The sequence below is a fragment of the Shewanella sp. 10N.286.51.B2 genome, assembly GCF_041469265.1.
In the GTDB taxonomy this organism is placed as follows: Bacteria; Pseudomonadota; Gammaproteobacteria; order Enterobacterales; family Shewanellaceae; genus Shewanella.
Genome location: NZ_JBFRKH010000029.1, coordinates 1 through 57671 on the forward strand (window position 1 = coordinate 1; position 57671 = coordinate 57671).

The 57671-nt window shown below is 41.4% G+C and carries 48 protein-coding genes and 3 tRNA genes (1 of these 51 running past the window's edge); 20 read left to right on the plus strand and 31 right to left on the minus strand.

Annotated elements, in window-relative coordinates:
• Nucleotides 1-83 precede the first annotated feature (83 nt).
• On the minus strand, nt 84-2567 hold the full coding sequence (locus tag AB4140_RS08040) for an ABC transporter permease (RefSeq protein ID WP_372000497.1): 2484 nt from the start codon (nt 2565-2567) through the stop codon (nt 84-86).
• A complete protein-coding gene (locus AB4140_RS08045) occupies nt 2567-3316 on the minus strand; it encodes an ABC transporter ATP-binding protein (RefSeq protein WP_102440543.1) in 750 nt (249 codons plus the stop codon). The genes AB4140_RS08040 and AB4140_RS08045 overlap by 1 nt, the downstream gene beginning before the upstream one ends.
• Before the next feature lie 85 nt (nt 3317-3401).
• Here AB4140_RS08045 and AB4140_RS08050 point away from each other — a divergent pair, with 85 nt between their 5' ends.
• From AB4140_RS08050 to AB4140_RS08065, 4 genes are all read left to right on the plus strand, one after another.
• A complete protein-coding gene (locus AB4140_RS08050) occupies nt 3402-3980 on the plus strand; it encodes an arylesterase (RefSeq protein WP_241904094.1) in 579 nt (192 codons plus the stop codon).
• 182 nt (nt 3981-4162) lie between these two features.
• Nucleotides 4163-5230, plus strand: coding sequence for a DUF3083 family protein (locus tag AB4140_RS08055; protein WP_102440541.1), 1068 nt, complete (start codon nt 4163-4165; stop codon nt 5228-5230).
• A gap of 238 nt (nt 5231-5468) precedes the next feature.
• Nucleotides 5469-8117, plus strand: a complete 2649-nt coding sequence (locus AB4140_RS08060; protein ID WP_372000499.1) for a parallel beta-helix domain-containing protein — start codon at nt 5469-5471, stop codon at nt 8115-8117.
• 118 nt (nt 8118-8235) lie between these two features.
• Entirely contained in the window at nt 8236-9444 is a 1209-nt protein-coding gene (locus AB4140_RS08065; RefSeq protein ID WP_372000501.1) for an SO2930 family diheme c-type cytochrome, read from the plus strand.
• Nucleotides 9445-9513: 69 nt separating this feature from the next.
• Here the strand turns inward: AB4140_RS08065 and AB4140_RS08070 are convergent, their stop codons facing one another.
• The 3 genes from AB4140_RS08070 to AB4140_RS08080 all read right to left on the minus strand — a co-directional run bounded on the left by AB4140_RS08070 (nt 9514) and on the right by AB4140_RS08080 (nt 14166).
• The gene (locus AB4140_RS08070; protein WP_102476343.1) at nt 9514-10536 is read right to left on the minus strand and encodes a helix-turn-helix transcriptional regulator; all 1023 of its coding nucleotides are present in this window, start codon (nt 10534-10536) and stop codon (nt 9514-9516) included.
• Between the two features lie 21 nt (nt 10537-10557).
• On the minus strand, nt 10558-11571 hold the full coding sequence (gene sohB, locus AB4140_RS08075; RefSeq protein ID WP_198590876.1) for a protease SohB: 1014 nt from the start codon (nt 11569-11571) through the stop codon (nt 10558-10560).
• 120 nt (nt 11572-11691) lie between these two features.
• Entirely contained in the window at nt 11692-14166 is a 2475-nt protein-coding gene (locus AB4140_RS08080; protein ID WP_372000503.1) for a VolA/Pla-1 family phospholipase, read from the minus strand.
• Nucleotides 14167-14425: 259 nt separating this feature from the next.
• Here AB4140_RS08080 and AB4140_RS08085 point away from each other — a divergent pair, with 259 nt between their 5' ends.
• The gene (locus AB4140_RS08085) at nt 14426-15163 is read left to right on the plus strand and encodes a YciK family oxidoreductase (RefSeq protein WP_303411026.1); all 738 of its coding nucleotides are present in this window, start codon (nt 14426-14428) and stop codon (nt 15161-15163) included.
• 74 nt (nt 15164-15237) lie between these two features.
• On the opposite strand, the gene AB4140_RS08090 is transcribed toward AB4140_RS08085, so the two are convergent.
• The 6 genes from AB4140_RS08090 to pspA form a co-directional block, all read right to left on the minus strand.
• Nucleotides 15238-15585 carry a helix-hairpin-helix domain-containing protein gene (locus AB4140_RS08090; RefSeq protein WP_076536941.1) on the minus strand — a complete coding sequence of 116 codons (348 nt, stop codon included), beginning with the start codon at nt 15583-15585 and terminating at the stop codon, nt 15238-15240.
• 171 nt (nt 15586-15756) lie between these two features.
• Nucleotides 15757-16857 (minus strand): TIGR01620 family protein, encoded by a 1101-nt coding sequence (locus AB4140_RS08095; RefSeq protein ID WP_303501674.1) that lies wholly within the window; start codon nt 16855-16857, stop codon nt 15757-15759.
• Between the two features lies 1 nt (nt 16858).
• Complete coding sequence (locus AB4140_RS08100; protein WP_102440533.1) at nt 16859-18313, minus strand: YcjX family protein; 1455 nt, start codon at nt 18311-18313, stop codon at nt 16859-16861.
• A 138-nt stretch (nt 18314-18451) separates the two neighbouring features.
• Complete coding sequence (gene pspC, locus AB4140_RS08105; RefSeq protein ID WP_076536947.1) at nt 18452-18847, minus strand: envelope stress response membrane protein PspC; 396 nt, start codon at nt 18845-18847, stop codon at nt 18452-18454.
• Nucleotides 18834-19073 (minus strand): envelope stress response membrane protein PspB, encoded by a 240-nt coding sequence (pspB, locus tag AB4140_RS08110; protein WP_102440532.1) that lies wholly within the window; start codon nt 19071-19073, stop codon nt 18834-18836. Before pspB ends, pspC begins: the two co-directional genes overlap by 14 nt.
• 19 nt (nt 19074-19092) lie before the next feature.
• Nucleotides 19093-19788, minus strand: coding sequence for a phage shock protein PspA (pspA, locus tag AB4140_RS08115; protein ID WP_372000506.1), 696 nt, complete (start codon nt 19786-19788; stop codon nt 19093-19095).
• Nucleotides 19789-19966: 178 nt separating this feature from the next.
• On the opposite strand from pspA, the gene pspF reads away from it, so the two are divergent.
• The 7 genes from pspF to fabV all read left to right on the plus strand — a co-directional run bounded on the left by pspF (nt 19967) and on the right by fabV (nt 27757).
• Nucleotides 19967-21064, plus strand: a complete 1098-nt coding sequence (pspF, locus tag AB4140_RS08120) for a phage shock protein operon transcriptional activator (protein ID WP_102440531.1) — start codon at nt 19967-19969, stop codon at nt 21062-21064.
• A 71-nt stretch (nt 21065-21135) separates the two neighbouring features.
• The gene (locus AB4140_RS08125; protein WP_372000508.1) at nt 21136-22764 is read left to right on the plus strand and encodes an ABC transporter substrate-binding protein; all 1629 of its coding nucleotides are present in this window, start codon (nt 21136-21138) and stop codon (nt 22762-22764) included.
• Nucleotides 22764-23795, plus strand: a complete 1032-nt coding sequence (locus AB4140_RS08130; protein ID WP_102476349.1) for an ABC transporter permease subunit — start codon at nt 22764-22766, stop codon at nt 23793-23795. The genes AB4140_RS08125 and AB4140_RS08130 overlap by 1 nt, the downstream gene beginning before the upstream one ends.
• A complete protein-coding gene (locus AB4140_RS08135; protein WP_102440528.1) occupies nt 23782-24672 on the plus strand; it encodes an ABC transporter permease subunit in 891 nt (296 codons plus the stop codon). Before AB4140_RS08130 ends, AB4140_RS08135 begins: the two co-directional genes overlap by 14 nt.
• A 3-nt stretch (nt 24673-24675) precedes the next feature.
• A complete protein-coding gene (locus AB4140_RS08140; RefSeq protein ID WP_102440527.1) occupies nt 24676-25683 on the plus strand; it encodes an oligopeptide/dipeptide ABC transporter ATP-binding protein in 1008 nt (335 codons plus the stop codon).
• Nucleotides 25664-26449 carry an ATP-binding cassette domain-containing protein gene (locus AB4140_RS08145; protein ID WP_102476351.1) on the plus strand — a complete coding sequence of 262 codons (786 nt, stop codon included), beginning with the start codon at nt 25664-25666 and terminating at the stop codon, nt 26447-26449. Before AB4140_RS08140 ends, AB4140_RS08145 begins: the two co-directional genes overlap by 20 nt.
• A 105-nt stretch (nt 26450-26554) precedes the next feature.
• Nucleotides 26555-27757 carry an enoyl-ACP reductase FabV gene (fabV, locus tag AB4140_RS08150; RefSeq protein ID WP_372000511.1) on the plus strand — a complete coding sequence of 401 codons (1203 nt, stop codon included), beginning with the start codon at nt 26555-26557 and terminating at the stop codon, nt 27755-27757.
• A gap of 162 nt (nt 27758-27919) precedes the next feature.
• On the opposite strand, the gene AB4140_RS08155 is transcribed toward fabV, so the two are convergent.
• Nucleotides 27920-29695, minus strand: coding sequence for a flavocytochrome c (locus AB4140_RS08155; protein WP_372000513.1), 1776 nt, complete (start codon nt 29693-29695; stop codon nt 27920-27922).
• A 329-nt stretch (nt 29696-30024) separates the two neighbouring features.
• On the opposite strand from AB4140_RS08155, the gene AB4140_RS08160 reads away from it, so the two are divergent.
• The 3 genes from AB4140_RS08160 to AB4140_RS08170 all read left to right on the plus strand — a co-directional run bounded on the left by AB4140_RS08160 (nt 30025) and on the right by AB4140_RS08170 (nt 33407).
• Nucleotides 30025-31065, plus strand: coding sequence for a porin (locus AB4140_RS08160; protein WP_372000515.1), 1041 nt, complete (start codon nt 30025-30027; stop codon nt 31063-31065).
• Nucleotides 31066-31262: 197 nt separating this feature from the next.
• Nucleotides 31263-32138 (plus strand): LysR family transcriptional regulator, encoded by an 876-nt coding sequence (locus AB4140_RS08165; protein WP_102440522.1) that lies wholly within the window; start codon nt 31263-31265, stop codon nt 32136-32138.
• A gap of 36 nt (nt 32139-32174) precedes the next feature.
• Nucleotides 32175-33407: a DUF819 domain-containing protein gene (locus AB4140_RS08170; RefSeq protein ID WP_372000517.1), complete on the plus strand. Its 1233-nt coding sequence runs from the start codon at nt 32175-32177 to the stop codon at nt 33405-33407.
• 43 nt (nt 33408-33450) lie between these two features.
• Here AB4140_RS08170 and AB4140_RS08175 read toward each other — a convergent pair whose 3' ends face one another.
• The 11 genes from AB4140_RS08175 to AB4140_RS08225 all read right to left on the minus strand — a co-directional run bounded on the left by AB4140_RS08175 (nt 33451) and on the right by AB4140_RS08225 (nt 44399).
• On the minus strand, nt 33451-34401 hold the full coding sequence (locus AB4140_RS08175; RefSeq protein ID WP_372000519.1) for a GyrI-like domain-containing protein: 951 nt from the start codon (nt 34399-34401) through the stop codon (nt 33451-33453).
• Nucleotides 34402-34567: 166 nt separating this feature from the next.
• A complete protein-coding gene (locus AB4140_RS08180) occupies nt 34568-35161 on the minus strand; it encodes an HAD-IB family hydrolase (protein ID WP_102440519.1) in 594 nt (197 codons plus the stop codon).
• Between the two features lie 78 nt (nt 35162-35239).
• A complete protein-coding gene (locus tag AB4140_RS08185) occupies nt 35240-37111 on the minus strand; it encodes a SurA N-terminal domain-containing protein (protein WP_372000521.1) in 1872 nt (623 codons plus the stop codon).
• Between the two features lie 220 nt (nt 37112-37331).
• Complete coding sequence (locus AB4140_RS08190; protein ID WP_076536981.1) at nt 37332-37604, minus strand: HU family DNA-binding protein; 273 nt, start codon at nt 37602-37604, stop codon at nt 37332-37334.
• 266 nt (nt 37605-37870) lie between these two features.
• Nucleotides 37871-40222, minus strand: coding sequence for an endopeptidase La (gene lon / locus AB4140_RS08195; RefSeq protein ID WP_102440518.1), 2352 nt, complete (start codon nt 40220-40222; stop codon nt 37871-37873).
• A 130-nt stretch (nt 40223-40352) separates the two neighbouring features.
• Nucleotides 40353-41633 (minus strand): ATP-dependent protease ATP-binding subunit ClpX, encoded by a 1281-nt coding sequence (gene clpX / locus AB4140_RS08200; RefSeq protein ID WP_076536985.1) that lies wholly within the window; start codon nt 41631-41633, stop codon nt 40353-40355.
• Between the two features lie 126 nt (nt 41634-41759).
• Nucleotides 41760-42371, minus strand: a complete 612-nt coding sequence (gene clpP / locus AB4140_RS08205) for an ATP-dependent Clp endopeptidase proteolytic subunit ClpP (protein ID WP_076536986.1) — start codon at nt 42369-42371, stop codon at nt 41760-41762.
• 90 nt (nt 42372-42461) lie between these two features.
• Nucleotides 42462-43766 (minus strand): trigger factor, encoded by a 1305-nt coding sequence (tig, locus tag AB4140_RS08210; protein WP_102440517.1) that lies wholly within the window; start codon nt 43764-43766, stop codon nt 42462-42464.
• Between the two features lie 285 nt (nt 43767-44051).
• Nucleotides 44052-44127 (minus strand) — tRNA-His (locus AB4140_RS08215).
• 7 nt (nt 44128-44134) lie between these two features.
• A tRNA-Arg gene (locus tag AB4140_RS08220) sits at nt 44135-44211 on the minus strand.
• A 111-nt stretch (nt 44212-44322) separates the two neighbouring features.
• Nucleotides 44323-44399 (minus strand) — tRNA-Pro (locus AB4140_RS08225).
• A gap of 251 nt (nt 44400-44650) precedes the next feature.
• On the opposite strand from AB4140_RS08225, the gene folD reads away from it, so the two are divergent.
• Complete coding sequence (gene folD, locus AB4140_RS08230; protein ID WP_102440516.1) at nt 44651-45505, plus strand: bifunctional methylenetetrahydrofolate dehydrogenase/methenyltetrahydrofolate cyclohydrolase FolD; 855 nt, start codon at nt 44651-44653, stop codon at nt 45503-45505.
• Between the two features lie 85 nt (nt 45506-45590).
• Here folD and cysS read toward each other — a convergent pair whose 3' ends face one another.
• A complete protein-coding gene (cysS, locus tag AB4140_RS08235; protein WP_102476355.1) occupies nt 45591-46973 on the minus strand; it encodes a cysteine--tRNA ligase in 1383 nt (460 codons plus the stop codon).
• Nucleotides 46974-47116: 143 nt separating this feature from the next.
• On the opposite strand from cysS, the gene AB4140_RS08240 reads away from it, so the two are divergent.
• Both AB4140_RS08240 and AB4140_RS08245 read left to right on the plus strand, forming a co-directional pair.
• A complete protein-coding gene (locus tag AB4140_RS08240) occupies nt 47117-47611 on the plus strand; it encodes a peptidylprolyl isomerase (protein ID WP_102440514.1) in 495 nt (164 codons plus the stop codon).
• Nucleotides 47612-47617: 6 nt separating this feature from the next.
• Nucleotides 47618-48334 carry a UDP-2,3-diacylglucosamine diphosphatase gene (locus AB4140_RS08245; protein ID WP_102476356.1) on the plus strand — a complete coding sequence of 239 codons (717 nt, stop codon included), beginning with the start codon at nt 47618-47620 and terminating at the stop codon, nt 48332-48334.
• A 28-nt stretch (nt 48335-48362) separates the two neighbouring features.
• Here the strand turns inward: AB4140_RS08245 and miaE are convergent, their stop codons facing one another.
• Nucleotides 48363-49121 (minus strand): tRNA isopentenyl-2-thiomethyl-A-37 hydroxylase MiaE, encoded by a 759-nt coding sequence (gene miaE, locus AB4140_RS08250; RefSeq protein WP_102476390.1) that lies wholly within the window; start codon nt 49119-49121, stop codon nt 48363-48365.
• 493 nt (nt 49122-49614) lie between these two features.
• Between miaE and AB4140_RS08255 the strand changes: the two genes are divergently transcribed.
• Together AB4140_RS08255 and AB4140_RS08260 are read left to right on the plus strand one after the other, a co-directional pair.
• On the plus strand, nt 49615-50211 hold the full coding sequence (locus AB4140_RS08255) for a Yip1 family protein (protein ID WP_372000525.1): 597 nt from the start codon (nt 49615-49617) through the stop codon (nt 50209-50211).
• Nucleotides 50212-50297: 86 nt separating this feature from the next.
• On the plus strand, nt 50298-51356 hold the full coding sequence (locus AB4140_RS08260) for a glucosaminidase domain-containing protein (RefSeq protein WP_303501655.1): 1059 nt from the start codon (nt 50298-50300) through the stop codon (nt 51354-51356).
• 88 nt (nt 51357-51444) lie between these two features.
• On the opposite strand, the gene glnS is transcribed toward AB4140_RS08260, so the two are convergent.
• From glnS to AB4140_RS08290, 6 genes are all read right to left on the minus strand, one after another.
• Nucleotides 51445-53115: a glutamine--tRNA ligase gene (gene glnS, locus AB4140_RS08265; RefSeq protein ID WP_372000528.1), complete on the minus strand. Its 1671-nt coding sequence runs from the start codon at nt 53113-53115 to the stop codon at nt 51445-51447.
• 154 nt (nt 53116-53269) lie between these two features.
• Complete coding sequence (feoB, locus tag AB4140_RS08270; protein WP_303459907.1) at nt 53270-55564, minus strand: Fe(2+) transporter permease subunit FeoB; 2295 nt, start codon at nt 55562-55564, stop codon at nt 53270-53272.
• Nucleotides 55557-55796, minus strand: a complete 240-nt coding sequence (locus tag AB4140_RS08275; RefSeq protein WP_076537007.1) for a FeoA family protein — start codon at nt 55794-55796, stop codon at nt 55557-55559. The genes feoB and AB4140_RS08275 overlap by 8 nt, the downstream gene beginning before the upstream one ends.
• A 223-nt stretch (nt 55797-56019) precedes the next feature.
• Complete coding sequence (locus AB4140_RS08280; RefSeq protein ID WP_372000531.1) at nt 56020-56553, minus strand: GNAT family N-acetyltransferase; 534 nt, start codon at nt 56551-56553, stop codon at nt 56020-56022.
• A gap of 58 nt (nt 56554-56611) precedes the next feature.
• Nucleotides 56612-56890: a peptidylprolyl isomerase gene (locus AB4140_RS08285; RefSeq protein WP_076537011.1), complete on the minus strand. Its 279-nt coding sequence runs from the start codon at nt 56888-56890 to the stop codon at nt 56612-56614.
• A gap of 117 nt (nt 56891-57007) precedes the next feature.
• Nucleotides 57008-57671, minus strand: the end of a protein-coding gene (locus AB4140_RS08290) for a DUF885 family protein (RefSeq protein ID WP_372000533.1). Its footprint extends 1163 nt past the window's final position; 664 of the gene's 1827 nt are visible here — the last part of the coding sequence; its start codon lies off the right edge, out of view — the gene reads right to left on this strand; it ends in the stop codon at nt 57008-57010.

Genomic DNA, 57671 nt, shown 5'->3' on the forward strand with positions numbered 1-57671 from the left:
TTTAAGGGAGGGTTACACTACTAAATTTAACCCAATAAAAAAGGAGAAGGCTAGCCTTCTCCTTTAAATAATAAAACCCGTTATTAACCTGCTTTAAGTAACTCACCGCAGGAGCGATTAAGTAACTGTCTGCAGCGCCACATACCTAAGAATGATACCACTGCAGCGCCCGCTATTGGGGCGATAGCCCACCACGGCCAGTGCATGTACACCACAAGTTCAAACACTTGGGTTTTGAGCATGTACAGCGCAAACTCAGCGACAATCACCGCTAAAAGGCCTGCTATAGCCCCCAAGATGGCAAATTCAAGCCCTGTTGCTGAGCGAAGTAACCAGCCTGAAGCGCCAAAGGTGCGCAGCACTGCAAGCTCACGCTGGCGAGTCGCCATTCCTGCTTCCGTTTGGGCTATCAGCACTAAAGCACTTGCCAGTAACACCAGTGCCAACACTAAGGTAAGCGACAATGACACTTGGTCAATAATCTGTCTAAGTTGTTGCACCATAGCGCCAACATCGATAACCGAAATTGTCGGAAACTGCTGAATTAACTGCAATACCACGGCATTTGCAGTTAGCGAACTGCCCGCTTGTTTCAAGTCTTCATCATTTAAATGAAAGCTCGCCATAGAAGTATACGAAAAACCTTCTAAGGCTTTAGGCCTAAATATCATAAAGAAATTAGGTTGCAAGGTTTCCCACTGTACTTGTCTAAAGCTGGTCACTTTAACGGTAACCGCCCGATTATCCATAGTAAAGGTCATGGTATCGTTAAGGGCTAAGCCTAAGCGCTCTGCTACACCTGACTCGACCGACACCTCATCATCTGCTTGATTAAATGTGCCTTCAGTGATGTCGTTGTTAGGCGGCAAGGCGTCACGATAAGTCAGATTTAACTCTCTTGAAATACCGACTCGCCCTTCTATGCCAGACTTTTCTTCATCTCGCGAAATCAACTCTTCATCATTAATATGAGTTAAGCGACCACGGATCACAGGGTAAATATCGGTCGCGATAATTTTGTTAGTGTCTAAGAAGTCATCTAATGGCTTAGCATCTTCTGGGGCGATATTGACCAGAAAATAGTTAGGCGCATTTTCAGGTAATTGTTTTTGCCATTCATTGAGTAAGTCTTGTCTTAACGCCAAAATGGTCAGTAAAAGCACTAATGCGCTGCTAAACCCAACCAACTGCACTGCATTTTGTCTAGCTCTGCGGCGCAGACCCGCTAATGCTAACTGAAATGGGTTGGTGGTTTTCATGCCAACGCTGTGACCAAGGCGGATCATCACAAAGCCCAGCACGCTAAGCAGCACTCCCAATAACAATACAGCCAACACCACAGTCATGGTCAGTTCAATACTGCGTGAATATAAGTAGCCCAGTAGCGCCATCGCCCCTAAACTCAGCAACAAATGCAGCCACATGCCTAGCTGTAAGCCTTCTAATTGACGCTGTAATACCCGTAATGGTGGAATGGCTAACAAGCGCATCAATGGATAGGCAGAAAACATAAATGCACTGATGAGCCCGGTACTGACACCCAGAAGAATTGGTCGGCTATAAGGCGGAGAATAAGCCGCTATTTCAGCAGGTAAAAACTGGGTAATACCAATATCCAGTAGCACACCACCGATTAAACCTAAGACAATACCTAATGCCGTTACCAACATGAGGTGCAACCCAAACAAGCTGCGGATTTGCTTAGCTGAAGCGCCAAAGGTTTTAAGCATCGCCACCACATCATAATGACGCTGACAATAGCGCTGAGCGGCAATACCAATGGCTGCACACGCAAGGGCAATACCTAACAAGCTTGCCAGCAATAAAAAGCGTTCGGCACGTTTTACCGCAGAGGCAATCGGTGAATCACCACTTTGAACGTCTACCCAGCGCTGACTATTATTTAATAGCGGTTTAACTTGGTTTTCAAACTTGGTTAATTGCGCTGCATCGCCAGCAAATTGATAAATATAACTGACTCGACTACCTGGTTGGATAATGCCTGTTGAGTCAACATCATCAAGACGCATTAAAAGTACTGGTGATGATGCAAAAGGATTAAAGCCTGCATCGGGTAAACGACTAATCTCAGCGCTTAAATTAAGCTCTACATTACCCAGTTCAAGGGTTTTGGGGTAATTCAGTAACCCCCCTAAGCGATTTTCATACCACGCCTCACCTTTAGCGGGCAGTGCTTGAGTCGCGCCTGATGATAGCTCTATTTCGCCCCGCAGGGGATAACCATCAGCAACAGCTTTTATGGTCACCAGTTGAAATTTGTCACCCGAGTAAACCATGGAGTTAAACTTCATATTGGTGACATAGTTAACCGATAATGACTCTGCTATCGCCAATACCTTGTCATCAATTTTAACAGGTGAATCAATAATGCGATCAGCGGCGATAAAATTAGCCGCCTCACCATTAATGGCAACTTGTAATCGCTCACTCACTCGAGCAAGACCACTGACCGATAACACAGCCAAGGTTATCGCCAATACAATTAGTACTAGCTGGCCTTGCATTAATTCTCTTTTAAACAGACGCCACGCTAATTGTAACTCCATTAGCTGGCCTCCTCGGTGACGTTTTCAAGCGTCGAGTTAGTGTTTGCAGCCGTTATCGCAGGTTCAGACAAATGACCATTTTCCATCACCAGTTGACGTTTGCAACGTTTAGCCAACTCAAGATCATGGGTCACTAACACCAGCGTGGTATCACTTTCTTGGTTTAAGGCAAACAACATATCAGCAATTTTATCGCCGTTTACACTGTCTAAATTTCCGGTAGGTTCATCAGCAAATAACACTTTAGGCTCGCAAATGAAGGCTCTAGCAATAGCCACACGTTGTTGTTCGCCGCCCGATAATTGCTTAGGAAGATGGGTCAAACGATGGGAAAGCCCCACTCTGCCCAGCATACTTTGGGCCTTTTCTTTAGCATTGCTGACACCAGCAAGCTCCGCTGGCAGCATGACATTTTCAAGTGCGGTAAGGGTATCGACCAACATAAAAGATTGGAAAATAAAACTGACCTTTTGTTTTCTCAAGGCGGCTTTTTGCTCTTCATTCAGGCCCGATAATGCTTGGCCATCAAGATAGATCTCACCGGATGTTGGCGTATCAAGCGCAGCCAGTAAACCCAGTAAGGTTGACTTGCCAGATCCAGAAGGCCCAAGAATAGCAATACTGTCTCCCTGCTTGACATCCATATTAATGCCGTTGAGGATAGTGAGCTCCCCCTCTTGGGTCACCACTGTTTTATTGAGGTTAGTTACATTAATGGCACTGGAATTATTTGCAAAATTAGTAGACATACGATCCTTCTTATTATTACCGGCGAAACGCCTGCTTAATGCGGCTTTCATCTTAGTTGTGGTATCTGCAGTGTCGTTTTCAACACTGGTCACATCCGCGTTGTTAACATCGACACCTAGCTATGCTGCCACGGTTTTAATCCTTGGCGATAGTCTAAGTGCAGGTTATGGCATGTCGGAAGAGCAAGGTTGGGTACAATTGTTACGTAATGACCTGCCCGAATACCAAATTATTAATGGCTCTGTCAGCGGTGAAACCACAGCTGGCGGATTACGTAGACTACCAGATCTACTGGCTTCGAGCCCTGTTGACCTTGTTGTTATTGAGCTTGGTGGTAATGATGGTCTACGTGGGTTCCCCCCAAAACAGCTGAAATCAAATCTTACAAAAATGATTGAGTTATCTCAACAAAGTGGCGCCGATGTGTTACTTACTGAAATCATGGTGCCGCCAAATTATGGTCCTCGATATACTAAAATGTTTAATGATGTTTATCATCAATTGGCCAGTGATTATGATATTGAACTGATCCCATTTTTTATGCTGGAAATCGCTCCTAACCCTGACTTAATGCAACGAGATGGCATTCACCCTAATGAGGATGCCCAGCCTAAAATTACGCAATGGATGAGTCCATGGATCATCGATGCAGTAAAAAAGTAACAGAGGTTAAAACATTTAGTCAAAAATGAGAACAAAAGCCTAAAATAGTAATTTTATTTTAAGGTTTAGGATTTAGAATGATACACAAATAACTTTGTTCAAACGTTCTAAAATACTAATCCTTAATGACAGTTTTTGAGCAATAAGGTTTGGTATTTTGTTTATGACTACAAGGAAATCTCATGGCTATCAGTCGGCAAAAGAAAGTTTACCTACCTACTACGACCAGAAAAAATCAATATATTACCGTTGGTTTCCCACTTACCGATGAGTTTATCGCTCATTATGAAACGTTAGAAAACTGCTACCAAGAGTTTTCTAAGCTGGTTTTTCAAACCGCGGATAAATTTGAACTTTATAATGTCCATGTTGTTGCGACAGATAAACTCCCTGTTGTGCGTTTTCATAATGAGGTTTACTGTTTTTCAACCCAAGAGCAGTTACGATTTTTCTATAACCCGGTGCATCATGAAGCAAACCGTTTACACATGATTCCTGATTATCGCGCTAAAAAACTTAAAGTGGTCTTCTTAGCAACGGGTGATGAAATTCGCAGCAAAGCAGCAAACTTTCATGCTCGTATTCGTGAGTTTACTGAGGCATTAATGCCACAGTTACCCACTCAGAAGCTGGCAACCAAAATACGCGATCACCAGCATATTTCTTATGATCTATTTGCCAAAAATAAAGGTCATAAAGAAACCTACGGTTATAAGCTAAGAGCGCTTAATAGCCGCTACCAGCATCGTGACTGCCCATTACCAGAAGATGTCAGTGCACTTTCTTACGTTCAGATCACTATGCCTGTTGGTCGCCGAATTAAAAATCAGCTACTTGCAGAAAACCGCAATGATTTTAGCGATAGTTACCAAAAGGTTTGCCAAAAATTTATTGACGCTGCTCGCTCAAAACAACTGAATAAATTAGCCGTGGTTGCTAATGGTAAAGTACCTTTAGTACGTAATAGTAAGTTTGAAGATTTACAAAGTACCGCTGAATTTCAAATGATCGGTTTTGACCCTAGTGCCACAGATGCTGAGCCTATCTGTCATTGGGATGGAAATGTCATTACTGAAGCAATACGCTTTGTCATTGTTGCGGGTGATAGTGATATTGCTGATGGTGGTTATGGCCGCTTTATGAACCAAGTTGAAGATGCGATGCGTAAATTTATCAGTGACATCGACTTTGATAAAGAGCACATCGATTTAACTGTAGGCTTCCATCAACACCTTAGCTATAAAGCATAATTAACTCTATTCTCCCCATAAACGGCAGCCTAGCTGCCGTTTTTTATTGCTCCTTTTTTATCATCCTTCCTTGTGCAAGATACATCAAAAAAACTTGTTAAATAAATGTGGCCAGATTTCACATTGATTAACAAGTGTCCTCCAAGGCATGTTGAACAACATACGAATAAATCGTATCCACTCCTTTGGGGCGTATAACGCTGGAGTAGGACATAAATAATAAAAAGCAGGAGATGCTATGTTCAACAAGACAAAGCCTTGGCTGGTACCTACACTTGTAGCAACAGCTGTCACAATCAGTTTAGCGGGCTGCGGCTCAGATGATAACGATTCACAGATCACCGAAACCCCACCCGTTGTTCAACCACCAGCAGAAACCGGTCCCACCTTCCCTGAAGGTGCCATCATGGTCGAAGCGGGTGATAACCTCACTATCAGTATTCAAGAAGCATTAATCAACGCCCAAAGTAATGACGTTATCGTATTACCCAAAGGTAACTTCAAAATAGAATCAACCTTACTGTTTGATGGTGATGTAGACGGCGACGGCAGTTTTGCCAAAAATATTACCATTATGGGTTACGGCCAAGATGAAACCGTGTTGGATTTTTCTGAGGCCAATTCGGGTGATGGTATTTTTGTTCAAAATGCCATGAACATTATTATTCAAGACTTATCCGTTAACGAAGCCAAAAATAACGGTATTAAACTCAAAAATACCAATGGCATTATTTTAAGAAGATTGGCAACCATTTGGGAAGGCGAACTTGATGAAGGCAACGGTGCTTATGGTTTGTATCCTGTAGAGTGTGAAAACATTCTTATTGAAGATACCTATGTTCGCGGTAGTGCTGATGCCGGTATTTACGTTGGCCAATCCCAATATATTGTAGTGCGCCGCAATATCGCTAAAGAAAACGTCGCCGGCATTGAAATTGAAAACTCTAAATATGCCGACGTTTACGATAACGAGGCCATGGGTAATACCGGCGGTATTTTAGTCTTCGATTTACCGATTAATAACCATAGATATGGTTCAAGCGTACGTATTTTTAATAACAAGGTTTACGATAATAATACCTTGAATTTTGCTAACGCATCATCAAACCCAGCAGGGGTACATATTGTGCCACCCGGAACTGGGGTGATTGTGTTATCCACTGACGATGTAGAAATTTTTAATAATGAAATTACAAACCACGACACGGTTGGCTTAACTATTTCGAGCTTCTTTATTGCTGAGCCCGATATCAGTACTTTTGTGGGTAATTATGGTCAACCAGGCCAAGCTATTGATGATGGCTGGCGTCCAACACCGCGTAATATCTCCATTCATGACAACGTGATCAGCGATTATGGCACTAAGCCAAAAGGCTATTTAATTAAAGATATCATCACCGCCTATGTATTAACCCACGGCGCACTTCCGGGGATTTTATATGACGGTTTAGGGGAAATGTTCTCTAACAATGGCACCGCTGCATACTTAGGCTTACAAGAGTTACCATTTGCCGCTGACGGTAGTGATAACGTTTGTGCCCAAAACAATGGTGATGTGAGTATTGGCCGTTTATATGCCAATAATAATACCGATGCCAGCATTGCAGATGTGCTTTATGAAAAAACGCAAATGGACTTAATGAACTGCGCTCAAGTGAGTCTGCCTGTTCATACCGTGACCTTTGGTGATGAAATATTTGGCTGTGGTGTTGATGATGATACCGCTGGTTGTGATGGTGGTACTTTAATCGGTGGCGGTGGCTCTATTGGTGAAGGTGAAGGCGGCCTTGAAGGCGATGGTGATTTAGCCTTATGTGAAGCCAGTGGTGATAATGTCAGCTGGGATGCTTTACTAAAAGCTAACTGCCCTAACCTGTCAGACTATAATCTGTTTGCAGACATGACTAATCCCACCGATGGACCAAATTCTGGCGGCTTAGCTTATGATCTTAATACGCCATTATTTACCGATCATGCCAGTAAATATCGCTTTGTGTATTTACCTGATGGCACTATCGCCGACTACAGCGAAAATGAATCATTCGACTTCCCTGTGGGAACCGTAATCAGTAAAACCTTCTCTTTACCAACAAACACTAATAATCGTGGATTTGCAAACGAGGATTTAATTGAAACACGGTTACTGATCCATCGTGACACAGGCTGGACAGCGCTGCCTTATGTTTGGAAAGCCGATAAATCTGATGCTGTTATTGCTAAAGCGGGTGCCATTCAAGGAAAAACTGTCACTCACAAAGGCACTGAACTGGCATTTGATTACGTTGTGCCGAGCATGAATCAATGTAAACAATGTCATCAATTTAAAGCCGATGAAGACAGCAACGCGGTATTTATGCCGATTGGGCCTAAAGCTCGTCACCTTAATAAAAGTTACCCATACGCTGATGGAGCAATGAATCAACTAGCGAAATGGCAAGCGGTAGGTATTTTACAAGGTGTGCCTGAATTAGACACTGTCCCTATGGTGCCAAAATTCCAAGATGGCGATGAAGCAAATATTGATTCTTTGTCGGATACTGAGCTTATGGCCGCAGCTAAGGGTTACTTAGATATTAACTGTGCCCATTGTCATCGACCTGAAGGTAATGCCTCTAACACAGGCTTAAAGCTTGAGTACTGGCGCAGTTATGATGAAGATGCAGGATTTTCTCATGGTACTTGTAAGTCACCTGTTGCTTATGGCGGCGGCAGCTTAGGTTTTGATGTGGTTCCGGGTAATCCTGAAGAGTCAATCTTACATTTCCGTATGGAAACCAATGAACCTGGCGATCGTATGCCTGAAATTGGCCGTAGCTTGTCCCATGATGAAGGTGTTGCACTCATCAACGAGTGGATTAAGCGATTACCTGCAGCATCATGCTCCTAAGTAAGCTTTAACCCATGTAATGTAAACACGGGTTATATCAAACCAAATAAGCCGGGGAAACTCGGCTTTTTCATCGTACATTTAACTTATACATTCTATTCATACAAGGATGTCATCAATGTTTGTTTTTAAAGCCCATCAAATACTTGTTATTAGTTTATGTTTGTCGCTAATAGCCTGCGGCGGCTCTGACTCAAAAGAGAATAATAACGATAACAATATCCTTGATACGCCAACGCCACCTGTATCAGTGCCAGAGGATCCCGAGACAGCGCCAGATGAGCTATGTTTACAAAACAATAGCGAAGTGAATTGGCCCGCATTAATGAGCGCAGATTGTGACAATCTAGCGGATTACAGCTTGTTTATCGACCCAAGCAAACCAACTGAATCACCACGAAGCCCAGGTATGCTTTACCAACTATCTACTGAGTTATTTTCCAATTACGCCAGTAAATATCGGTTTGTTTTTTTACCTGATAATCAAGCAATCAGCTTTCAAGCCCAAAGCCAATTCGAATTACCCGTTGGTAGTGTATTAGTTAAAAGCTTTGCGTTACCTTTTGATACCCAAAATAGTGGCGCAGATAATGAGAAATTAATCGAAACACGGCTATTAATCCATCGAGAAACGGGCTGGACAGCATTAGCCTACCAATGGCTTCAAGGCCAAGCTAAACTTGTTATCGCTGGCGCGAATGTGGCCCACACCATGAATAATCAGGGCGAATCGATTAGTTTTGATTATCACATTCCCAGCAAAGCTGAATGTAAAATTTGCCATCAAGTTAATGAGCAAGGAAGCAGCAACATAAAGCCTATTGGACTTAAAGCCCATTTATTAAACCGCCAAATAACAGACAGTAACAACACCCCCATTAATCAACTGACTCAGTGGGCACAGCAAGGCCAGTTAATAAACTTACCCGCGCTTAACAGCGTTGCACAATCTTTTGCCATTAATGATGAAACAGCAGAATTAACCAGCCGCGCTAAAGGCTACCTCGATGTGAATTGCGCCCATTGTCATAGCGCAGAGGGCTTTGCCAGCATTTCAGGCCTCAGACTTGAGTATCATATTGATCATACTTCATTTGAGTATGGCGTTTGTAAGCAGCCACCAGGTTGGGATGGCGGCCCTAATGGGCTTGCTTATGACATTGTTCCTGGCAATGGCGAGCGCTCTATTGTGCATTATCGACAAACACTGTTAAGCCCTAAAGATAGAATGCCGCCCATTGGCCGAGAAATGACCCACATTGAAGGCGCTGATTTAATTAAACGCTGGATTGATGACATGGCTATCACCATTGCAACGTGCAGTTAAATTAGCTGTAGCAGAGTGCACCGTTAAATAATGAATGATTAAGCAATGAAATAGGAAAACTAAAGACTGTTAACTGACAAGATTAAGCTTTAAGAAGTGACCGGGTGGATAGCCAAGCCAATGCTTAAAGCTTTGTCTGAAATGGCTAACATCGCCATAACCGAGCACTTCAGATATGTCTTCTGCACTCAACTCATTTGCTAAAATTAAATTTATCGCTGCTTGGCAGCGCACTTGATCCACCAGCTTTTGATAACTGGTTCCCGCAGCCGATAGTTTTCGGCGTAAACTTCGGGCGCTCATATGGTGTTTTTCTGCCAATTGTTCAAGCTTGGGTGGCTTAGGCATGCATAGGCGAATATCTGTCAGCAGCGGCTCAATAAATGACACGCCATCTGGCACCGAAGCGGCTAAGGCAAGGTGGTCAAATTGATAACTTAGCGGTGTATTGAGTATAGCAATATCAATACCCCACTCATAGAAATCACAATCAAACACAATTTTAGCGCCGGTTTCTGCACTTAAAAACTCAGTGTTACATTGAGGCTCTGCCATATGAATTTCATCAATAACCACAGTTGAAGCCACTAACTGCCTTGCTGCGCCTAATAACGCACAAACACTGTGCTGAAATTGAAAAGCAAACTTTTGGGCGTTAGCTTTTCCGGTATTGAGCCACCTTACCCATAATCTAGTCTCATCAAAACGAATAACAGTATCAGCAAAGCTACCCGCTAAATCAGGGTTTTTGATCACAAACAGTAGGCATTGATTTAAGGTGGTAAATTTATCAAAGAAAGGCAGTAACACATCAAGACTGGCAATTTGATAACTGGCGCCCAATCGAGCGCCAATTTCAGGATCTGGCGAGGTCGTTCTTAACACTTCCATGGCATACTCAACCTGCCATACATAAACAAACTGCATGGCGTTGAGTTCTTGCGGCCCTAAGCCAATTTTTAAATAGATATCAGTAGCGACAACGTCGCCAAGATGCAGTTCAATAAAGTTAAGCAAATTCCGTAGTTCAAAGGCAGGGTAACATTGATCCCCTACCATCATATTTGCCTTGTAGCCTAATTCTCTTTGCATCGATACCCTATTCTAAATGGCTTATTTAACAGCGTTATCACGCTCCATCAAACGGTTTAATACACTATCAACCGATAAAGAAGCGCCATGGGCAATTTTATCAGCCAGTTTCTTTTTCATTTGATATTTAATTTTAATGACTTGGTGTTTTTTGGCTAACTCAAGCACCACATCATCACTGGTAGAAATAGCATCAACTAAGCCTAATTCAATCGCTTGTTGACCGTACCAATGCTCGCCGGTTGCGACTTTTGCAATATCCATATCTGGACGGTACTTACTGACAAACTGTTTAAATAACACATGGGTTTCTTCCAACTCTTGTTGGAACTTTTCACGACCTTCATCAGTATTTTCACCAAACACGGTTAAAGTCCGCTTAAAGTCACCAGCGGTATGCTGCTCGTAATCAATATCGTGTTTTTTAAGTAAACGGCTAAAGTTTGGTAATTGGGCAACAACACCAATTGAACCCACAATCGCAAATGGCGCGGCAACAATTTTGTTCGCAACACAGGCCATCATATAACCGCCACTGGCTGCCACTTTATCAATACAGATAGTCAGTGGGATATTGGCTTGCTTCAAGCGGTCTAACTGGCTAGAGGCTAAACCATAGCCGTGCACCATTCCGCCGCCGCTTTCAACATTCACTAACACTTGATCGTTTTCATCAGCAACGGTTAATACCGCAGTAATTTCTTCTCTTAATGAGGCGACTTCACCTGCATCAATACTGCCTTTAAAATCGATAACAAATACTTTTGAAGTGGGAGCATCTTCTTTATCAGCCGCTTTTTCATCAGCTTTTAGTTTTTTCTCATAAGCTTTAAATTGCTTTTTAGACAGCAGCTCTTGCTTTAATTCTTTCTCAAGTTCCTTTAGCTCATCAGTAACATCAGTAAGCTTTAACTCACCCTTTTCAGTTTTATGTTTAATACTGCTTGCTAAAACCACAATAACAACGGCAAGAATTGCAACGACAATAGTGACGGCTTTCGCTAGAAACATGCCGTACTCGGATAAAAACTCCAAAATACACTCCAAATGGGAAAAGTTAATTGCCGTTATCTTAGCAGGAAGTTAAACCCGGTAGACAATAAAAACCCAGCAAATGCTGGGTTTTTAATCAATCAACGCATTTAATCGTAATGATTAATTACAAGCTTGGATCACATCGTTATCAGTCACGACAATTCCCGCTTCTCCCACCGCTGCGGTACGGGCAAACATAGAGACTTGCGATTGCATTTCAGCCGTCGCTTGAGCAGCCATACCATCAGTCGCATCTGTTTCATTAGGGCTCACAACAGAGCTGTGATGACCTTTAGAGAATCGAACGACACCAGATCCAGATTTTGTGCTATCAACACACTCTAGACCAAGGGTAGCGATTAACGGCTCGGTACCTGACAATGGGAAACCTTCAACGCTGTTTGGTAGTGTTTGGTCTGGTAAGTTACCTGCGCCATCACCCACAACCTCAATCAAATGCACAGGGGTACCTGTTGCAGCTAGTGTTGCTGCGTGGTTGATTGGATCGGCACTATCAAAGGCTGTTTGAACAGCAAAAGCAAAAGTTGGAATAAATCCAGCATAAACGGCTTGAACTAATGCATCATACTCAGGTGTACCGACTTCATAACCAGGGTTGGCCTCGTCAACCAATGCTTTAAACATGTCAGTTTGGGTAATGGTTGCAAATAGAACAGGACCAAAGGCTGCAGAACCAGCAAATGCGCCCGCTAATCCACCCGCGGGAGCCACTAAGGATGCTGCATTAGTGGCATAAGGATTGGGTAATGCATTACCTGTAGTCGGATCGACTAAACCAGTATTGGCAAACGTTGAAAAACTAGTCCCAACAATACCACCGAGACTTAATCCTTGAGCACTGATTTTGCTGATATCAAAAACTTGCTGCCCACCATCTTGGGCAATTTGTTGATACATGCCAGTTAACAGTAAACGCAAAGCAAGATGATCAAGAGTTGCCTGACGGAAGTTATCACGAACAGACAATGTGCTACCGATATTCACAAATGCTAACGGGTTACCATTTTGGAATGCATCAGGTTGGCCGATTAGCGAACCAAAAGCAGGATCGGTTGCTGATACTTCATAAATACCGTCTTTGTTGACATCAAAAGAGCGTGCCCCATGAAGCGGCATATCGATTGCGATAGTTGCCACACCCATTGCAGCGTAAGCGCCGGCATAAGATAACGCCATTTCTTTACCGCCACCTAAACCATGTAAAGCAATATTGGTTGGCCAGCCATTCGTTGGTGGGATGAAATTAAGACCTTGTGATGCTTGAAACGCTGCGACTTTCTGCGCGTTTGGCATTGCAATAAACACAGGCACCGTTTCATAGGACATAATTTTAGGAATAGGATTAAACTTAGTTAAATGCTTTGTTGGGTCAGCATCTGTACCATCGTCTAACTTCCATGGGTAGCCAGCTAGTAACGATGGGTTAGCTAAAGCCGCATTAGGATCGATATTGAACCCCATCGCTTGCTCAGCAAATTTAGCGGTGCTTAAGGTCCCAGCTTGCAATGCAAGCAATACCGATACAGGGCTATCACCTTGAGCAAACCAACGTCCATTAATTAATGGCTCAAACTCTGGGCTTAAACAATTTACTGATGAACATTCACCATAAACCGGTAATTTAATCGCTGCGCCATAAACATCTGCCATATCAGAAAGCAGATATGCAACACCATCTTCAGGCGTTAGACCAAGCGCTTGCGCTACAGTGTAACCTTGCGGTGAAGGCGTTTGCACAAATGATGGCATATATGGCTCGCGCCCTGCCATTAGCAGTTTAGCGGTTTCATACACATCATTGACTGATTGAGTCGTGAACAAGCCAGAATAACTGATGGTTGCAGCATCAACACCATGCTCTGCTGCTAAGCCCTTTTCATAACTATTAACTAAACCTTGAAGGAATAATTGGTCAGGTGTTTCAAGAGGCTTAGTGTCGATATCTAGTTTTAATAAATTATATGTGCTCGATGGTTCAACGGCGCGGCCTGCAGAGTCTTGAACTAATGTGGTGGTAGCGTAAATATAAGATTGATTAGCTTTAAGCGGTTTTAAAGGCACGATTGCAATTTTATTACCTGAAGCTAATGCCACAAAATCAACACCAAATTGCAGTTCATCACCCACTTTACATGCTGATACAGAGGGCGCATCGCTACATTCAGGATCAGATGATAAAGCGCCGCCAACAGTGGCTTCAAATAATCTTACTGCACCAGGTTGAGAAACAGAGGCTTCATCAAGGGTGAGCATTGCACCATCAGAGTCTGTTGCTAAATCAACACTAAGCGAAATTGGTGATGAAGTTGACCAGCCATCTAATGCCCCCAAAGCAAGCGATGGATCAACATAATCTATACCGTCTTCACCTGGTATAGCTAGCGTTCCATCAAGTGTTCCGTTAAATAAAAGGTCATTTGGTAATGGCACATCACCTGCAGCAGGGTCAAATACCACTTGAGAGAATGGAATTAGCGTTTCTACATTATCTTTTGCTTCGTTAGAACTATCTTCACTACAGCCGCTAAGCCCAAGAGCAGATGCAATAGCAACACCCAATATGAGTCTTTTCATCTTTTTTCCCCAAATCTTGTTGTAATAATTTTAATTTCCCCAAAAATTGGTCACAATAGTGTAAACGCATGACCATAAGGACATATTTTTGCCCTTAACTCATCTCAAGTTAACGTAAAATTATAGAGTTAGCCACAAATTTGTTACAAAGAAACATACTATTCACTAACAAATATAAGTCAATTGTTTAAAACGTTCGTTTACCTTTTGTTCGAAACGAGATTTGACATGCTTTTACAGTCCAAGGAAAAATTGAATCATGTTGGAATACCAAGCTAAAAAAGATTTACTAAAAAATAAAACAATCCTGGTTACCGGCGCTGGCGCAGGTATTGGTCGCACTGCGGCGATAAACTACGCAAAACACGGCGCGACCGTTATTTTGCTAGGTAAAACAGTTAAAAAACTTGAAACGGTTTATGATGAAATAGTACAAGCTGGTTATCCCAAACCTGCTATTGTGCCATTAGATTTAAAAGGTGCCACAGAGCAAAACTATCAAGATATGGCCGAAACTATCGCTGAGCAATTCGGTCATTTAGATGGATTACTGCATAATGCCAGTTTACTTGGCGCATTAGGGCCGTTTGAACATATCGACCTTGAATCACTTGAAGATGTAATGAAAGTGAACGTCACCGCCCAAGTAATCTTAACTAAAGCCTTATTACCGATAATGCGCAGCGCACCATCAGCATCTATTATCTTCACTTCTAGCGGTGTTGGTCGTCAAGGACGAGCTTATTGGGGACCTTATGCGTTCTCTAAATTTGCGACTGAGGGCATGATGCAAGTACTTGCCCATGAATGTGAAGGCACTAGCCTGCGTGTAAATAGTATTAACCCTGGTGCAACCCGCACTGAAATGCGCGCAAAAGCTTACCCAGGTGAAGATCCACAAACATTAAAAACCGCACAAGATATCATGCCAACCTACTTATATTTAATGGGTGAAGATTCTTTTGAAGTCAACGGTCAGCAACTTACCGCTCAGTAACCATCCATTGAATCTGTAAACTGAAAAAGGGAGCGAAAGCTCCCTTTTTTAATACCAAGTCGTCAATTGATAAATTACAAACTTATCGCTTTAGCATTTTTCTCAACCAGCTTTTCACCTATACCGGCAACTTGGGTTAATTGCTGGACATTTTTGAACTTACCATATTTATTTCGATATTCCACAATGGCTTTTGCCTTGGCTTCACCAACACCATTGAGGGCTTGTAACTGCTCTGCTGTCGCTTTATTAATATTCACCTTAGCCATCTTTGTATTGCTACTTTTCACGGCTGTGGTTTTAGACATTTCAGCTGAAGTGAGTGCTGCTGGTTTAGTGGTGTCTTTGGCGACAGCCAAACTGATACTTGCTGCTGATAACGCGCAGGTGAGCATGACGCCCATGAGTAATGGATGTTTCATTGTTAACTCCTTAAAGTCCTATTTAATAACCCGACCAACTTCCCTATCCATGGTCGGTATTTGTCAGCGTTACACCCTATTCAACAAGAAAATGATCTATTAAAAACAGGGCATTTATCGCTAACATAAAACTGTAGTAAACAATTTATTTTTTGCAAAAAATAAGTAAGATTATTTTTCTACTGTTTGTTTTTGCTTATTTTTATTTATTTTCATTACACTCGCAGAAAAGCTTTTTAGTTCGCCTAACAACTGCTGATGCACTTGGCTCAATTTAGGGCGATTTTGCGCTTTAAAACTTAGCGGCCGACATAAGCTCATGGCTTGATAACCAAGTCGCGCAGTTAATAAACCTCCGCCTAAACCTTGGGCTAAACGTGCTGATAACTTTCCGGTCATTTCAACCGATAATAACTGGGTGCCTAAATCTGTTACCACTTCAGTGGTGCCAGCATAAACAATATTTAGTACGATACTTTTTATCAGTTTAATCCGGCTCCAATAGCCTAATTCAATGCCATATACATCTGCAATAACATTAACCATGCGCTGATTACGCCATAAAATAATCGCCATATCTAATACTGCTAAAGGACTCGCCGCTAACAGTAGTGCCGACTCCGCCGCAAAGCGACTTACAATTTTTTTGGCTTTTTCATCGCGTTCAGACAAGACTAATTCATCAAATAGCATCACCATTTCAGCGTCATTATGTTCAACGCTATTAATGGCTAAGTATTGCTTTTTACCTTCGGTATCTGGGTATTTTTGCAATAAGGGGCTGATGAACTTACTGGCTTCACCGCGCTGCATACTTAACGCTAAACGCTCGCCTGTGGCTTGGGTATCGGCCACATGTTTAAGCTTTATCAGTTTTTTCCACTCTGACAGGGTTATTGCCCCAGCCCACGCCATGATGATCCCCGCCACTGTCACGTAAAAACCAAATAGCCACGGGCTTTGCAGGTAGGCAGTTTGCAGCCCTTGTATGGTTTGAACGATAACCACCAGTATCAAAGCTAACAATGATAACTTGGCAAGCATTGAGATTTTTTTAGGCTTAGCGCCGAGCTTATCGATGGACTCGAGTTCATCGATGGTTTCAGGGAGTTTTGCTAAATTAGTTTCACAAATAAACTCGACATCGGTAAATGATTGTGACCCTTTAACGTCTTGATCCTTACCCGAATCAAGCGTTTCAGTATCAAACACTTGCTGCTGCTTAAGTTGAGCGTCTTCAAACTCTGTTCTCTTGCTATTATTGTTACTCATATTATTGCAACTTATCCCCCAGCAAAAACTGTAAAAGATGATCTAAGCGAATATGCTCAAAACGAGGGTCGGACATCGATGATTGTGGTAATCGAGGCGGGTTAAAAGACACGAAATTAAAGCCTTGCTTGTCCCAAAAGCTATCTTGGGGTAACCGCTGAGGCACTTCGCCTGGAAATATGGTGAGCATTTGCTGATTTTTATCTATGCCTCTGACCACTTCTTGCTCGCCACTGGTTGTTGATACCATGCCATGCTGTGTGGCTTTGATGGCGCTAATGGCCATCGTTTCGACTTCGCAGCCTTCATAGTTAGCAAAGTGCTGACTGTGTTTTAGCATATCGGTCAATAAACTTAATACATGGCTCTGTTGATCACGAGTAACCCTGTCAACCTTACTGGCGGCAAACAGTAACTTATCAATTTTAGGTGAGAACAAACGCCTTAATAAACTCGATTGTCCAAAATGAAAGCTTTCGACAATACTATTGAGTGCATTACCCATATCCTCAAATTGTGCTTTACCGCTGTTTAGGCCATTAAAGCAATCCACCAGCACCAATTGACGATCAAAACTAGCAAAATAATCCCGATAAAACGGCTTAACCACCACTGAAACATACTCTTCATAGCGACGCTTTAGCACTTGGTAATAGCTAGAGTCAGCAGCGTTTTCTAAATTGGCTAATTCATCATTACTGAGATTTATGAGTGGGAAAAAGGCCAATAAAGGGGTATCGGCAAACTCTCCAGGTAATAGCATTCGACCAGGCTGTGCAAGATAAAAGCCTTGGTTGTTAACCAAGTCGACCAGTAATGTTTGGTACAAGTCTGCAATCTGCTTTAACTTATGCTCATCAGCAGTTTCTGATAAATTGATGTTAGCTAATACACTAACAAACTGCGGATAATAGCTTGAGGCAGCTAATCGGTGCTTAACGTCAATTTGTGACTCACACCACTGGATGAAGTTTTGCTTCATCATTGGTAAATCCAATAACCACTCACCTGGGTAATCAACAATATCCACATACAAGGTGGCAGTATCAGCAAGTTTTGCCAATATGCCCTTTTGAGGACGATATTTAATCGCTAGCCTTAACTCAGAGATATTACGGGTTGATGCAGGCCAAGTTGCAGGCGACTGGGTTAATGATGTCATCGCTCCTTTATAGTCAAAACTGGCAATGGCTAAATCAGGTTGCATGGCGCGTTTAATGCCTATCAAACGATTTTCACGGCACACTTGCCACAAAGGCAATGGGTTTTGAGTTTGGCTTTTTTCTGATTGCAGCCCAGCATGGAGCATTTGATTAACCAGCCCTGTTATAAAGGCGGTTTTACCCGCCCCTGATAAACCGGTCACGGCTAAACGAACATGCCGATCGGTTGAGCGATGAACTAATTGATGAGTTTTTTGGGAAATTTTATTAATTGAACGATCAATAAAGCTCATAGTTAATCTCAAATTAAGGAATAAGCAAAATAGGGATGAAAAATATTTTCAAGTACTGATAATCAAGTCTTTGCTAAAAAAACACAAGGGCGGTAAACCGCCCATTGGAATTATATGAAGATAGTCGTCTGAATCGAGTTAAAGATTATTAATTTCTCTTTTCAAATCAAAATTATCGGAAGTGACATGGCGCTCAAGTCGTTGCAGTCTAATTTCAAGTGCATAAAACTGACTATTTACATCATGTAAGGCACGTTTTGCCGGCTCTCCTGCCTGCCAAACCTTTTTCTTCACTTCAATATCTTTGTGGCCTTTGGCATGTGTTGTATCTTCAGGCTTAATATCTAATATCATCCATAAGGCGACATAGATAATAAACACAGGCCCAGAACCACCCAATAAAAATATTGAGACTACGACCACTCTGACTAACCAGGTTTCAAGATTAAAAAAGTCTGCAATCCCTGCACATACCCCAGAAATTTTGCCTGATGATGGGATGCGGTATAATGTGCGACCGTTAGCTGTGCTCATCTTTCCCCCTCCACTCTGGCGCTTCCGTATCTAAAATAGCTTCCAATGTTTCAATACGTCGGCCCATTTTTTCAGCTTGGGCAATTAATTCATTCAATTGTGTAAACTCTTCTTCAGTGAGCCCCTGACTCACTTGTCGCTTACTGCGATAATGAAGAATCAACCAAATAGGTGCCACAATAACTAAAAATATAATGATTGGGGCAATAAGAAGATCCATATCCATAACTCACCTCTGAAAAAGTTTACTTGTCTGATTTAGTTTTTGATTTAGGTTGCGATTTAGCTTTCACTTTCGCTTTTAATGCTTCAAGTTCGTCATTGACTGAATCTTCAGCTTCAAGTGCCGCAAACTCATCAGCAAGGCTACCCTTTTTACCAATATCATAAGCTTCAACTTGTGACTCTAAACCTTCAACGCGACGCTCATATTGCTCAAACTTCACCATCGCATCATCAATTTTACTTGAATCAAGCTGCTTTTTAACTTCTAAACGTGAAGTGGCAGTTTGCTTGCGGATAATAATGGTTTTTTGGCGTGCTCTGGCATCATTCAGTTTTTCTTGTAACTGTTCAACTTCGTTTTTAAGACGAGCAATGTGCTCTTCTACTACTTGAAGTTCCATCTCAAGGGTTTCTAATAATGAAACCGTTTTTTGTTTTTCAATTAGCGCAGCTTTTGCTAAGTCTTCTCTATCTTTCGATAAAGCTAATTCAGCTTTAGCTTGCCAATCAATCACTTGCTCTTGAACTCGGCTAATGCGTCTTAGTAATTCTTTCTTTTCTGCTAATACTTTTGCAGAAGTAGAGCGTACTTCAACTAACGTGTCTTCCATTTCCTGAATGATCAGGCGTACCATTTTTTCTGGATCTTCAGCTTTATCAAGTAAAGCACTGATGTTCGAATTAATGATATCTGCAAAGCGTGAGAAGATTCCCATAATGTGTCCCTCAAAAATATTGTTAATGTCGAAGTTTACTATTCACGAGTTGTGCCAACTTTTAAAAAACCAGACAATTCAACATCATAACCAAAATATTAACTTTTTCTTTCTTTTAATGCCGCAGCCCACTATTATGATTTTCACCACTTGTTAGCGTAATAGACTAAAAATTACAGTGACTAAACAATTTGAGCAAGACAATCTTATCGGACAATCTAATGCTTTGTTAGAGGTATTAGAACATGTTTCTAAAGTTGCCCCACTTTCTAAGCCGGTATTAATTATTGGTGAACGCGGCACAGGTAAAGAATTGATCGCCGAGCGGTTACACTATTTATCAGGCCGTTGGGATAAAGAGTTTATTAAATTAAACTGCTCTTCATTAAGTGAATCATTACTTGAAAGCGAACTGTTTGGCCACGAGTCTGGTGCGTTTACGGGCGCGAAAGGCAAACATGAAGGTCGCTTCGAACGCGCCGATGAAGGCACCTTATTTTTAGATGAGCTGGCCAATACCTCAGGATTAATTCAAGAGAAACTGTTACGTGTCATCGAATACGGTGAATTCGAACGAGTGGGTGGCAGTAAAACAGTTAATACCAATGTAAGGTTAATTTGTGCTGCCAATGAGGACTTACCTTCATTAGCTGAAAATGGTGAATTTAGGGCTGATTTACTGGATAGGTTAGCCTTTGATGTTATCACCCTACCGCCCCTTCGTAGCCGCACAGAAGACATTATGCCTTTAGCAGAGCATTTTGCCGTGAGCATGGCAAGGCAACTGAATTTAGATTATTTTGGCGGTTTTAGTCCAGTAGCTATAGAGCAACTCATGTCATATCGCTGGCCAGGTAATATCCGCGAACTTAAAAACGTGGTCGAACGCAGCGTCTATCGTCGAGGATCTGAAGGTGAAGAAATTGACCACATTATTGTCGATCCTTTTGCCTCTCCTTATCGACCAACATCAAGAATCAAAACTCGTGAAAGGCAGCAAACAGAGCATCAAGCTCCCGATACTTCAGTCGCGGTTCCAGTAACCGATGACTCCACTGAAAATGAAGCATCATCAGTTAGCACCAGTGCAACAGACAGAGATATTCGCTTCCCATTAGACTTTAAAGAGCATACTGAAAACTATGAGATTAACCTGCTAAAAAGTGCCTTAGCCCAAAGCCAATATAATCAAAAGAAAACCGCTGAAATATTAGGTTTAAGCTACCACCAACTGCGGGGCATTTTGAAAAAGTATAATTTACTTGAAAAGTCTTAATAGGATATTTGCTCCTAAGTTATTAACACTGCTAAAATACTTATTCAGTACCTAAATAATATGATGAAAAAATGCGTGAGACATTAAAACGCTTTAAACCTGCTGCATTACTCTGCTTGCTAAGTTTTTTAGTAACAGGTTGTGGTGAACTCAATGTCCCATCAGGTATTGTGTATTGCTCTGAGGGCAATCCTGAAACCTTTAATCCGCAATTGGTCACTTCTGGTACCACTATTGATGCCAGTTCTAATCAGTTATACAACCGCCTAATTGACTATAACAATGACTCATCTGATTTTATGGCTGCGCTGGCAACCCAGTGGCGCATATCCGATGATGGCTTACGTTATCACTTTGTGTTGCGTAAAGGCGTACAGTTCCAGCACAATAATTTGTTCAAACCTTCAAGAAATTTTAATGCCGATGATGTACTATTCTCATTTAATCGCATCATTAATCCCGCGCATCCTTTTCACTCAGTGAGCAGAACTGGCTATCCATTTTTCCAAAGTATTGATTTTTCCAACTTAGTGAGTCGAGTCGAAAAAGTAAACGATTATGAAGTGGTATTCCACTTAACCCAACCTGATGCATCATTTTTAGCTAATTTGGCCACTGATTTTGCCGTTATTCTTTCTGCCGAATATGGCGAGCAACAATGGCAGGCAGGTACCCCTGAAAATATCGATTACTTCGCCATCGGCACAGGGCCTTTTTACCTCGCAGATTATGTCAAAAATGATTTTATTCGCTATAAACGCAATACCGCATATTGGAGTAAAGCGGCTAAAATTGACCTGTTAGTTTTTGATATCACACCTAAAAGTGAGTCTAGACTGGCTAAAATCATCACTAAAGATTGCCATGTGTCTGCCCTGCCAAAGGCAAATGAACTTGCAGTAATTAAACAGCATAAACACTTAAAAGTTAACACTAAACCGGGGTTAAACGTCGGTTTTTGGGCATTTAACACTCAAAAGCCTCCTCTAGACGATGTGCGAGTTCGACTTGCCCTTGCCCATGCCATTGATAAGAAAAATATCCTTAATGTGGTTTACCATGACACCGCTGTAGAAGCGACCGGAATGCTGCCGCCAGGATCATGGGCTTATTCAGACTCATCCGACCCTAATGATTTTGATCCTGAGAAAGCTAAAAGGCTGTTAGAAGAATCAGGGGTTAATAACTTAACCTTTGATATTTGGGCGATGCCAGTGGTGCGAATTTATAATCCAAACGCCCTCAAGACCGCAGAGCTGATTCAGGCCGACTTAGCCAACATTGGGGTTAAAGTGAATATTGTCAGTTATGACTGGAGCGTGTTTACGCAAAAATTAATTAGCCAAGATTATGATTCAGTATTAATTGGTTGGAATGCTGACAATACCGATCCTGATAATTTCTTTACCCCACTACTCAGTTGCTCAGCCCTAGAATCAAATAATAACCGTTCTAAATGGTGTTCAGCTGAATTGGACGCAATACTTGCACAAGCTAAAGCTACGCCAATAAAAACCACAAGAAAGGCGCTATATCAGCAAGCTGAACAGCTCATTCATCAGCAAGTTCCCTTGGTTAATATTGCCCATGGACAAAAATTGATCCTAAAAAACATTTCAGTATCAACTAAAGATGTTAACCCCTATGGTGGAATGGCTTTCTCTAATATCGAACTAAAAACTGCGGAGAAAAAACCTTAATGTGGCGTTATTTTCTAAGACGAATTAATTTATTTTTTGCCACTTCATTGGTTATGATTGCGGTACTGTTTTTTGCCACCGGTATGTTTCCAGTTGAAAAAAGCTACGCCTTAACTGGGATACAGTTCCCTAGCAGTGAGCAACAAGCACAAACCGTTGCAGACTTTAAGCTTGATAGTAACCAGCTTAGTCAATTTATCGCTTATTTAACCGAGCGATTATCAGGCAATTTAGGGATTTCGGTTAACTCACAACAAAGTGTCGCCACAGAGCTCAGTAACGTGTTACCCGCCTCTTTTGAATTGTCATTATTTGCTGGGACGATAGCGATATTTTTTGGAGTGCCACTTGGCGTATTGTCCTCATTAAGTGAAAGCAAGTCAGTCCAGCGCAGTATTTTAGCCCTAACCTTAACCGGTTACTCTATACCTGTATTCTGGCTCGGATTAACCTTGTCATTATGGTTTGGGGTAAAGCTAGAGTGGTTGCCGATCTCTGGACAAATCAATTTATTATATGAAATTGAACCCGTCACAGGTTTTATGCTGATCGATACTTTGCTATCACATGAAGCCTATCGGATCTCAGCATTTAAAGATGCCTTATTACACATCATTTTACCTGCGGTAACCTTAGCGGTATTACCTTTTACTGTCGTTATACGTATCACACGTCAAGCAATGATGACGGTTATGACCCAAACCTATATTCGCGCTGCTGAAGCCCGTGGCCTTAATACCTATAGTATTTTAATGAAACACGCCTTACCTAACGCGCTTATCCCAGTTCTTAAAGCCTTTGGCTTAATGCTTGGCTCGTTTGCCAGTTACGGCATTATTGTCGAGGTAATTTTTGCATGGCCAGGGGTGGGATCATGGCTTATTGCAGGAATATATCAGCGAGATTACACCGTGATTCAAGCAGGGATCCTTTCAGTCTCTTTGCTGATTATCTTTTTAAGCATTATGATTGATTTAGTGCATACCACTATTAACCCTATTAATAGGAAAGAACTGTATGCCAGCAATTAAAATATATCAGGATGAACACATAGCTTCACCTATGATGCAATTGTGGAAAGCATTTGCTAGTAACCCATTTGCTGTCGCAGGCCTTTGGGCGGTAATATTTTTATTACTACTGGTTGTATTGGGGCCGCTACTCGCTCCTTACCCACCAGAAATGCAAAATCCTGATGCCATATTATTACCGCCATCATGGGACGCCCTTGGACATGTTTCGCATTTTTTAGGTACCGATGATTTAGGCCGAGACTTATTCAGCCGCTTATTGCATGGGGTTAGATTAACGTTCGGCATGTCATTAATTGTGGTGCTTTGCGCCTTAATCGTCGGCTTTATTATTGGCTCCCTTTCAGGAATGATGCGTGGGTTAAAATCAAGTATTTTAGGTCATTTGCTCGATGCCTTATTATCAATTCCGTCATTATTGCTCGCCATTTTGGTTGTCGCAGTGACCGGTCCGGGGTTAATAAATGTATTTTGGGCAGTAGGCTTAGCCTTAACGCCGCAATTTGTGCGGGCAATTCACCAAGCAGTACATGAAGAGCTACAAAAAGAATACGTTATTGCCGCTAAACTTGATGGCGCCAGTCAAATACAAATCTTTTGGTATGTCATCATGCCAAACGTCTGGGAAGTGGTTATTATTCAAACGACCATTGCCATATCGGTGGCGATATTAGACATTGCCGCCTTAGGCTTTCTCAATCTTGGAGCACAAGCCCCTAGCTCAGAGTGGGGAGCGATGATTTTTCAAGGGTTAAACAGCCAATTAATTGCGCCTTGGTCGATTACCATTCCAGGTTTGGCGATCCTATTTACTGTGTTATCCATTAATTTGGTGGGTGACGGATTACGCTCGGCGCTCGCGCCGATAAGAAACTAGCCCATGCCATTACTTGATGTCAGAAATCTCACTATCGAACTCGATACCCCACAAGGCACAGTGAAGGTACTTGAGAAAGTCAGTTTAACCATTAATCCGGGTGAAATTCATGGCTTAGTTGGTGAATCAGGTTCTGGGCGTAGCTTATTAGCCAAAGCGGTACTAGGCGTTTTAGGCCCAAACTGGCGCATCATTGCCGATCGCATGATGTGGGATGGCAAAAATTTATTGGAAATGACTAAAAAGCAACGTCGCAGCTTAATGGGCAGTGATATGACCATGATTTTCCAAGACCCTTCTGGCAGTTTAGACCCGGTAAAAACTATCGGCAGTCAGTTAATTGAATCGCTCACGCCAAACAAAGCCGTGCCTTTTTGGCGCAGAGCAAAAGACACTCATTTAACCGCGCAAAAATGGCTTCATAAAGTTGGAATTAAAAAGCCCAAAGCCATTATGAAGCGCTACCCTTGGGAACTTTCTGAAGGTGCCTGCCAAAAGGTAATGATTGCTATGGCAGTAGCTAACCACCCTAAGTTATTAATCGCCGACGAACCAACGAATGCGATGGAATTAAGTACTCAAGCGCAAATATTTCGTTTGTTAGCTCAATTAAACCAACTTCAAAATGTCTCTATACTGCTAGTCAGCCATGAACTAGAAACTTTAGCAAAATGGTGCGATCGCATCAGTATTTTATACAGCGGACAAATCATGGAGTCGGGGCCCGTTAACGAATTAATCAAACAACCCTATCACCCCTATACCAAAGCATTATTCAAAAATCTGCCAGACTTTGCAGGCCAAATACGCCACAAAGCCTATTTACCAACATTGCAAGGTTCCTCGCCGTCATTGCAGCATTTGCCTGCAGGGTGCAGGCTGGGTCCTCGCTGCCCTGACGCCCAAAGAGCATGTGTTATCCAACCCAGTTTGGCCCACGAAAAAGATCGCTATTTTGCCTGCCATTTCCCGTATAACAGTGAGATAGAAGATGACAACTCCATTACTTAAAGTAAACCAGCTAAGCAAACGCTATTTTACGGGTTATAAAAGGTTCAAAGCGCAATATAATCAAGCCCTGTCACCACTATCATTTGAACTTGAGCGTGGACAAACCTTGGCTATTGTCGGTGAAGTAAGCTCAGGTAAAAGTACCTTAGCGCGAATACTGGTTGGCGCAGAGCCTCGCAGCGGTGGAGAAATATTGTTTGAAGGGGAAGCATTGGAGGCGCGAAATATCAAACAGCGCAGCCGCTTAATTAGAATGATTTTTCAAGACCCTAACACCTCATTAAACCCGAGGTTAACCATTGGTAGCCTACTAGAAGAACCATTACGATTTAACACCACATTGAATTCAGCGGAACGAAAAGTGCGGGTGGCAGATAGACTCAGAAAAGTGGGCTTACTACCTGAACATGCCAATTTCTATCCTCATATGGTCTCTGAAGGTCAAAAACAACGTGTAGCCGTTGCTAGAGCTTTAATGTTAAACCCTAAAATCATTATCGCTGATGAAGCACTTGCCTCATTAGATTTATCAGTGCGTTCTCAAATACTTAATCTGCTGATAAAATTACAAAAAGAAATGGGGCTATCGTATATTTTTGTGACCCACAATTTGAACATTGTACGTCATTTTAGTGACAAGGTACTGGTGCTCAAAAATGGCAGCGTAGTTGAACTAGCGAGCACAGAAGAATTATTCAATCACCCACAACAAGAATACTCTCGCCGCTTAATATCGCAGCAAACACAACTCACAGCCAAACGCTAAACTGCTCCAACCACTGAGTAATTTAGCCAAAAAACATAAAAACTAGTGCCAATTCGTCGCCTAACTATTTATCCTAGTGCGATTGTTAAAGGAAGAAACCAAATTATGATTATTAAACCTAAAACACGTGGCTTTATTTGTACAACCACTCATCCTATCGGTTGTGAAGCTAACGTCAAAGAACAAATCGAATTAACCAAAGCAAAAGGCAAAATTGCCAATGGCCCTAAAAAAGTCTTAGTGGTTGGCTCTTCAAGTGGCTACGGCTTATCTTCTCGTATTGCATCAGCGTTCGGTAGTGATGCGGCCACCATTGGTGTTTTCTTTGAAAAACCAAGCACAGAAACCAAACCAGGTACGGCCGGTTGGTACAACTCTGCCTACTTTGATAAATTCGCTAAAGCTGAAGGTTTATATTCAAAAAGCATTAACTGTGATGCATTTAGCCATGAAGCTAAACAAAAAGTCATTGAGCTTATCAAACAAGACTTAGGTCAAATTGATATGGTGGTTTACTCTTTAGCTTCTCCAGTGCGTAAATTGCCTGATACCGGTGAAGTGATCCGCTCAAGTCTTAAGCCTATCGGTGAAACTTATACCGCAACTGCGGTAGACACCAACAAAAACACCATCATCGAAACCTCGGTAGAGCCAGCAACAGAGCAAGAAATTGCTGATACCGTGACAGTGATGGGCGGTCAAGATTGGGAATTATGGATGAGCGCCTTAAGTGATGCGGGTGTATTAGCGGATAATTGTAAAACCGTGGCCTACAGCTATATTGGCACCGAGATCACTTGGCCTATCTACTGGCATGGCGCATTAGGTAAAGCCAAAATGGATTTAGACCGTGCGGCTCATAGCCTTAATGAAAAGTTAGCCAAAACAGGCGGCTCTGCCAATGTGGCTGTGCTTAAGAGTGTTGTCACTCAAGCAAGCTCTGCTATCCCGGTAATGCCTTTATACATCGCGATGGTATTTAAGAAAATGCGTGAAGAAGGCGTTCATGAAGGCTGTATGGACCAAATTTACCGTATGTTCAGCGAGCGTTTATATCGCGCTGATGATCAAGCGGCACCAACAGATGATGAAAATCGTCTTCGTTTAGATGATTGGGAGTTACGCGAAGAAATTCAAAAACATTGCCGTGACTTATGGCCGGATGTCACCACTGAAAACCTTGCTGAACTGACTGATTACAATGAATACAAAGAAGAGTTTTTAAAACTGTTTGGTTTTGGTATTGCTGGCATCGACTATGAAGCTGACGTTAATCCAAACGTGACTTTTGATGTTATCAGCCTTTAATCCTCTAAGGTAATAAGAAAAGCCAAGTGATCATAACTTGGCTTTTTTATATCTGGTTAACTGCACAGTGACTCTTTATTTTATTAATGCGGCTTTATTAATAAAAAAGGCCAAGCTGATGAGACTTGGCCTTTGGCAGGGATGATGAAATTTAACTAATAGTTACTTTGTTTTTAATGCGTGCTTAGCGGCGTTTTCACCAGCTATACGACCAAAAACTACCGTATCAGCGATTGCGTTACCGCCTAGACGGTTATAACCATGAACACCACCAGTGACCTCACCAGCCGCAAACAAACCAGGCATTTTCCAGCTTTGTAGGTTCAAGATATTCGTATCAGTATCAATTGCGATCCCGCCCATAGTATGGTGAATACCTGGAGCTACTTTTACAGCGTAGTATGGCGGCGTGCTTAAGCTTAATGGCATATTGGCGCGGCCGAATGCATCATCTTTACCTGCTGCTTTATACTTGTTGTAATCCGCTGCAGTTTTCGGTAAATCAGCCATACCGGTGATTTTTGCCAGTTCTTCAATGGTGTTGGCTTTACTTAACATACCTAAATGTTCGTAACCACGTACCATTTTCTTTTTCTCAACCAATTGCGCATCAAACACTAACCAAGCATATTGATCTTTTTGCTTTAAGATTGCATCTGATGCACGGTCACGAGTCGTTAGTTCATTAATGAAACGGTTACCATCAGTATTAACCATAATTGCACCAACACCACGAACGGTTTCAGAAATCAAAATACGGCTATCTTTACCCACTGTAGGATGCGCTTGAACCCAATCAATATCTGTCATTGAAGCGCCAATTTCTTTAGCAAGTAGCACACCATCACCCGTTGCAGTGACGTTGTTAGAGCTGGTCATGTCTTTCATTGTTGGGCGGTAGTAAGCAACCATTTGCTTATTCATACCATAACCACCTGTCGCTAATACAATAGAATCTGCAGCGACCATGTTGTAGCCTGAATGACGGCCATGAACCACCACACCAGCAACTGATTGGTCATCATTTAAGACGATTTTTTCAACTCTTGAGTTAACGCGAACTGGAATATCACGTTCTACTGCCGCTTTACGCAAGGTATCAATTAAGTGTGGACCTACAGAGCGTCCACCTGATGGGGCGTGAGTACGCTCTGCTCTGGCGCCGCCTGAACGTTTAAGCTCTGACATATCAGCACCTAAAGACTCAAGCCATGCTACAGCGCCAGCAGACTCTTCGGCCATAGTTTGCACAAGTTTAGGGTCATTTTGATAACGACCGCCTTTCATGGCATCTTCAGCATACCAATCAACAGTGTCTTCAATGCCTTTGGCTTTTTGTTGTGGTGTGCCGACAGCGTTCATACCGCCTGCAGCCAGCATTGAGTTACCGCCAGTGTAAGGTGCTTTTTCAAATAAAACGACGTTAGCACCAGCCATTTTTGCAGAAATCGCCGCGTTGAAACCAGCACTACCGCCACCAACAACAATCACATCAACGGTTTCTACAGGGCCTTTATCAATCGCTTGTTGGATTTTTTCTTGATTCCAATCGCCATCCCACTTTTTCTTCGCTGTTGAATCAGCAAATGGCATTTCTATTTCAAAGTTATGACAGTTATTACAAGTCAACTCAGGTTTAGCATGGGCGGTATGACAAGAAGTACAGTTGATATCACCTAAATGAGATGCATGAGGGTCAAACGCAAGTTCATCGTTAACTAAATCAGCATAACCACCATGACAGTCCTGACACTGGGCGTTCTCATGAGTTTGGCTATCAGTCATGCTTTTCTTGATGTCTTTCATTTTTTCTGCAACGTGACAGCTTTGACAGTCACCCATTTCAGTATGGAAAGACGCTAAGTCATTTTTTGCCATTACGCTGCCAGAAGTAAGCATCATCACTGCCACTGCCGAAGCTAAATATTTAAGTTTCATTGGTTCATACCTCTAATTATCATTTTCACAACTTGCTTTGTTGGACGAAGAGTACCCATAAAGAGATTGTAAAACTTAGACATGAGTCAACATTGTCACTTGGTTCAGTTTTAATGAAACCACATTAAAATTAACTTAAACAGCTACAAAATAACAACATCTGTGACCCAGTTAGAATTTATCTCCGTGGTTCAACCCTATTATGTATAGCAGGTTTACATACACTGCGACCTCCTCAAAACTGATGATATTAAGGTTTACTAATGAATCTATTTATTAGCCAAAGCAGCGTAACCAATTGATAATATTATTTTAAAATAGAGATGATTATGAAGATGAACAAGTCACTAGTTTCACTCACTGTTGTATCAATTCTATCAGCAAGTTCTTTTGCCGCTTTCGCTGAGTCACCGCAGTTCTATGGCCGTCTAGAAATGGCACTAACAGAATCTGATAACGGTTTCACAACACAAAATCAAAAGTCGGGCACTGTGCTAGAAAATAACTTTTCTCGCTTAGGGGTAAAAGGCAGTGAGAAAATAACTGAAAACATTGAAATCATTTACAATGTTGAAGTGCAAGTTAACGCTGCCACCAACGAAGCTGATGATGATTTATTTCAACCAAGAAACACCTACTTAGGGTTAAAAAGTGACTTTGGTACCATCATTGTCGGTCGTAATGATACGGTAATGAAAACCTCAAAAGGTACTGCTGAAGCATTCGCATTAACCAATGCCGCCTACAATAGAATGATTGCTGGGCAAGACAGGAAAGCCGATGGCATCACATACTATTCTCCACAAATTGCCGATTTAGTCAGTGTCAATGCGACCTATTTAGTGGATGACAATTATGACTCTGGCGAAAGTCAGTACGCATTAAGCGTCACCGCTGGTGATAAAAAACTCAAAAAACAACGTTATTATGTTGCAGCGGCATATAACACCATTGGCGGTGTCGACGCATACCGCGGGGTTGGTCAAGTCAAAATAGGTAGTCTTAAACTAGGCGGTTTATTACAAAATACCCAAAGCCAAACCTATAGTGATAAAGAAGGTAATTCCTACTTTATTAGCGCAATATATAACTGGAGTGGCATCAACTTTAAAGCTGAATATGGCAAGGATAAGGCCGGTTTTGGTAAGTATTTTAAAAATAATGACGTCTCTTCAGCGCAATACAAGGAAGCGACCGATGTCGATATTAGCTCATTCACAGTCGGTGCCGATTACCGTCTATCAAAATCAACGATGGTGTTTGGCCACTACGCCACCTATGAAGGTGAATATCGGGTTGCTAACACAGGCCCGACGATTGAATTAGAAGATGATAATGTATTTACCCTAGGCGTGCGCTACGATTTCTAAGTCCAATTTTTATTTCGCGTTAATATCTGCACTTATATCGATGTAGGTCTCGCTGATAAAATATGATAAACCCATCATAAATGATGGGTTTATGCTAACAAGGTAAGACTTTTTCAAATAACTTGAACTCGTTAGCATTTACAGAGTAATATTGTCAACTCGTTATACTATTGATGAATTCATAGAATAATTTGCACATGAAAATCACACTCAAGCAACTGTCAATATTTAAAGCCATCCATATTAATGGTCAGATCTCTAAAGCAGCCAAAACATTACATATGTCAGTCCCCGCTGTCAGTATGGCGTTAAAGGATTTAGAAGGTTCATTAGGCACCCGTCTGTTTGAGAGAAGCAGTAACGGCTTAACCATTAATGATAATGGTGAAGTTATTTTGCCTTACGCCAATGAGATGCTTTCTAAAAGTAATCAATTAGAGCAGATGTTTACTGAGCGAACAGCCATCGGTGGCACCATCAAAGTTGGCAGTAGTAAAACTGCGGGTAACTATATTCTTTCAAGAATCATCCCATTATTTAAACAACAACACCCCTGTGTTGATATTAAACTAGTGATTAACAACAGTTTAGCCATCGAGAAAATGGTGTCTGAAAAAGAACTGGATTTAGGTTTTGTCGATGCCAAGCCTGGGTTAAATAATTTACAATATCAGCAGTGGCTTAAAGATAGATTGTGTATCGTCATCGGCAGTAACAATCCAATAGCAAGCGAAACCATTACCCCTGAATTGCTGTCGCAACAATTATGGGTTATGGATGAAACCATTTCGGTGTCGAGGCTACGTAATACCCAGCTATTAAAAAGTGCCAGTATCAATATTCATCAAGAATTATCAATGAATACTATGGGCGCGATAAAACGTGCTATTGGTACTGGCATTGGCGTTAGTGTACTGCCCTACCTTGCTGTAAAAGAAGAAATAGCCAGCGGTCAACTTATTGAAATAGATTTACCAGAGTGGGATTTCGAGCGAAACTACTGGTCTATTTGGCGTAATGAAGAAGCATTAAGTCCGTTACTTGAAGAGTTCATCCAATTCTGCAATCAATAACAAAGCGATAAACTAATAAGGTTGCCAATATAAATTATGATTACTGCAGATCCGGTCATTTTTGGCTTGTTGGCCGCGATTATTGGTTTGGTATTTTATACTAGCAAGCTAAAACAAAGCTTTTGGAAACAACTTTACCGTTTTGTGCCCATTATGGTCATGATTTATGTGTTGCCATCATTTTTAAATACCTTAAACATTGTCGATGCTTCCCAAAGTCAATTACCCCACATATCCTCAAAGTATTTAATGCCCGCTTGTTTAACATTACTAATTATCAGTGTAGACATAAAATCCATTCTATTATTGGGCCCTAAAATTGTCATGCTGTTTTTAATTGCCAGCTTAGGCATTATTATTGGCGGCCCGTTAACTCTGATACTTTTTGCGAAAATAGCGCCTGAATCTATTAATTGGCTAGGTGAAGATGCTGCCTGGCGCGGAATGGCGACCTTAGCAGGGAATTGGGTTGGTGGCACAGCGAATCAACTTGCCATGAAAGAAATCTATCAGGTAAAAGAAAACTTATTTGCGATTATGATTTCGGTCAATGTAGTCTACTCAGCGATTTGGATGTCATTTTTATTAATCTGCGCCAATAATGCTGCTGCGATAGATAAAAAAACGGGTGCCGACTCAAGCAATTATCAGCGGTTAATCGCTACAAGCGAATATCAGCAAGCTCACACGGTCAAGAATATCACCATAACTGATTACATATTAATATTCAGTGTGGCATTTGGCGTGACGGGATTAGCACATATGGGGGCTGATATTCTGGCGCCATATTTTGCCGCCCACTACCCTGCAACAGAAAAGTTTAGTCTGACTTCAAATTTCTTTTGGATTGTCATCATAGTGACCACTATCAGTATTGCACTTTCAAATACCAAAGTGCGTGAACTTGAGCAATTCGGTGCATCAAAGGTCTCCACTGTCATGCTGTATATTTTGATTGCTAGTATGGGCCTTAGAATGGACTTGACCATGATTGATGACTTTCCAATCTACTTTGCCATCGGCTTTGTATGGTTAGCAATTCATAGCCTGTTCGTGATTATTGCTGGGCTAGTGATGAAAGCACCTGTGGCTTATATGGCATTAGCAAGTCAATGCTGTATTGGCGGCGCGGCATCATCCCCTGTGGTGGCAATTGCATTTCACCGCTCACTGGTACCTATCGCGATCATGTTCTCAGTATTTGGTTATGCTTGGGCAACTTACATGGCTTGGCTATGCGCCGAGATGATGCGGCTCGTATCGCAATAAAACGATGAGTTAATTTCTTACAGTGAACATATACGGATACCTGTTACTGTAATTTTAAATAGACTCTAACCTCTACAAGCTCTTGGTTGTCATCGGCAATAGCAGCTTCAACAGCCTCACTCTTAATCACATCCAAGCGTTCAATTATCAGCGGCTGGGTCGTTAAAGTCCAATCACTGGCAGCAAGCCAATGACTATAAAGATATTTTATTTTGCTATTGAGCTCTTTTTCAGAACCCAAATGATAAAACTGAGCATAACGCCCCTTAGTCACAGACCTGTTCGAAAAACAACCAAACTCAGCAATAACAGGCGCTAATTCAGTAAGCTGCGCTTGATTGACACTCACACCAATATCCAGCGATAACATGGATTGATCGTCAGTTAAGGCATTAATTTGCGGATAAGGCATATCATAAACGAAATTAAAGGTGCGACTAGTACTGGGCGATAAGTGATATTTTTGCCTAAATGCGTTTAAGGCATTTTTCGATTGAGATAAATAACAAGCGGGTCCACGATGCTCTATAACCACTAACTCTATGGTCGTTAAATCCGATACCTGAATATTAACCTCAGCAGCAGAAAACTGCTCATGCCCTTCTGCTAGGGTACTCAGTGGTTGCTGCTTGGCAAAAAAGTTACCCCAGTTAGGCGAGTGTTGAAAGCTTTGCGGACTTTGACCAATGCTGTCGGTAAACGCGGTAATAAATGCCGCAGTTGACGGGTAGCCCATTTTTAACGCGACAGTATCTAAGCTAATAGTTTTATCAAAACCCAGTAACTGCGCCGCTTCAAGGTTTTTTAGCAAACGAATATAATCCTGCACTTTAGTATGAAACAGACTGTAAAATAACGCACCAAAATGCACTTCAGCAACCCCTGCAATCGCCGCTAAGCGGCTGTTGAGATTGTCATCAAACGCAGAAATTGCAGGTAGATTATTATCGATATAGCTTAACAGCACTTCAAATTGAGCATGTAAATCTTTCAATTTTTGACTAGACCTCTTAGTTTAAAACTGACTTATCTTTCATATAAACACAACTTACAAGTCCGATTTTTAGTCCCATGACTGCAACAAGTTGTTTGGCTTATAAACCGCTAGATTTACTAGTAAACAGTAAAGCCATACCTTAGTTTTTTACTATATAACGGCGTTAGCCTGTCAGTTTTTGCCATCGGTAATAACTGACATCAGCAAGTTCTAGCATGGGTTTATCTTCTTCTGTATCACCATAGGCATACACTTTATCAAAATCTTGTAGGTCAAACTGAGCTAAAACTCGATTTGATTTTGCAGCGCCGCTACAGTCACCATTAATATACCGTCCGGTCAGTTTACCCTTTTTACTTTCTAGCTCTGCACATATCAGTTTAAATCCATGCTGGCGACACCATGGCGCTAAATAAACATTAAGTGATGCCGAAACCACAACAATGGTGTCACCTTGCATCTGATGCCATTGCAGACGCGCTAGCGCTTGAGGTTTGATTTGTAGATCAAAACTTGTAGCATAATCTTCGCCGATGGCCTTAATGTGTTGCTCATCTTGTTGCCAAAAAGCAAACTTAGAAATGATGCTACGCGTTCTTGACCCACCAATGAGCTGCCATTTATAAGCGGCTATCACAGGGATTAATATCGGATAACAAACGATTAAACGCCACTTAGGTACACTTGAGTAAATAAATGGCGTGTAAGTATCTTTACTTGTAATAGTTCCATCAAAATCAAACAATGCTAAGTTCATAAATATCCTTATAAGAACCTCAAAATTTTGACATAAAAAAGCCAAGGCGAACCTTGGCTTTTGTGAATTCCAATCAGCTTATTCAGCTACTGGGTATTCAACTGTTGCTTTTGCTTTTAAAGCTGCGACAACTGAACGGTAATCAGCTTCGCTGTATTGAGGTACTAAACGTTGCTTAATACTTTCAACAATATTTGCATCAATACCTTCTGCATCATTAACTTTATCCAAAGCAATAACCGCATAGCCATTAGCTAATGCAGCGGTATCAAATGAGCTTGCACCAGCATCTGGAGCTGCAATTTTAAATGCCTTAGTCGAGATAGCTTGATCAATATCTTGATTAAATCGTGCTAGCTTCTCTTTCGTTGCTACTGCAACTTCAGTGATTTCAGTGCCTACTTTTAATTGCGCTAAATATTCATTGGCTTTTTCACTTGCGGCAAAGTTCGCTTTATCTTGCAATAAACGTGCTTCAATGCTGCTAGATACTTCAGTTAATGGCAATGTACCAGCATCTTTATGTTGCAGTAAACGAATCACAACCACATGGTTAGGTGCTAACTCAATCACTTCACTGTTCATGCCGCTACCAATAACGTCATCAGAAAATGCAGCTTTGATTAAAGCTGGAGTATTTAAATTAACAGGCGCATTATCACGAGAAAATAACGCTGTTGATTGAACCTCAACTCCTAATGCTTTAGCTGTTTCATCTAAAGTGTCAGGTATTTCGTAGCTGGTATCGGCTAAAACACTTTGTAAGCTATAAAATTCATCAACCGCTTTTTTGTTTTGAAGATCAGCGATGATTTTATCTTGCACGTCATCAAACGGCGCTGCAGCACCAGATTCCACATCGAGTAACTTGATAATGTGATAACCAAATTCACTCTTCACAATTTGTGAGTACTCACCAGTTGAAAGTGCAAATAAAGCTGAGTCAAATGCAGGATCCATTACACCTTGTTCGAACCAATCGAGTTGACCGCCCTGCTCTGCGCTAAATTGGTCATCTGAATCTGATTTAGCAATGGCAGCAAAGTCTTCACCAGCTTGTAATTTAGCTAAAGCAGCTTCGGCCTTTGCTTCATCGGCGCTATCATCGCCAGATGCAAATAAAATATGTGCAGCTAAACGTTTTTCTGGCGTTTGATATTGTTGTTGGTTGTCTTCATAAAAAGCACGCGCATCATCAACTGACGTTTCGATACCTTTAGCCAGATCTGCAACGTCCAACTCGACATATTCTAAGCTAACTTTTTCTTGGCTCATGAACTGAATTAAGTTACTTTCGTAATAGGCTTTAATCTCTTCAGCAGAAACTGTTGAAGAAGCTAAGAAAGGTGTAGAGTCCACAACTAAATAACGAATATCACGGGTTTGACCTTGAACTTCAGCTAATTGCTTTGCTTCACCATCAAGAACAAACTCACTTCCCACTAGCGCGGTTAAAAGTTGACGACGAGTCATATCAACACGCATCATATTTCTAAAGCTAGTGGTTTGATAACCTAATTGACGTAGTACAGCTAAGTAGCGGTCATTATCAAATACACCATCGGTTTGGAATGCTTGCTCATTCAGAATCGCTTGTTTAATTTGCTCATCTGAAACACGTAGTCCCAAATCTTCAGCCGCTTGGCTAATTAGCTTATCTGAAATCAAACGATCTAATACATTCTGCTTGATACCATTCATATAGTTATCATCAGCAGCTAAGGCATCAAACATTTCGCCTAGTTGTTGTTCTAAACGGCCACGTTCATTTTGGAATGCTTGTTCTAATTCATTGGCTGTGATTTCGTCACCATTAACTACTGCGGCTGGAACATCTGTCGAGGTTCCTAGGTAACTACTGACACCAGCAAATGCGAACGAAAGGATCACCAGTACTAAAATACTTTTAGCTATAACGCCCTGTGAACCTTCGCGAATTTTTTCTAACATCTGAATTCTCGCTTGTTGCGACATAATAAAATAAAAAGGCGCACCTTTTGCGGATGCGCCTTCTTGTAATTTAGACGGAGTATTCAGACGCTACCGAGGTATGCCTTATCTCTCCTAATATCAAAAAAACAAAGTTAATTCTGATACTTTATTTCGCAAAAAGCACTGTTAAAACAGTGCTTTCTACAAATGCCTTACAAAAGGCAACGATACCAACTATTTAGTTAACAGCGTCTTTTAGTGCTTTACCAGCTTTGAAGGCAGGAATGTTTGCTGCTGCAATTTTGATTTCTGCACCCGTTTGTGGGTTACGGCCAGTACGTTCTGCACGTTGACGTACTTCAAAAGTACCAAAACCAACTAGAGAAATCTTATCGCCTTCTTTAAGCGCTTCAGTAACAGCAGCAATAAAAGAATCTAGTGCACGGCCAGCGCCTGCTTTAGAAATGTCAGCACCAGAAGCGATTTTCTCGATTAGTTCAGATTTGTTCATGTCATCCCCTTGAATGTTATTTTTGCGCCGCAACCAAATCCGTCTTTGGAACGGTCTACGGAGGCTTTTTATCGTAAGTTTGATACCACACCAAACTTAGTTGGAAAACCAAAAAAAAAATGTACTTGGATACAGCTCAAAGTCAGATGCGCCAAGGGTTTGGTGCTAACTGACTCTCCACTTATCTAGGCTACCACAGCTTTCGTGTTTGTTAAGCCCCTTTTTTCATTTTTTTTGGGTTACTAGCAAGTTTTCTTACTGATTAGTTACTTTTTGACCACTTCGAAGCCTTTAACAGGTCTTTCTAAGGCCAATTCAAGGACTTCCTCGACCCACCTTACAGGGTGGATCTTTAAATCAGCAATCACATTTGCTGGAATTTCTTCTAAATCACGCTCATTTTCTTTAGGAATAAGCACAACTTTTATCCCACCGCGATGCGCCGCAAGCAGTTTCTCTTTCAGGCCACCAATTGGTAACACTTCACCACGAAGGGTAATTTCACCCGTCATCGCTACGTCACTTTTAACCGGGTTGCCGGTTAAACTTGATACTAAAGCAGTACACATTGCCGCACCTGCTGAAGGACCATCTTTTGGCGTTGCACCTTCTGGTACATGAACATGGATATCACGCTTTTCATAAAAGTCGTTATTGATCCCCAACTGCTCTGCGCGGCCTCTAACAACGGTCATAGCAGCTTGAATTGACTCTTGCATCACGTCACCTAGCGAACCGGTATAAGCAAGTTTGCCTTTACCTGGCACCGAAGTGGCTTCAATGGTCAGTAAATCACCACCAACTTGAGTCCATGCAAGGCCAGTAACTTGACCAATTTGATTGTTAGATTCAGCTTTACCGTAATCAAAGCGCTGCACACCTAAGAAAGATTTCAGGTTATCTTGATCCACAACAACGGTTTTCACTGACTTATCAAGCAAAATCATTTTTACGACTTTACGACAAACTTTAGACAGCTCACGCTCTAATGAACGCACGCCAGCTTCACGGGTGTAATAACGGATCATGCCAATAATGGCACTGTCTTCTATGGTTATCTCACTCGCTTTTAAGCCATTACGCTCAATCTGTTTGGTTAATAAATGCTTCTTAGCAATATTAAGCTTTTCATCTTCGGTGTAACCCGATAAACGGATCACTTCCATACGGTCAAGTAATGGTCCAGGGATATCCATTGAGTTTGAGGTAGCGACAAACATTACGTCTGATAAGTCATAATCCACTTCAAGGTAATGATCGTTAAATGCTGAGTTTTGTTCAGGATCTAATACTTCTAATAATGCTGACGATGGATCGCCGCGCATATCAGAACTCATTTTATCAATTTCATCTAATAGGAATAATGGGTTTTTAACGCCCACTTTAGCCATTTTTTGAATGACTTTACCTGGCATAGAACCAATATAAGTACGACGATGACCACGGATCTCGGCTTCATCACGCACACCACCTAATGCAACACGCACATACTTACGACCTGTCGCCTTTGCAATTGACTGACCGAGTGACGTTTTACCGACACCTGGTGGGCCCACTAGACAAAGAATTGGCCCTTTAAGCTGTTTAACACGGCTTTGTACCGCAAGATACTCTAAAATGCGCTCTTTAACCTTCTCAAGCCCATGGTGATCGGTATCAAGAATGGCTTCAGCTTTTGATAAATCACGCTTAATTTTAGAACGCTGACTCCAAGGTACCGAGGTCATCCAATCGACATAGCTTCTGACAACAGTCGCTTCTGCAGACATTGGAGACATCATCTTCAGTTTGTTTAACTCAGCTTCGGCTTTTTCTTTGGCTTCTGCTGGCATTTTAGCCTCAGTGATCTTCCGAGCTAATACTTCAAACTCATCTTGGCCTTCATCAAGATCGCCTAATTCTTTTTGAATGGCTTTCATTTGCTCATTCAAATAGTATTCGCGTTGACTCTTTTCCATTTGTTTCTTAACGCGGCCACGGATGCGTTTTTCAACTTGTAATAAGTCAATCTCGCCTTCCATCATCGCCATTAAGTATTCAAGGCGCTCACCAACATTAATCATCTCAAGCACAGACTGTTTGTCTTCTAGCTTAAGTGGCATATGCGCCGCCATGGTGTCAGCAAGGCGCGCTGCTTCTTCAATACCGGTTAATGAAGTGAGCACTTCAGGCGGTATTTTCTTGTTAAGCTTGATGTAACCTTCAAATTGACTGATTGCACTGCGGACTAAGACTTCTTCTTCTTTGTCAGCTAAGTCTTCAGAAGCTAAGTATTCAGCTGTCGCGACAAAGAATTCATCTTCTTGGGTGTAAGCGGTTACTTTTGCACGCTGACCACCTTCAACTAAGACTTTAACGGTCCCGTCAGGTAGTTTTAATAACTGCAAAATTGAGGCTACGGTACCGACGTCGAAAATATCTTCTTTTGTTGGCTCGTCTAAATCAGCTTCTCGCTGTGCGACCAATAAAATTTGCTTGTCTTGTTCCATTGCCGATTCGAGACAACGAATAGATTTCTCTCGTCCGACGAACAACGGAATTACCATATGGGGATAAACCACTACATCTCGCAGTGGCAGCACGGGGAGTTCGATATGCGCTTCACGCTCTTGGGTCATAGTTCGATTCCGTTTGATGAATGGATTTTATAAGTCAGTATATTGGGATGTTTCTCAAACTTTCAATGGTTAATACGAAAAAAGGAGCCCAATGGACTCCTTATTTTTAATAAAAGACTAAATCGTCTATTTATTGTTCACCACCAGCAACTTGGCTTTCGGCATTTTCGTAAATTAGGATTGGTGCGGATTCGCCTTTTACTACAGACTCATCAACAACGGCCTTAATCACGCCTTCCACTGAAGGGATGTCATACATGGTATCGAGTAAAATATCTTCGATAATTGAACGAAGTCCACGAGCACCGGTTTTACGGGTCATTGCTTTATGAGCAATGGCTTTAAGCGCATCTTCGCGGAACTCTAACTCAACATCTTCCATCTCAAATAAGGCACCATATTGCTTAGTAAGTGCATTTTTAGGTTGAGATAAGATTTGAACCAATGCAGATTCATCTAATTCAGTTAGCGTCGCAACAACAGGTAAACGACCGATAAACTCAGGGATCAAACCAAATTTAATTAAATCTTCTGGTTCAACCTTACCTAATGTTTGCGAGATAGTCGCTTTATCTGCATCACCTTTAACTTCAGCGCCAAAACCGATACCAGTACCTGTTAAGCCACGTTGCTCAATAACTTTTTCAAGCCCAGCAAACGCACCACCACAAATAAATAAGATCTTTGAAGTATCAACTTGCAAAAACTCTTGTTGTGGATGCTTACGACCACCTTGAGGTGGCACAGAAGCAACAGTACCTTCAATTAGTTTTAGTAGCGCCTGCTGAACACCTTCACCCGATACATCACGAGTTATAGAAGGATTGTCAGATTTACGACTAATCTTGTCGATTTCATCGATGTAAACAATACCACGTTCCGCTTTTTCAACGTCGTAATCACATTTTTGCAGAAGTTTCTGAATAATGTTTTCAACGTCTTCACCCACATAACCTGCTTCAGTTAATGTGGTTGCATCAGCCATAGTAAACGGCACATCAAGTGAACGCGCTAAGGTTTCAGCCAGTAATGTTTTACCACTACCTGTAGGCCCAATAAGTAAGATATTACTTTTACCAAGCTCAACACCTTCAATCGGCGTACCATTACGTAAGCGCTTATAGTGATTATAAACCGCTACCGATAGCACCTTTTTTGCCTGATTCTGACCAATGACGTAATCATCGAGGTGATTACGTAATTCGTGTGGCGTTGGTAATTGGTCTTGATCGCGTTTAGGCGAAATTTCTTTTATCTCTTCACGAATTATGTCATTACATAACTCGACACATTCGTCACAAACATATACTGAAGGTCCAGCAATTAGCTTTCTAACTTCATGTTGGCTTTTCCCGCAAAAAGAGCAGTACAGCAGCTTACCGCTGTCACCGGAATTTTTGTTATCGCCCATTAACTCTACCTCTGTTACAGCCTAGACACTGTCTGTAGAAAACCATCTGTACTGTTTAAATGCACAAACACAGTCTTATATTTTAATACTCTATTCTTCAAAGAATAGCGCACTCAGGCGTAAAGATCAGCTACGCTTTTCAAAAACTGAATCAACTAAACCATAATCGGCTGCTTCTTGAGCACTCATGAAGTTATCACGGTCAGTATCACGTTCAATGATTTCCATTGGTTGACCGGTATGTTCCGCCAACATTTGGTTCAATTTGTTCTTAATGCCAAGAATTTCTTGAGCATGAATTGCAATATCTGAAGCCTGACCTTGGAAACCGCCTAATGGTTGGTGGATCATCACGCGAGAATTAGGTAAACAATGACGTTTGCCTTTTGCGCCACCAGCAAGTAAAAAAGCGCCCATGCTAGCTGCTTGACCAATACATACTGTACTGACATTTGGCTTGATAAACTGCATGGTGTCATAAATCGCCATGCCGGCTGTTACTGAGCCTCCTGGCGAGTTAATGTAAATTGAAATATCTTTGTCTGGGCTTTCTGATTCTAGGAACAATAATTGCGCCACGATCAAATTAGCCATGTGTTCTTCAACCTGGCCAACCAAGAAAATTACACGCTCTTTTAATAAACGAGAGTAAATATCATATGAACGCTCACCTTTTGCTGTTTGTTCAACAACCATAGGTACGAGAGCATTGAGTACAGATTCTGGCGCTTTATGCATTTTATACTTTCCCTAAAATAAAAATGGCTCGTATGAGAACCTCATACGAGCCATTATAAATGGCGAACCGCCAATCAAGTCAAGCGAAGGTTACGCTTTACCTGTTGCCTTGTTCATAAATTCTTCAAAAGCAACTTCTTTTAGAGTTACTTTTGCTGATTTTAATAGCACTTCAACAGCTTGCTCTTCAAGAGCTACGTTACGCATGTTCTGCATAAGCTCTTTGTTGCCATTGTAGTATTCAACAACTTCAGTTGGATCTTCGTAAGCAGAAGCCATTGAAGCGATTAAACCTTGAACGCGCTCATCTTCAGCTTGAAGTTCATTCGTTTTGATTACTTCGCCTAATAATAGACCAACTTTAACGCGACGCTCAGCTTGCTCAGTGAATAGATCAGCTGGAAGCTCAGGCATGTTTTCAGCTTGACCACCAAAACGTTGCATAGCTTGTTGACGAAGAACATTCACTTCACCGTCTACAAGTGCTTTAGGGATAGTGATGTCGTTAGCAGCTAATAAGCCTTCGATAACTTGCTCTTTAACATTCGCTTTAAGCGCTTGATCAAGTTCACGAGTCATGTTTTTACGGATTTCAGCTTTAAGGGCTTCTAGGCCACCTTCAGCAATACCGAATAATGAAGCGAACTCGTCATTTACTTCTGGTAATTCTGCAGCTTGAACTTCGGTAAGAGTAATAACGAAATTAGCCGCTTTACCTTTTAAGTTTTCAGCGTGGTAATCTTCAGGGAAAGTGACTTCAACTTCAAATTCTTCACCGGCTTTATGACCAATGATGCCAGTTTCAAAACCTGGGATCATACGGTTGCTACCAAGCTCAAGTTCGAAATCGTCAGCTTTGCCACCTTCAAATTCTTCACCTTCAACTGAACCAACAAAGTTCATTTTAACTTTGTTGCCTTCTTCAGCAGCAGTTTCAACTACAGCGAAAGTAGCGTGTTGCTTGCGAAGCGTTTCAATCATGGTGTCAACGTCAGCGTCATTAACTTCAGCTTGTGGTTGTTCAACAGCGATTGCATCTAAACCAGTTAATTCAACTTCTGGGTAGATTTCAAAAGTAGCAACGAACTCGAAGTTCTCGCCTTCTGCTTTACTAGGAGCAAATACTGGTGCGCCAGCTGGGTTTAGTTTTTCAGCCATGATAGCTTCAATGAAGTTGCGTTGCATAACTTCACCGGTCACATCTTGACGGATAGCTTTACCGTAACGTTGGTTGATTACTGATACTGGTACTTTACCTGGACGGAAACCAGAGATCTTTGCACGCTTCGCTTCACGTAATAAATTGTCTTTAACTAATTTCTCAATTTGCTCAGCAGGTACAGAAATTGTTAGGCGACGTTCTAGGCCTTGAGTTGTTTCAACAGAAACTTGCATTGTTTTACCTCGAAATATGTCTGACGTCCTTTGTAATAGTCGAAAACTCAACTATTAAATATTCATTTCTTGATGATTAATGTTTACTAATAAAAGTAGTGATACAGCAGCGTTTAAGCGCTGTTACCCGTAGTAATCCGTATTAGATATTTATCAAGACGCGACATTATAGCGACCGTTTACTGCCGAGTCGAGTCTGAAAACGCGGTTAAATGGGGATTTTAGACATAAAAAAAGCGACCTTAGGTCGCTTTTTCTACAACTGTGCATTATCAATGCAAAATTTGGGGTGACTGATGGGGCTCGAACCCACGACAACCGGAATCACAATCCGGGGCTCTACCAACTGAGCTACAATCACCATAATTTGGTACGCCCGGCAGGATTCGAACCTGCGACCACCCGCTTAGAAGGCGGGTGCTCTATCCAACTGAGCTACGGGCGCATGGTTTACAGATAAATCTGTATATCCTACTAGCGTGATAAGTTGCTTTGGTTAACAACTTATCTTTTTACAGCTTATTCATAAAACCGAAGCTTTACAAATAAATAAATTTGGTCGGTGATAGAGGATTCGAACCTCTGACCCTCTCGTCCCAAACGAGATGCGCTACCGGGCTGCGCTAATCACCGAGATGTTCAATGCTACAATGTTTATTTTCTTTAAACACCTTCGCTGTGAGAACGGAGCGCATATTAACGAGTCACTTTCCTATCGTCAACGATTTTTTTGACAAACTTGTTCAGCTGCTGTTTTAACAAACAAAAAATTCTGTTTTTAAAAAATCACTAAGGCAATATTCATGACATGACTTTAGCTGACTGATAGAATACGCTTCGTTAATTTCGTCTTATTATCGCGCCATAAAGGAAACTATACCCCCATGACTGCCCAAAATATTGATGGCAAAGCGATCGCTCAATCTATTCGAATCACTTTAAAAGAAAAAGTACTTGCCCGTAAAGAAGCAGGTAAAAGAATTCCTGGCTTAGCGGTCATCTTAGTTGGTGCAGATGCTGCGTCACAAGTCTATGTAGGAAGTAAGCGCCGCGCGTGTGAAGAAGTCGGCTTTCAATCTTATTCATATGATTTAGAGACCACGGCCACTGAAGCAGAATTGTTAGCCTTAATTGATCAATGCAATGATGACCCTAAAATTGATGGCATTTTAGTGCAACTGCCATTACCTGCACACATTGAAGAATCTAAAGTCATTGAGCAAATTCGCCCTGATAAAGATGTTGATGGTTTCCACCCTTATAATGTCGGCCGACTTGCTCAGCGCATCCCAGTGCTGCGTTCATGTACGCCAAAAGGCATTATGACCTTGATCAACTCAACGGGTGTAGATACATATGGTCTTGATGCAACGATTGTTGGCGCGTCTAATATTGTCGGTAGACCAATGACATTGGAGCTACTACTTGCAGGCTGTACTACGACCACCTGTCATCGCTTTACTAAAAACCTTGAACAAAAGGTACGCCAAGCTGACTTGTTGATTGTTGCAGTAGGTAAACCTGGTTTTATTGCTGGTGATTGGATTAAACCTGGTGCGATTGTTATCGATGTGGGCATTAACCGCTTAGACAATGGCCGCTTAGTGGGTGATGTAGAATTTGACCTTGCAGCTGAGAAAGCGGCATTCATTACCCCAGTACCCGGTGGTGTAGGTCCGATGACAATTGCCAGCTTACTAGAAAATACCTTATATGCTGCTGAGACTTACCACGACTAAACCTTTGTTTAATCAGAGTTAATAATTGTATTAACTAAAAAAGCCTGCTAATGCAGGCTTTTTTATGGCGGATTAAACTTAGACGTTACTTTTTACGCCAAGTTGTTACACCATTTTCGCCATCTTCCAGAATAACCCCAAGGGCATTTAGTCTATCTCTAGCGATATCTGCAGCAGGCCAATCTTTTTCAGCGCGGGCGCGATTACGTTCAACGATCAAGGCCTCAATTTCAGCGACTTCATCATCACTGCCCTCGCCTTGGAAATAAACATCAACATCGTTGCTGATAATGCCTAGCACGTCTGTTAATTGCTTAAGGCTAACACCTAAGGCGCTGGCTTGCGCCATATCAACTGATTTAAGACGGTTAATCTCACGTACCATATCAAAGATAACCGAGTAGGCTTCTGGTGTATTAAAATCATCATCCATCGCCAGTTTAAATTTACCGACATACTCAGGTGCAGCTGCTGGAGCAACTGATAAATCTAAGCCTTTTAACGAAGTATAAATACGTTCTAAAGCCGACTTAGCTTGCTTTAAATTATCTTCAGAATAATTTAGCTGGCTACGATAGTGACCCGATAATAAGAAGTAACGTACTGTTTCTGGATCGTAATGTTCTAACACATCTCTGATTGTGAAGAAGTTGCCCAGTGATTTAGACATTTTTTCTTTATCAACCATCACCATGCCAGTATGCATCCAGTAGTTGACATACTTTGAGCCATGAGCACAGCAAGACTGCGCAATTTCGTTTTCATGATGTGGGAACTGTAAATCGCTACCGCCGCCATGAATATCAAAGTTTTCACCTAAGTGTTTGCCATTCATTGCAGAACATTCAATGTGCCAGCCAGGACGGCCAGGCCCCCATGGAGACTCCCACGTTGGTTCGCCAGGTTTTGACATTTTCCACAACACAAAATCCATAGGATTACGTTTAGCAGCTTCCACTTCAACGCGCGCGCCAGCTTGAAGCTGTTCAAGGTTTTGTCCTGATAAGCGGCCATATTCCGCAAATGAAGCCACACTAAAGAGCACATCGCCATTGTCAGCAACATAAGCATGCTCTTTAGCGATGAGTGTCTGCACCATTTCGATGATCTCATCAATATGCAGGGTCGCTCTTGGTTCGAAATCTGGGCGTAGCATATTTAATGAGTCAAAATCATTGTGCATCTCACCAATCAAACGCTCAGTGAGTGAGTCACAACTTTCGTTATTTTCAGCGGCGCGTTTAATGATTTTATCGTCGACATCGGTGATGTTACGTAAGTAGTTCACCGCATAGCCACTATAACGTAAGTAGCGAACTATCATATCGAAAGACACAAAAGTACGACCATGACCAATGTGACATAAATCATATATGGTGATCCCACATACATACATGTCAATCTTGCCAGGGTTAATCGGTTTAAACTCTTGCTTTTCACGACTCATACTATTGTAAATTTTCAACATCGATGGTTCTCTTTTACTCTTAATAAAACTCAATTTAATTGCCACAAAGTCTACCATGAGCAACACTGTTTTGAACACTGCACTTTAAGCCTCACGTAAGATAAGTTAGAATCGCGCAACAATTTTTATCTAGGTAATTAAATATGATCACTTTGCACACAAATATGGGCGACATCAAAATCGCTTTAAATGCTGAAAAAGCACCTTTAACTGTTGAAAGCTTCATTAAGTACGTAAAAGAAGGTTTCTACGACGGTACTATTTTTCACCGTGTGATTGATGGTTTCATGGTACAAGGTGGTGGCTTTACTGAAGATATGGTTCAGAAAACCCCTCATGCTGCAGTTAAAAATGAAGCGAACAACGGCTTATCAAACAAAGTCGGTACCTTAGCGATGGCGCGTACATCTGATCCGCATTCAGCAACATCACAGTTTTTTATCAATGTGAATGACAACACTTTCTTAGACTTTAAAGCCGAAACATCTCAAGGCTGGGGCTATTGTGTATTCGCTGAAGTTGTTGAAGGTTTTGATATTGTAGAGAAAATCAAAACTGTTAGCACAGGTAACCGTGGCATGCATCAAGACGTACCACTAGAAGCTGTTATCATTAACAGTGCAAGCATTGCTGAATAATCATTAATGCAGACTGTTTTTATGGGCGATTTGCACTTAAGTGCAGACCGCCCAGATATTAGCCAAGCTTTTATTCGCTACCTCAACTCAGATCTTGCTGATGTTGAAGCGATTTATATCATCGGTGACTTGTTTGAAGTCTGGACCAGTGATGATATTGCCGAGCCCTTTACTGACGAAATAGCCACCCATCTAAAACGTGTCGCCACAAGCATCCCTATTTATTTTATCCACGGTAATCGAGATTTTATGATTGGCAAATCATTTGCTCGTAAAGCTGGAATGATCATACTTCCAGAAGTTGTCGAGTTAGATTTGTATGGGATAAAAACAGTAGTCTTGCATGGTGATAGCCTTTGCACGCTCGATAAGGCTTATCAAAGATTTAGAAGCTTCAGAAATTCATCATTCGTGAAATGGATTTACCGTAACTTGCCTAAATCAACGCGACAGAACATCGCTGCTGATATTCGCAAAAAAAGTCAAAAAAGCAATCAACAAAAAAGCTATACCATTATGGATGTTGAGCAATCAGCCGTTGACAGCCTACTGCTAAAAACCAACTGCCAAAGAATGATCCATGGCCATACCCACCGTCCGGCAATACATCAATTAGCCGATAACAAGCAGCGCATTGTGGTTGGTGACTGGTACGAGCAAGGCAGCATACTGATTGTCGACCAATACACTGCCAATCTTAAACAACTGCCCTTGCTAACTTGAGGACTTCAAATACCGCAAGGATATAGTGTTAATTGGGTAAACCACTGTGGAATTTAAAATCGGTATCTGGGGTTAAAATAAGCTCAGCTTCAACCTCGGTCAAAAACCTTACTCTGTCACTAATATCTTTATCCGATACTAACTCGGCCAACGTCAGGTAATCTTGGTAGTGACGAGCTTCAGAGCGAAGTAGCGATACGTAGAATTTACTTAATTCTTCATCCAGATGCGGTGCAAGTTTGGCAAAACGTTCACAAGATCTGGCCTCAATTAGTGCACCAATAATTAACTTATCGACTAATGCATCTGGCTCGAAGGTTTTAACATGTTTCAGTAAGCCTTTGGCATAACGTCCGGCCTCTATTAGCTCATACTGTACCTGTTTTTTTTCCATCAACTCCATTACTTGATAGAAATGATGTAATTCTTCTTTGATCAGCAATACCATTTTATCAACTAACTCTTGACCATAAACACAGCCTTCACGCACTGTGATTTGTTTGCTGACGTTACTTTTTCCTTTAAGAGAGGCTAAATCGCCGACCTTTTTATAAGCAAACTCTTCGTATGGCTTTATCCATTGGGATAACTGCTCAGCACTGGGTTTATCCACCGCGTATTTCCTAATTAAAAACATCGCGCTTTGGGCGGCTTTTAACTCACAAATCATATGATCACGAAGAATGATGGATAAGTTTTCAGGCTTGCTGGCCATTTCAATCCACTTATCAGGTGTTTCACAATTTAAAAAAGAGTAAATCGGCTCAAGTAAACCCTGCTCATACATCATTGAAGTACCACTAAATATTTTATGTGGCGCCATTGTATTAAAAAAATGAAACAGATACGACAACCCATCTGCATATTCTAAGATTGCATTAAGCAGCAAATAGATATTTAACAATCATCAACTAAGTTCCATTAACGTCGAATATTTACATATAAATCGACAATCTAAAGAGAAAAATACTGCATGAGCTAACTTCTGATGAGCTTATTAGCTTTTTATACTAATAAAACAACAATAGCACTTGACGAATGGCCGCTAATGTTCAATAAATAGTCTATACATCTGCGTAACAATAGTTGCTTAAGTTGTATTTCAATCACCTTTAATGGATAAGCTTCGATAGGGATGAAGTTATTACTTAAACGGCTCACTAGTAACGAGTGCATTAAGTATGTGTAGGACTGATTAAGGCGATTGATATATGGGGCTATGATCAGTTCGTCTGAAGTTTGGCGAGCTATGTATGAAATGCTAAACAAGGATAATAACAATGATATTGAATCACCTAATGGGGCTATACACTCATCCGAAACAAGAGTGGCAAACAATTGAACGTAATCACGAGGCAGTTAAAAGCAGCCTTAGTCATATCTTACTTATCGCCTTAATTCCTGCTGTGTGCAGTTTTGTAGCAACCGCTTATATAGGCTGGCATCCTGCTAACGGCGAGCTACTATTTCTCACTCCACAAAGCGCCATGTTCATGTCAGTGAGTATGTACTTTGGCCTCATTGCTGGCGTATTTGCACTGGCATATTTATCTTATTGGATGGCAAAAACCTTTGATGCCGCACCAACCTTCACTCAAGCACTTGAGTTAGCCGCCTATACCGCTACACCATTATTTATGGTCGGCATATCAGCGCTATACCCTGTGTTATGGTTTATGATGTTAGTGGGCCTTGCAGGCTTAGCCTACTCAGTATATCTACTTTATGCTGGTGTCCCCATCATTATGAATATCCCTGAAGAAAAAGGCTTTATTTACGCAAGTTCAGTCGTTACTGCAGGTTTAGTGCTATTGGTCGGATTAATGGGCACTAGCGTTATATTATGGAGCTTAGGCTTAGGACCTATGATGCAGTAAATGTTTTTGTACTATATTTAAAAGGCGCTTTCGCGCCTTTTTTGTTATGGCTCGGCCCATAAAGTGAGTTTGAACTAAGGTGATATATGACCCAAAATACCTATCAAAAAATCCTTTTTGTATTGCTGCTTCTAGCGGGTTTATTTGCCATCAACTACTGGGTTAAGTCATCCACTACAGAAAATGAGACTGATACTACTGGTACAAACGCGACTAAATCTCCAACAGCAACAATTGAGCCAGATGTTAATCATCAATATATAGATGCCGCAAACAACAAACTCACAACTAAAAAACCGCAAACCAAGGCCTCAACAGAGATTATTTTAAACTCGCTCGATCAATTAATTGAATTATTCGACTCGTTAAATTACAACAAACAAAGCTGGGATGCCGGTGTAAGGGAAGTACCTCGATTAACCTTTGATAGCGTGAGTGAGAATTGGCAAAAAACCTCAAATGAGATCCCTGTACAGGTTAAGAAAATGGTTTTTTTCAGATTAATGGCGCCATTAATATTACTCAGTAATGAAAATATTATTTTAGAGCGAAAATGGGTGAAACAGGCTGAGCTAACCGATAACAAGCTTATTGATATCGCAACAAAATACAAGGTCATCCCCGATAAGCAAACACCATTAACTCAAGATTTGCGAAAACAACTGCTTAAGCGCGTAGACATCATGCCGCCGTCATTAGTGCTAGCCCAAGCGGCTGAAGAAAGCGGCTGGGCGACATCGCGATTTACCGTTGAAGGTAACGCCTTTTTTGGCCAGTGGGATTTCAGTGGCAACGGCATGGCTCCTAAAAAGCAAAGAACAGAGTTAGGCAATTACGGTTTAGCACGATTTAATACTCCGCAAGCATCCGTTGAGGGCTATATGCTAAATATCAATACCCATGCAGCCTACCTTAAACTGAGACAAATGAGACAGCAATTACGTTATGAGAAAGAACCGATAACAGGCCTTAAATTAGTCACCACTTTAGATAAATATTCCGAACGTGGCCAAGCCTATATTGATAGTATCCAGCAGATGATCCGTTACAACAAACTTGATCAAGTGGACGCCGCCTATTTAAGTGATGGTGCGCCAATACACTTAATTTCCGCAAATAACCAAGCCAGTTCTACTGATGATTAACCAAAAAAATGCCAGAACAATATTGTTCTGGCATTTTTATTAACTGACTTAGGGATAAACTACCCCCAGTAAAAGCTACAGGTAAACTTTAAGCAAAAGAATCACGTAGTGCCACAGTTAAGTTAAACACTAAAGCCTCTTTTGATGAATCCTTGTTATCAGCGCAGAAGTAACCTTCACGTTCAAACTGGTACGCTTTTTCTGCCACTGCATTGGCTAAGCTTGCTTCAGCGACACCCTTAAGCACAGTTAAAGAGTCATCGCTTAACACTTCGTCTAAGGTTTCAAAAGCTGCTGGAGACGCTTCAGTAAATAAACGGTGGTATAAACGAAATTCAGCCGGTTTGCCCGTTGTCGCTTCAACCCAATGAATAACACCTTTAACTTTGCGGCCATCACTTGGGTTCTTACCCAATGTTTCATTGTCGTAAGTACAATAAACCGTGGTGACATTACCGTCTTCATCTTGATCAAAACGTTCAGCTTTAATCACATAAGCATTACGTAAACGAACTTCTTTACCAAGTACTAAACGCTTAAAATGCTTATTAGCAGACTCTTTAAAGTCTTCGGCATCGATGAATAACTCTTTACCAAATGCAATTTCGCGGGTACCCATTTCAGGTTTATTCGGATGCATTGGGGCATTAATTATTTCAGGTGTATCCGACGGGTAGTTTTCAATTACCACTTTAATCGGTCTTAACACAGCCATGGCACGAGGTGCATTTTCGTTGAGCTCTTCACGAATACACGCATCAAGCACGCCACCTTCAATAAGGTTTTCTTGCTTTGTAACACCGATACGTTGGCAGAATTCACGAATAGACGCCGGAGTATAACCGCGACGGCGTAAACCTGCGATAGTTGGCATACGAGGATCATCCCAACCAGACACGATTTCACGCGTTACTAAATCGTTCAATTTACGTTTCGACATCATGGTGTATTCAAGGTTAAGTCTTGAAAATTCATACTGACGTGTACGGTTTGGTTGATTAAAATCATCTAAATGATCTAAGACCCAATCATACAAACGACGGTTGTCTTGGAACTCTAAAGTACATAACGAATGAGTGATGTTTTCAATCGCATCTGAAATACAGTGAGTAAAGTCGTACATTGGGTAAATGCACCACTTATCGCCTGTTTGATGATGGTGAGCAAAACGAATACGGTAAATAACCGGATCACGCATACACATGAATGGTGAAGCCATATCGATTTTAGCCCGCAGTGCACACTCACCCTCTTTGAATTCACCTGCACGCATTTTTTCAAATAGGTTCAAGTTTTCTTCAACTGAGGTATCACGGTAAGGGCTATTTTTACCAGGTGCTTTTAATGTGCCACGGTACTCGCGTGTTTCTTCAGCATTTAAGAAGCACACATAAGCTAAACCTTTTGAGATTAGCTCAACCGCATATTGATGTAATTGATCGAAGTAATTCGAAGAATAACGAACTTCACCTGACCATTTAAAGCCTAACCAACGTACATCATCCTGAATAGAATGAACATAATCGATGTCTTCCTTTTCAGGGTTAGTATCATCAAAACGTAAGTTACATTGACCTTGATAATCTTGTGCTATGCCAAAATTTAAACAAATAGACTTTGCATGGCCAATGTGTAAAAAACCATTTGGCTCTGGCGGAAAACGGGTTTGCACACTGGTGTGTTTACCACTTTTTAAGTCTTCATCAATAATATTACGAATGAAGTTACTTGGACGTACTTCGTTGTCCACTTGGCTCATGGAGTTCCTCTTGGTGCACGATGGTGAAATTTATGACCTTTGATGATCCTACAGATTTACGCGAGTTACAATGCCTGTTTGCTAAAAATAACCCTCAAAAAACAAAAAACCAGCATTTCGTAAAATGCTGGTTTTAATTTGAACACAAAATCTCTTATTCAGTGATGATTTTAATTCCTGGGATAATCTGTTGACTCTTTTTACCTTGCTTTTTAAGCCAGAAATAAAAGCCCACTAGCGCAATAGAAAAGAATGAAATCCACCCGATAGATTGCACTGGATGCTTAGCAATGTTGGCACCTTGATATACTACCGTTGCACTGCCATAAGCTAATGCAAAGGTCCATAGCGCAGCAAATCGAGCCCACTTAGCACCAAACTCATTCACTAATGCGCCCATTGCCGCAACACAAGGCGTGTATAGCAAGATGAAGAGCAAATATGAGAATGCTGCAATTTTGGTTGTGAAACCAGCTTGCAGTGCACTGAATGTTGAACTATCAACTTCAAGCTCTGCAGCGGCTTCTTCTAAATTTTCGACATTTCCAACATCAATTGATAAAGGATCTTCAGGGGCAATACCCAATAAGTTTTCAGGGATAGTACTTAATGCCTCAGAAAAACTTTCAGACAGACTCGCTAACTCTTCATCTTCGCCTGCTGGCGTGGCATATAAGCTGTTTAATGTGCCAACAACCGCCTCTTTTGCAAAAATACCAGTGATAATACCTACTGTTGCAGGCCAGTTATCTTGCTCTACACCCATTGGTGAGAAAAATGGTGTTACTTTTTGGCTTAATACACTTAGTACTGACTCGTTACTGTCTTCATGGCCGAAACTACCATCGGTACCAATTGCATTGACAAAATTCAGTAGCGTCACCACGATAACAATGGTTTTACCGGCACCTAAAATAAAACTTTTAGTACGTTTAACTGTGCGAGAGAAAACCGCTTTCGCTTTTGGCATTTCATAACTAGGCAGTTCCATCACTACCGCGCTGCTTGAACCTGGCAATACTGTGCTGCGAAGTAATAAACCGGTACCAATAGCAGCAAAAATACCAATGATATACAGTAAAAATACTAAGTTTTGACCTGAATCAGGAAAGAACGCCGCAGCAAATAGAGCATAAACAGGAAGACGAGCACCACATGACATAAAGGGCGCCATCATGCCGGTAACGATTCTTTCGCGCTCACTACCTAAAGTGCGTGTTGCCATAATGGCAGGTACAGAACAACCAAAACCGACAATCATTGGTACAAACGCTTTGCCGGGTAGACCAATGCGTCTCATTAATCCATCAACGACAAATGCAGCACGAGACATGTAACCCGATGCTTCAAGTACTGATAAAGCAAGAAATAGTGCTGCAATAACCGGTATAAAGGTGGCCACTGTTTGAATGCCCTGACCGATACCGCCAGCAATAATTGTCACTAACCATTCTGGAGCACCAATTGTGGTTAACAATGCACCTAAATGATCGACAAAAATAGCCCCTGCTGTAATATCAAAAAAGTCGATAAACGAGCTACCAACATTGATACTGAACATGAACATTAAATACATCACTAACAAAAACACCGGAACACCGAGTGCTGGATGTAAAATCAATTTATCAAGCTTGTCACTAGTGCTTTCAAAGTCACCCACTTCAACAGATTGGCTAAATACCGTCTCAACAAAATCAAAACGGGTGGTTGCCACTAACACTTCAACGTCTGTTCCTGATTGTTCCGCAATTTTAGTACAATCATTAACAACATCTTTTAAGCTAGTATTATTACATTTTCCACAGCCATTACCGTTACCAAGCATAGCAAGTGCTCGGCCGCGACTTAGATCGCTAGCATGTTGTTGCAGAGTTTGCACGCCCGCTTCAATACGCTCATCATAATTAAGCATTAAAGCAGACTCTGAGATTTCGCCTTTGAGTAACTTTAAGACTTGATCTTGAACCTGTTTAACATCGTTTAGTTCTCGTGAACAAACGGCAATAACAGGGCAACCAAGCTCTGCAGACATTTTCTTAAGGTTGACTTCGATACCTAATTTTTTAGCCGCATCGATTTTATTCAACACCACAACCATTGGAATACCCAGCTCTCTTAATTGAACTGTGAGGTAAAGATGTCGCTCGATATTGGTTGCGTCCACAAGATTGATGATGCCATCAATTCTTTGTTCGGCGAGATATTGCTGGGCGATTTGTTCATCTAAAGAACAGTCACAGCTATTTCCTGCCGGTAATAAATCATAAATACCTGGTAAATCCGTCAAATGGATATTGGTGTTATCAAGAGTGAAATAACCGGTTTTCTTTTCTACCGTTACGCCAGACCAATTACCCACCTGCTGATTAGAGCCCGTTAATGCATTAAACAGCGTTGACTTGCCTGCATTGGGATTACCTACGGTGACGCAATGAAATTCTTTAGTCATTTGTTTTTACTACCTCAATAACATCCGCTAAATCACGGCGCATACATAAACGGCTACCACGTAAATCTAATTCAACTCCTGAACCCATCGGCGCTCTGCGTAACATTTTAAATGACGTATGAGGAGTGATGCCCATAGAGAGTAATTTACGCTTTACTGTTTGAGGTAAAGAGAGTTGGCCAACCTCTGCAATCTTAGCGCTATCGCCGGGATTGAGTTCACTAAGCTTCATAAAGCAGTTACCTTGGGATTATAAATATGAATTACACTAATTTTATATGAGCTAACTAAGCAAAACCTTTACCTAGATCATGTTTTACGAGTGCAAACGAGAATGGTTTTCAATTGTATTGTCAATTATGTGATAAAAGCCCAAAAGAAAATAGTGCTTTGAGTATTATATTTTGATAACGGCTAAATTGGCTGCTTATATGAGGTGTTTGTTTACTTAAATGTTAACGAGTGTCTTGAGTAAGTAGGCCAAAAGTAAATTCATCATGCCAATCGGGGCCTATTTTATAATTTTGTCTTAAGCAGCCTTCATTAATAAAACCACAAGCCGTCATTACCTTGGCTGAAGCGAGATTGTTAGTTGAACAGATACCAATATACTTGTGGACCCCAAATTGATGGATCCCCCAATCAATAACTGCGTTTAAGCTTTCAGTAGCGTAACCTTGACCGGACATCTCAGGTGCTATGATATAACCTACCTCAGCGCGCCTTAGCAAGGCATCATCACAATGAAAACCTGTAAAACCAATAAAAGCACCGGTGTGAATATCTTCAATTACTAACGTTAACCACTCTCCTAAATCAAACTCCCACGGTGCAAGTCTTGAATTAAATTTCTGTTTAATGGCTAACTCAGTCATTGGCTCACAGATATATTGGATGACATCAGGATTTTGATGCAGGCGGTTAAAACTTTCCCAATCCTCCTTGATTAAGGTTCTAATTTTTAATCTGTCAGTATATAACGCAATCATTAAGTGGTGACCTCCAATAAAAAAGGCAGCCTAAGCTGCCTTAATCAACATAAGGCGTTTAGCCTCTGCTGGTTACTTCTAATAAATGGTAACCAAATTGAGTTTTAACTGGGCCTTGTACTTCATTTAAAGGCGCGCTAAATACGACTTCATCAAACTCACGAACCATCATACCTGGACCGAAAGAGCCAAGTTCTCCACCTTGTGCACCTGATGGACATGATGAATGGGCTTTAGCAATTTCAGCGAAGTCTGCACCTGCTATGATTTGCTGCTTAAGCGTTTCACATTGTTCTTCAGAACTCACAAGAAGATGCCTAGCTGTTGCCTGTACCATTTATAGCTCCTTTGGCAGTTGATGCCATTAATTAGTCATTTTTTTATAAAAAATAAAAGGGAGCATAAATTGCTCCCTTGTTACTCAGATTACATTTACTAAACTATCAGTTATTGGTTATTTTGCCAATTCGGATTCAATCCAGCGGGCAATTTTTTTCTCCATGACTGCCATAGGTAACGAACCGGTTGTTAAAATTTGATCATGAAAGCCCTTAAGATCAAATTTATCACTAAGCTGGGCTTCAGCATCAGCACGTAATCTTAAAATAGTCAGCTGACCAATTTTGTAAGATAACGCCTGACCAGGGATAGCCATATAACGTTCTACTTCCGCAATAATGTCAGACTCTGCCATTGGCGAGTTGTCCTTCATATACTGAATAGCTTGCTCACGGCTCCAGCCTTTAGCATGTAAGCCAGTATCAACCACCAACCGCATTGCACGGAGCATTTCATCAGATAGCTTACCAAAGTACTGATAAGGATCGCTGAATAAGCCCATTTCGATGCCTAAGTACTCAGCATATAATGCCCAGCCTTCTTCAAATGCAGTATAACCTTGGAAACGTTGGAACTCAGGAATACCGGTTAACTCTTGTTTAATGGCAATTTGAAAGTGATGCCCAGGCGCGGCTTCATGTAAAGAAAGCGTTGTCATGCCCCACTTAGGCTGTGCTTTTAAATTAAAGGTATTAATATAAAACACACCAGGACGTGAGCCATCTACCGCAGGAGATTGATAAGAAGCCCCTGCTGCTGATTTTTCTCTAAAGCTTTCA

What these genes read in the sequence shown, in the direction of transcription:
- AB4140_RS08280 (WP_372000531.1), bottom strand. Translation starts at nt 56,553, where the DNA reads ATGATTGCGTTATATACTGACAGATTAAAAATTAGAACCTTAATCAAG.
- AB4140_RS08055 (WP_102440541.1), top strand. Translation starts at nt 4,163, where the DNA reads ATGGCTATCAGTCGGCAAAAGAAAGTTTACCTACCTACTACGACCAGA.
- AB4140_RS08260 (WP_303501655.1), top strand. Translation starts at nt 50,298, where the DNA reads ATGACCCAAAATACCTATCAAAAAATCCTTTTTGTATTGCTGCTTCTA.
- AB4140_RS08100 (WP_102440533.1), bottom strand. Translation starts at nt 18,313, where the DNA reads ATGAGCTTTATTGATCGTTCAATTAATAAAATTTCCCAAAAAACTCAT.
- AB4140_RS08190 (WP_076536981.1), bottom strand. Translation starts at nt 37,604, where the DNA reads ATGAACAAATCTGAACTAATCGAGAAAATCGCTTCTGGTGCTGACATT.
- AB4140_RS08040 (WP_372000497.1), bottom strand. Translation starts at nt 2,567, where the DNA reads ATGGAGTTACAATTAGCGTGGCGTCTGTTTAAAAGAGAATTAATGCAA.
- AB4140_RS08045 (WP_102440543.1), bottom strand. Translation starts at nt 3,316, where the DNA reads ATGTCTACTAATTTTGCAAATAATTCCAGTGCCATTAATGTAACTAAC.
- AB4140_RS08065 (WP_372000501.1), top strand. Translation starts at nt 8,236, where the DNA reads ATGTTTGTTTTTAAAGCCCATCAAATACTTGTTATTAGTTTATGTTTG.
- pspB (WP_102440532.1), bottom strand. Translation starts at nt 19,073, where the DNA reads ATGGATATGGATCTTCTTATTGCCCCAATCATTATATTTTTAGTTATT.
- AB4140_RS08140 (WP_102440527.1), top strand. Translation starts at nt 24,676, where the DNA reads ATGCCATTACTTGATGTCAGAAATCTCACTATCGAACTCGATACCCCA.
- AB4140_RS08180 (WP_102440519.1), bottom strand. Translation starts at nt 35,161, where the DNA reads ATGAACTTAGCATTGTTTGATTTTGATGGAACTATTACAAGTAAAGAT.
- AB4140_RS08145 (WP_102476351.1), top strand. Translation starts at nt 25,664, where the DNA reads ATGACAACTCCATTACTTAAAGTAAACCAGCTAAGCAAACGCTATTTT.
- folD (WP_102440516.1), top strand. Translation starts at nt 44,651, where the DNA reads ATGACTGCCCAAAATATTGATGGCAAAGCGATCGCTCAATCTATTCGA.
- tig (WP_102440517.1), bottom strand. Translation starts at nt 43,766, where the DNA reads ATGCAAGTTTCTGTTGAAACAACTCAAGGCCTAGAACGTCGCCTAACA.
- clpX (WP_076536985.1), bottom strand. Translation starts at nt 41,633, where the DNA reads ATGGGCGATAACAAAAATTCCGGTGACAGCGGTAAGCTGCTGTACTGC.
- fabV (WP_372000511.1), top strand. Translation starts at nt 26,555, where the DNA reads ATGATTATTAAACCTAAAACACGTGGCTTTATTTGTACAACCACTCAT.
- AB4140_RS08130 (WP_102476349.1), top strand. Translation starts at nt 22,764, where the DNA reads ATGTGGCGTTATTTTCTAAGACGAATTAATTTATTTTTTGCCACTTCA.
- glnS (WP_372000528.1), bottom strand. Translation starts at nt 53,115, where the DNA reads ATGAGCCAAGTGGACAACGAAGTACGTCCAAGTAACTTCATTCGTAAT.
- AB4140_RS08285 (WP_076537011.1), bottom strand. Translation starts at nt 56,890, where the DNA reads ATGGTACAGGCAACAGCTAGGCATCTTCTTGTGAGTTCTGAAGAACAA.
- AB4140_RS08090 (WP_076536941.1), bottom strand. Translation starts at nt 15,585, where the DNA reads ATGAAACATCCATTACTCATGGGCGTCATGCTCACCTGCGCGTTATCA.
- feoB (WP_303459907.1), bottom strand. Translation starts at nt 55,564, where the DNA reads ATGACTAAAGAATTTCATTGCGTCACCGTAGGTAATCCCAATGCAGGC.
- lon (WP_102440518.1), bottom strand. Translation starts at nt 40,222, where the DNA reads ATGACCCAAGAGCGTGAAGCGCATATCGAACTCCCCGTGCTGCCACTG.
- AB4140_RS08155 (WP_372000513.1), bottom strand. Translation starts at nt 29,695, where the DNA reads ATGAAACTTAAATATTTAGCTTCGGCAGTGGCAGTGATGATGCTTACT.
- clpP (WP_076536986.1), bottom strand. Translation starts at nt 42,371, where the DNA reads ATGCATAAAGCGCCAGAATCTGTACTCAATGCTCTCGTACCTATGGTT.
- AB4140_RS08135 (WP_102440528.1), top strand. Translation starts at nt 23,782, where the DNA reads ATGCCAGCAATTAAAATATATCAGGATGAACACATAGCTTCACCTATG.
- AB4140_RS08060 (WP_372000499.1), top strand. Translation starts at nt 5,469, where the DNA reads ATGTTCAACAAGACAAAGCCTTGGCTGGTACCTACACTTGTAGCAACA.
- AB4140_RS08070 (WP_102476343.1), bottom strand. Translation starts at nt 10,536, where the DNA reads ATGCAAAGAGAATTAGGCTACAAGGCAAATATGATGGTAGGGGATCAA.
- AB4140_RS08245 (WP_102476356.1), top strand. Translation starts at nt 47,618, where the DNA reads ATGCAGACTGTTTTTATGGGCGATTTGCACTTAAGTGCAGACCGCCCA.
- AB4140_RS08080 (WP_372000503.1), bottom strand. Translation starts at nt 14,166, where the DNA reads ATGAAAAGACTCATATTGGGTGTTGCTATTGCATCTGCTCTTGGGCTT.
- AB4140_RS08275 (WP_076537007.1), bottom strand. Translation starts at nt 55,796, where the DNA reads ATGAAGCTTAGTGAACTCAATCCCGGCGATAGCGCTAAGATTGCAGAG.
- AB4140_RS08160 (WP_372000515.1), top strand. Translation starts at nt 30,025, where the DNA reads ATGAAGATGAACAAGTCACTAGTTTCACTCACTGTTGTATCAATTCTA.
- pspA (WP_372000506.1), bottom strand. Translation starts at nt 19,788, where the DNA reads ATGGGAATCTTCTCACGCTTTGCAGATATCATTAATTCGAACATCAGT.
- AB4140_RS08085 (WP_303411026.1), top strand. Translation starts at nt 14,426, where the DNA reads ATGTTGGAATACCAAGCTAAAAAAGATTTACTAAAAAATAAAACAATC.
- cysS (WP_102476355.1), bottom strand. Translation starts at nt 46,973, where the DNA reads ATGTTGAAAATTTACAATAGTATGAGTCGTGAAAAGCAAGAGTTTAAA.
- AB4140_RS08165 (WP_102440522.1), top strand. Translation starts at nt 31,263, where the DNA reads ATGAAAATCACACTCAAGCAACTGTCAATATTTAAAGCCATCCATATT.
- miaE (WP_102476390.1), bottom strand. Translation starts at nt 49,121, where the DNA reads ATGTATGAGCAGGGTTTACTTGAGCCGATTTACTCTTTTTTAAATTGT.
- AB4140_RS08255 (WP_372000525.1), top strand. Translation starts at nt 49,615, where the DNA reads ATGATATTGAATCACCTAATGGGGCTATACACTCATCCGAAACAAGAG.
- AB4140_RS08095 (WP_303501674.1), bottom strand. Translation starts at nt 16,857, where the DNA reads ATGAGTAACAATAATAGCAAGAGAACAGAGTTTGAAGACGCTCAACTT.
- AB4140_RS08125 (WP_372000508.1), top strand. Translation starts at nt 21,136, where the DNA reads ATGCGTGAGACATTAAAACGCTTTAAACCTGCTGCATTACTCTGCTTG.
- AB4140_RS08240 (WP_102440514.1), top strand. Translation starts at nt 47,117, where the DNA reads ATGATCACTTTGCACACAAATATGGGCGACATCAAAATCGCTTTAAAT.
- AB4140_RS08185 (WP_372000521.1), bottom strand. Translation starts at nt 37,111, where the DNA reads ATGTTAGAAAAAATTCGCGAAGGTTCACAGGGCGTTATAGCTAAAAGT.
- pspC (WP_076536947.1), bottom strand. Translation starts at nt 18,847, where the DNA reads ATGAGCACAGCTAACGGTCGCACATTATACCGCATCCCATCATCAGGC.
- AB4140_RS08170 (WP_372000517.1), top strand. Translation starts at nt 32,175, where the DNA reads ATGATTACTGCAGATCCGGTCATTTTTGGCTTGTTGGCCGCGATTATT.